This window comes from Sandarakinorhabdus sp. (assembly GCF_051860625.1).
GTDB lineage: Bacteria > Pseudomonadota > Alphaproteobacteria > Sphingomonadales > Sphingomonadaceae > Sandarakinorhabdus.
The window spans coordinates 54431-111645 of record NZ_JBHYDQ010000009.1 but is presented as its reverse complement, the minus strand read 5'-3'; the positions used below and the strand labels follow the sequence as shown (position 1 = coordinate 111645).

The 57215-nt window shown below is 63.8% G+C and carries 49 protein-coding genes and 1 tRNA gene (1 of these 50 cut by a window edge); 39 read left to right on the top strand and 11 right to left on the bottom strand.

The features are described 5' to 3' along the window. The first annotated feature begins 60 nt into the window (after positions 1–60). The 9 genes from ACTIEZ_RS10280 to ACTIEZ_RS10240 all read left to right on the top strand — a co-directional run bounded on the left by ACTIEZ_RS10280 (position 61) and on the right by ACTIEZ_RS10240 (position 10979). The gene (locus tag ACTIEZ_RS10280; RefSeq protein WP_439546584.1) at positions 61–456 is read left to right on the top strand and encodes a hypothetical protein; all 396 of its coding nucleotides are present in this window, start codon (positions 61–63) and stop codon (positions 454–456) included. 157 nt (positions 457–613) lie between these two features. Next, the gene (locus ACTIEZ_RS10275) at positions 614–889 is read left to right on the top strand and encodes a hypothetical protein (protein ID WP_439546583.1); all 276 of its coding nucleotides are present in this window, start codon (positions 614–616) and stop codon (positions 887–889) included. Positions 890–1232: 343 nt separating this feature from the next. Next, positions 1233–2024, top strand: coding sequence for a response regulator (locus ACTIEZ_RS10270; RefSeq protein WP_439546582.1), 792 nt, complete (start codon positions 1233–1235; stop codon positions 2022–2024). Positions 2025–2323: 299 nt separating this feature from the next. After that, positions 2324–3733, top strand: a complete 1410-nt coding sequence (locus ACTIEZ_RS10265; protein ID WP_439546581.1) for a phosphomannomutase — start codon at positions 2324–2326, stop codon at positions 3731–3733. Positions 3734–4082: 349 nt separating this feature from the next. Further along, positions 4083–4367, top strand: a complete 285-nt coding sequence (locus ACTIEZ_RS10260; protein ID WP_439546580.1) for a hypothetical protein — start codon at positions 4083–4085, stop codon at positions 4365–4367. 724 nt (positions 4368–5091) lie between these two features. Further along, the gene (locus ACTIEZ_RS10255) at positions 5092–6453 is read left to right on the top strand and encodes a TolC family protein (RefSeq protein ID WP_439546579.1); all 1362 of its coding nucleotides are present in this window, start codon (positions 5092–5094) and stop codon (positions 6451–6453) included. Next, entirely contained in the window at positions 6450–8546 is a 2097-nt protein-coding gene (locus ACTIEZ_RS10250; protein WP_439546578.1) for an ATP-binding cassette domain-containing protein, read from the top strand. Before ACTIEZ_RS10255 ends, ACTIEZ_RS10250 begins: the two co-directional genes overlap by 4 nt. A gap of 16 nt (positions 8547–8562) precedes the next feature. Next, positions 8563–9723 (top strand): HlyD family efflux transporter periplasmic adaptor subunit, encoded by a 1161-nt coding sequence (locus ACTIEZ_RS10245; protein WP_439546577.1) that lies wholly within the window; start codon positions 8563–8565, stop codon positions 9721–9723. A gap of 515 nt (positions 9724–10238) precedes the next feature. Then, entirely contained in the window at positions 10239–10979 is a 741-nt protein-coding gene (locus tag ACTIEZ_RS10240) for a hypothetical protein (RefSeq protein WP_439546576.1), read from the top strand. Positions 10980–11161: 182 nt separating this feature from the next. Here the strand turns inward: ACTIEZ_RS10240 and ACTIEZ_RS10235 are convergent, their stop codons facing one another. Both ACTIEZ_RS10235 and ACTIEZ_RS10230 read right to left on the bottom strand, forming a co-directional pair. Then, positions 11162–11425, bottom strand: a complete 264-nt coding sequence (locus tag ACTIEZ_RS10235; RefSeq protein WP_439546575.1) for a hypothetical protein — start codon at positions 11423–11425, stop codon at positions 11162–11164. Positions 11426–11709: 284 nt separating this feature from the next. Further along, entirely contained in the window at positions 11710–12624 is a 915-nt protein-coding gene (locus ACTIEZ_RS10230; RefSeq protein ID WP_439546574.1) for a helix-turn-helix transcriptional regulator, read from the bottom strand. A 607-nt stretch (positions 12625–13231) separates the two neighbouring features. Here ACTIEZ_RS10230 and ACTIEZ_RS10225 point away from each other — a divergent pair. Continuing rightward, positions 13232–13552: a hypothetical protein gene (locus ACTIEZ_RS10225; RefSeq protein ID WP_439546573.1), complete on the top strand. Its 321-nt coding sequence runs from the start codon at positions 13232–13234 to the stop codon at positions 13550–13552. A gap of 575 nt (positions 13553–14127) precedes the next feature. Then, the gene (locus ACTIEZ_RS10220; RefSeq protein WP_439546572.1) at positions 14128–17337 is read left to right on the top strand and encodes a VPS10 domain-containing protein; all 3210 of its coding nucleotides are present in this window, start codon (positions 14128–14130) and stop codon (positions 17335–17337) included. Between the two features lie 25 nt (positions 17338–17362). On the opposite strand, the gene ACTIEZ_RS10215 is transcribed toward ACTIEZ_RS10220, so the two are convergent. Then, on the bottom strand, positions 17363–19003 hold the full coding sequence (locus tag ACTIEZ_RS10215) for an alpha-amylase family glycosyl hydrolase (RefSeq protein WP_439546594.1): 1641 nt from the start codon (positions 19001–19003) through the stop codon (positions 17363–17365). 455 nt (positions 19004–19458) lie between these two features. Between ACTIEZ_RS10215 and ACTIEZ_RS10210 the strand changes: the two genes are divergently transcribed. From ACTIEZ_RS10210 to ACTIEZ_RS10155, 12 genes are all read left to right on the top strand, one after another. Next, a complete protein-coding gene (locus ACTIEZ_RS10210; protein ID WP_439546571.1) occupies positions 19459–20250 on the top strand; it encodes an HAD-IIB family hydrolase in 792 nt (263 codons plus the stop codon). Continuing rightward, positions 20247–21773, top strand: coding sequence for a glucosylglycerol-phosphate synthase (gene ggpS, locus ACTIEZ_RS10205; RefSeq protein ID WP_439546570.1), 1527 nt, complete (start codon positions 20247–20249; stop codon positions 21771–21773). The genes ACTIEZ_RS10210 and ggpS overlap by 4 nt, the downstream gene beginning before the upstream one ends. Beyond that, positions 21773–23050 carry an ABC transporter substrate-binding protein gene (locus ACTIEZ_RS10200; protein ID WP_439546569.1) on the top strand — a complete coding sequence of 426 codons (1278 nt, stop codon included), beginning with the start codon at positions 21773–21775 and terminating at the stop codon, positions 23048–23050. Before ggpS ends, ACTIEZ_RS10200 begins: the two co-directional genes overlap by 1 nt. Then, positions 23047–23955 carry a carbohydrate ABC transporter permease gene (locus ACTIEZ_RS10195; RefSeq protein ID WP_439546568.1) on the top strand — a complete coding sequence of 303 codons (909 nt, stop codon included), beginning with the start codon at positions 23047–23049 and terminating at the stop codon, positions 23953–23955. Before ACTIEZ_RS10200 ends, ACTIEZ_RS10195 begins: the two co-directional genes overlap by 4 nt. 23 nt (positions 23956–23978) lie before the next feature. Further along, a complete protein-coding gene (locus tag ACTIEZ_RS10190) occupies positions 23979–24800 on the top strand; it encodes a carbohydrate ABC transporter permease (RefSeq protein ID WP_439546567.1) in 822 nt (273 codons plus the stop codon). Between the two features lie 3 nt (positions 24801–24803). Further along, the gene (locus ACTIEZ_RS10185) at positions 24804–25898 is read left to right on the top strand and encodes an ABC transporter ATP-binding protein (protein WP_439546566.1); all 1095 of its coding nucleotides are present in this window, start codon (positions 24804–24806) and stop codon (positions 25896–25898) included. A gap of 123 nt (positions 25899–26021) precedes the next feature. Further along, entirely contained in the window at positions 26022–27116 is a 1095-nt protein-coding gene (locus ACTIEZ_RS10180) for a tyrosine-protein phosphatase (protein WP_439546565.1), read from the top strand. A gap of 120 nt (positions 27117–27236) precedes the next feature. Beyond that, complete coding sequence (locus ACTIEZ_RS10175; protein ID WP_439546564.1) at positions 27237–28163, top strand: formylglycine-generating enzyme family protein; 927 nt, start codon at positions 27237–27239, stop codon at positions 28161–28163. A gap of 76 nt (positions 28164–28239) precedes the next feature. After that, positions 28240–30381 carry an FAD-dependent oxidoreductase gene (locus ACTIEZ_RS10170; RefSeq protein ID WP_439546563.1) on the top strand — a complete coding sequence of 714 codons (2142 nt, stop codon included), beginning with the start codon at positions 28240–28242 and terminating at the stop codon, positions 30379–30381. Beyond that, entirely contained in the window at positions 30378–31640 is a 1263-nt protein-coding gene (locus tag ACTIEZ_RS10165; RefSeq protein WP_439546562.1) for a NupC/NupG family nucleoside CNT transporter, read from the top strand. Before ACTIEZ_RS10170 ends, ACTIEZ_RS10165 begins: the two co-directional genes overlap by 4 nt. Then, entirely contained in the window at positions 31640–32272 is a 633-nt protein-coding gene (locus tag ACTIEZ_RS10160) for a CDP-alcohol phosphatidyltransferase family protein (RefSeq protein ID WP_439546561.1), read from the top strand. The genes ACTIEZ_RS10165 and ACTIEZ_RS10160 overlap by 1 nt, the downstream gene beginning before the upstream one ends. Before the next feature lie 9 nt (positions 32273–32281). Then, on the top strand, positions 32282–32977 hold the full coding sequence (locus tag ACTIEZ_RS10155) for a peptidylprolyl isomerase (RefSeq protein ID WP_439546560.1): 696 nt from the start codon (positions 32282–32284) through the stop codon (positions 32975–32977). On the opposite strand, the gene map is transcribed toward ACTIEZ_RS10155, so the two are convergent. Beyond that, a complete protein-coding gene (gene map, locus ACTIEZ_RS10150) occupies positions 32974–33798 on the bottom strand; it encodes a type I methionyl aminopeptidase (protein WP_439546559.1) in 825 nt (274 codons plus the stop codon). The two genes, ACTIEZ_RS10155 and map, sit on opposite strands and share 4 nt — an antisense overlap. Before the next feature lie 81 nt (positions 33799–33879). Between map and ACTIEZ_RS10145 the strand changes: the two genes are divergently transcribed. From ACTIEZ_RS10145 to ACTIEZ_RS10110, 8 genes are read left to right on the top strand one after another with little or no spacing between them, the layout of a single operon-like run. Then, positions 33880–34638 carry a competence/damage-inducible protein A gene (locus tag ACTIEZ_RS10145; protein ID WP_439546558.1) on the top strand — a complete coding sequence of 253 codons (759 nt, stop codon included), beginning with the start codon at positions 33880–33882 and terminating at the stop codon, positions 34636–34638. Between the two features lie 10 nt (positions 34639–34648). Next, positions 34649–34945, top strand: coding sequence for a hypothetical protein (locus ACTIEZ_RS10140; protein WP_439546557.1), 297 nt, complete (start codon positions 34649–34651; stop codon positions 34943–34945). Positions 34946–34959: 14 nt separating this feature from the next. Next, complete coding sequence (gene pyrF, locus ACTIEZ_RS10135) at positions 34960–35643, top strand: orotidine-5'-phosphate decarboxylase (RefSeq protein WP_439546556.1); 684 nt, start codon at positions 34960–34962, stop codon at positions 35641–35643. Further along, positions 35640–36278 (top strand): phosphoribosylanthranilate isomerase, encoded by a 639-nt coding sequence (locus ACTIEZ_RS10130; RefSeq protein WP_439546555.1) that lies wholly within the window; start codon positions 35640–35642, stop codon positions 36276–36278. Before pyrF ends, ACTIEZ_RS10130 begins: the two co-directional genes overlap by 4 nt. Further along, a complete protein-coding gene (gene trpB, locus ACTIEZ_RS10125; RefSeq protein WP_439546554.1) occupies positions 36275–37489 on the top strand; it encodes a tryptophan synthase subunit beta in 1215 nt (404 codons plus the stop codon). The genes ACTIEZ_RS10130 and trpB overlap by 4 nt, the downstream gene beginning before the upstream one ends. 13 nt (positions 37490–37502) lie before the next feature. Then, the gene (gene trpA / locus ACTIEZ_RS10120) at positions 37503–38333 is read left to right on the top strand and encodes a tryptophan synthase subunit alpha (protein ID WP_439546553.1); all 831 of its coding nucleotides are present in this window, start codon (positions 37503–37505) and stop codon (positions 38331–38333) included. Further along, on the top strand, positions 38330–39184 hold the full coding sequence (gene accD / locus ACTIEZ_RS10115) for an acetyl-CoA carboxylase, carboxyltransferase subunit beta (protein WP_439546552.1): 855 nt from the start codon (positions 38330–38332) through the stop codon (positions 39182–39184). Before trpA ends, accD begins: the two co-directional genes overlap by 4 nt. Before the next feature lie 41 nt (positions 39185–39225). Continuing rightward, a complete protein-coding gene (locus tag ACTIEZ_RS10110) occupies positions 39226–40545 on the top strand; it encodes a bifunctional folylpolyglutamate synthase/dihydrofolate synthase (protein WP_439546551.1) in 1320 nt (439 codons plus the stop codon). Between the two features lie 148 nt (positions 40546–40693). On the opposite strand, the gene ACTIEZ_RS10105 is transcribed toward ACTIEZ_RS10110, so the two are convergent. After that, positions 40694–41257 carry a helix-turn-helix domain-containing protein gene (locus ACTIEZ_RS10105; protein WP_439546550.1) on the bottom strand — a complete coding sequence of 188 codons (564 nt, stop codon included), beginning with the start codon at positions 41255–41257 and terminating at the stop codon, positions 40694–40696. A 100-nt stretch (positions 41258–41357) separates the two neighbouring features. On the opposite strand from ACTIEZ_RS10105, the gene ACTIEZ_RS10100 reads away from it, so the two are divergent. Next, positions 41358–41864 carry a DUF6456 domain-containing protein gene (locus ACTIEZ_RS10100; protein ID WP_439546549.1) on the top strand — a complete coding sequence of 169 codons (507 nt, stop codon included), beginning with the start codon at positions 41358–41360 and terminating at the stop codon, positions 41862–41864. Positions 41865–41869: 5 nt separating this feature from the next. Beyond that, on the top strand, positions 41870–42436 hold the full coding sequence (locus tag ACTIEZ_RS10095; protein WP_439546548.1) for a superoxide dismutase family protein: 567 nt from the start codon (positions 41870–41872) through the stop codon (positions 42434–42436). Here ACTIEZ_RS10095 and ACTIEZ_RS10090 read toward each other — a convergent pair. Continuing rightward, positions 42415–42491, bottom strand: a tRNA-His gene (locus tag ACTIEZ_RS10090). The two genes, ACTIEZ_RS10095 and ACTIEZ_RS10090, sit on opposite strands and share 22 nt — an antisense overlap. Positions 42492–42615: 124 nt before the next feature. On the opposite strand from ACTIEZ_RS10090, the gene ACTIEZ_RS10085 reads away from it, so the two are divergent. After that, entirely contained in the window at positions 42616–43719 is a 1104-nt protein-coding gene (locus tag ACTIEZ_RS10085) for a Glu/Leu/Phe/Val dehydrogenase dimerization domain-containing protein (RefSeq protein WP_439546547.1), read from the top strand. On the opposite strand, the gene ACTIEZ_RS10080 is transcribed toward ACTIEZ_RS10085, so the two are convergent. After that, entirely contained in the window at positions 43716–45506 is a 1791-nt protein-coding gene (locus ACTIEZ_RS10080; RefSeq protein ID WP_439546546.1) for a patatin-like phospholipase family protein, read from the bottom strand. The two genes, ACTIEZ_RS10085 and ACTIEZ_RS10080, sit on opposite strands and share 4 nt — an antisense overlap. Before the next feature lie 648 nt (positions 45507–46154). On the opposite strand from ACTIEZ_RS10080, the gene ACTIEZ_RS10075 reads away from it, so the two are divergent. Both ACTIEZ_RS10075 and ACTIEZ_RS10070 read left to right on the top strand, forming a co-directional pair. After that, the gene (locus ACTIEZ_RS10075; protein WP_439546545.1) at positions 46155–47243 is read left to right on the top strand and encodes a tripartite tricarboxylate transporter TctB family protein; all 1089 of its coding nucleotides are present in this window, start codon (positions 46155–46157) and stop codon (positions 47241–47243) included. Between the two features lie 3 nt (positions 47244–47246). After that, the gene (locus tag ACTIEZ_RS10070; protein ID WP_439546544.1) at positions 47247–48026 is read left to right on the top strand and encodes a M15 family metallopeptidase; all 780 of its coding nucleotides are present in this window, start codon (positions 47247–47249) and stop codon (positions 48024–48026) included. Positions 48027–48040: 14 nt separating this feature from the next. On the opposite strand, the gene ACTIEZ_RS10065 is transcribed toward ACTIEZ_RS10070, so the two are convergent. Beyond that, entirely contained in the window at positions 48041–52222 is a 4182-nt protein-coding gene (locus ACTIEZ_RS10065; protein ID WP_439546543.1) for a translocation/assembly module TamB domain-containing protein, read from the bottom strand. An 11-nt stretch (positions 52223–52233) separates the two neighbouring features. Next, positions 52234–54279: a BamA/TamA family outer membrane protein gene (locus tag ACTIEZ_RS10060; RefSeq protein ID WP_439546542.1), complete on the bottom strand. Its 2046-nt coding sequence runs from the start codon at positions 54277–54279 to the stop codon at positions 52234–52236. A gap of 79 nt (positions 54280–54358) precedes the next feature. Here ACTIEZ_RS10060 and ACTIEZ_RS10055 point away from each other — a divergent pair, with 79 nt between their 5' ends. The 3 genes from ACTIEZ_RS10055 (at position 54359) to ACTIEZ_RS10045 (ending at position 56186) form a co-directional block, all read left to right on the top strand. Continuing rightward, on the top strand, positions 54359–54541 hold the full coding sequence (locus ACTIEZ_RS10055; protein WP_439546541.1) for a hypothetical protein: 183 nt from the start codon (positions 54359–54361) through the stop codon (positions 54539–54541). 63 nt (positions 54542–54604) lie between these two features. Beyond that, the gene (locus tag ACTIEZ_RS10050) at positions 54605–55570 is read left to right on the top strand and encodes a DUF808 domain-containing protein (protein WP_439546540.1); all 966 of its coding nucleotides are present in this window, start codon (positions 54605–54607) and stop codon (positions 55568–55570) included. 52 nt (positions 55571–55622) lie between these two features. Beyond that, positions 55623–56186, top strand: coding sequence for a hypothetical protein (locus ACTIEZ_RS10045; RefSeq protein ID WP_439546539.1), 564 nt, complete (start codon positions 55623–55625; stop codon positions 56184–56186). Here ACTIEZ_RS10045 and ypfJ read toward each other — a convergent pair whose 3' ends face one another. Continuing rightward, positions 56187–57089, bottom strand: a complete 903-nt coding sequence (gene ypfJ / locus ACTIEZ_RS10040) for a KPN_02809 family neutral zinc metallopeptidase (protein ID WP_439546538.1) — start codon at positions 57087–57089, stop codon at positions 56187–56189. It abuts the gene before it with no gap. An 8-nt stretch (positions 57090–57097) separates the two neighbouring features. After that, a protein-coding gene (locus tag ACTIEZ_RS10035; RefSeq protein ID WP_439546537.1) for a S1/P1 nuclease crosses the window boundary here: on the bottom strand, positions 57098–57215 show its 3' portion. The gene runs 776 nt beyond the window's last position; only the last 118 of its 894 coding nucleotides appear in the window; its start codon lies off the right edge, out of view; the stop codon is at positions 57098–57100.

Here is a 57215-nt window from a genome sequence, read left to right as displayed (position 1 = left end):
ATTTTATATCCTTAGTAAAACGTCCGTTAGTGTGATAAAAAAAGTTTGGAGGTAACAGCTATGGGCGATGGATTTATGCCAAAGCGAGCAATAATTTTTCATGAGAATATTGATTTTGTAAGGGATATGACGAAGTATCTTGCGCGTTCTGGTTGGTCATGTGTTTTTTTAGCGGCCGTCGATCGTTTGGGTGACATTGGAAAACAGAATTCGATTTTGATAATCGACGTAAATTTGAGGAAAAGGCATCATTACATAGCCGATAAAGTATTGCGTTCGAACAAATACAAGATCGAAACTTTGGTGGTGAATGCTGCCGGATATGAGAAAAATGACTGGCAGAAGATCAAGGTTTATGCCGACATGATGACAATCCGGCACAAGCTTTTGTCCCAATCCGATTGGTACCGGGACGTGGAAGTGAATGTTGAAAGCGGTGCTAACCTGGGGGCTTGATCGGGAAATTCGTGGCGAATTTCCCGTGTCGGCAGGCGCTGCGGACATGTTCGAGATTGTAAAACAGGGCTGAAGCCCACAGCGCTGCCTGGATGACGCGCCGCGTGCTGTGCCGGGTTTGCGCCCCGGCGCTGCCGCGCGATCGACCCTGCAGAGCATGGCGCCGGAAGGCCGGGGCATCCAGACGCGTCTGATGCGCCGACAAGGTTCGGCTTCGGTCGATCCTGAGCCGTTTGCCGGCAAATTTTCCATCCTTCTGTCGCCACTGTCGCGGATCGGCATGTCGTTTGGTCAAGATGACACCGATCATGGGATCGACATGGTTGGCCAGCGTCACTGGCGTGCCCCCTATCCAAACCCGGCTTCCATCGCGGTCAAATTGGAACCAGAAATGGCTCAATATCTCGTTCCGGCGTGCAGCGCGCTGCACTAGGTTTAATAGGTAGTCACCACAATGTTAGTAAATAACCACGCTGCTTACATCAGGCGCATAGGTCAACGCCGTCAATGATGTCTGGCAGTAAATTTACGGTGCCCGGTTCGCAGTAATCGGCTTTGTTTGTGGCTATACGCATTGTAAAATTGGCGTCATAGGGTAATTGACGAATGTAATAGACAGTTATCCAATCTGTATTGAATGTGTCTTGTTACCTTGGGGGGGTAAGATGGTGCTGAACTGGACGTTGGAGGAGTATGTTGAGGGTCAAAAATCCACTTCCTTTGGTGATTGTATGACTATTCTTGTCGCAGGGGGCGATCGAGACTGGGTCAGAACCATGTCCAGCACGCTTATGGCGTTGGGGTATAGAACGTTAACGGCCTTTTGTTCGGATGATGCCTTGAAGATGATGACAACTGCCGAGATTTCGACCGCGATCGTTGAAGGCGCGCTGGAGGGGGAGGGCTTGAGTCTTGTCCAGGCCCTTGCGTCCCGCGCTGCCCAGGGCGGCAAGGCCCTGAATTCCATCCTGGCCGTGACACCGCCCGGGCCAGACACGACCGTGGCCCTGGTTGGTTCGTCCGTTGTGTATGTCGTCGACAAGTTTTGTGAACCAAAGCAATTCGATGATCTGCTGAAAGTGATGCAGCCGCCGCCGGTTGACGTGCAGTCGATCGCATCATTATCCAAGCAAATGCAGTTACTTAGTGCAGAAATGCAAGTGTTGAAGTGCTCGCTCGAGCAGGCAATCGCCAAGGATCCATGTCCTGTTGCTCCGCCGCCGCGCGAGCAAAGGCAGATCGATGCCGATATGGTCCGTAAACTGGCCCGTGCCGAGGCCGCCCGAGCCAGCGTCATAGGCGGCAAGATTCTGGGTGATCCGGCATGGAACATCCTGCTGGATCTGTTGCTTGCGTCCCTGGAAGGCCGTCGCGTGGCGGTCTCGAGCGCCTGTATCGTGACGGGTGTCGCAACAACAACGGCTCTGCGCCTCATAAACCGCATGATCAGCGACGGGGTGCTTGTCCGCGTGCCGGACGAGGCAGATGGACGCCGCGATTATCTGCAGATCGAGCCGGATGTCGAAGCAGCCCTGAAGGGCTATCTGTTTGATCTGACACAATTGTAGGAGCCAACCCCTGAGCCGGGCCGGATTGCGCGGAGGCTGGCTGGTTTGTTCGTGACATGCGGCGACGGCCGCGTTGTTGATCGTGGCATGGCCGCGTTCCGCGGCTTGTGCACGCTGGCAGAAGAGGTCCTGGCGTCAGGCTGGCGTCAGGGCCGATTCGGTCGAATGGCACCGTCATTCCCGCCCCCAATCCCCGGATTTTACCCAAGCCGCTACAGATGCGTTCATTTCCGGTTCTGACCATGGTTGTCGCCCAGCCGCCATGCCCCTCAGAACCTGTCGCTTTGAGGGCGGGCGGTATGCACTATGTTTTCGATTCCGCAATCATTCGGCACAATGACGTCGGCGGCGCGGTTGGTCTGACGCTTTCGGACGCAGACGCTTTTGCGCTGGGCTTGAGCTTTGGCACGACCGTGATCCGCCGTGGTGGCCAGGTGGTGGCCGTGGCAAAGGATGAGCGCGCCAGTTCGGCCCCGCTGGCCAGTGCGATAGCCGAAGGCCTGTCGAGAACGGGTTGTGACGTGCTTCATGTCGGGACAGGACCGCTGGCGATGCTCCGTTTTGCGCTCCGGCAGGCCGGCGCGGATGCGGGCGTCATGGTGGGCGGCCGTCATTACCCATCCAATTGGAATGGCTTCAAGCTGATGTTCGACCACGGACCGTTGCACGGAGCAACGATCCGCGATCTGGCTGCGCTGGCGGCCATCGGGGATTGGGAAACCGGCAAGGGCAGCGTTGGTGCGCTGCCGTTCGATGATGCTTATGCTGATCGCTTGCTGTCGGGCTATCGCGGCGGCGCCTTCAAGATTGCGTGGCAATGCGGCAGCGAGGCAGCCGGATCGGTTGTGCGCAAGCTGACCGATCGTTTGCCGGGTGAACATCACCTGTTGCCTGAAACATCCGATGGCCCGGCATCCTGCCAACAGCCTGCGCGCGCGCCGAACAATCTTGCCGCCGTCAGGCAATATGTGCTGTCTGAAGGGTGCGATGCCGGTTTCGCGCTTGATGGCGCAGGTGACAGGATCATCGCAATCGACGGGCAGGGCAGGGTGCTGTGGCAGGACCAGATTGTCGCCATCCTCGCCCGCTTTGCGGCTGAAGGTCCGCAAGAGGCGGCGCAGGCTGCCAACGCCGGACCAGGCCAGGCCCGGTGTGATGCGGATGGGCAGCACGGCGCCATGGCTGCGCTGTGGAAGCGTTGCCAGAAGCTGATCAAGCCCGGAATGAAGCATGTGCCCGCGGCCCCGGCCTGGGTGTCGAGCGGCGATATTTCGGGTGCACCGCGTTGGCGTGCCTTCGACGACAGTCTGTTCACGGCGCTGCGGCTGCTTGAAGCGATCCAGACGGCCGGAGGATCGCTGGCGGATATCGTGAATGCGATGCCGATCGTGCACAGCAGCCCGGAACTGCATTTTTGCGTGCCGCCGAACCGCAAGGTTGCCGTTATCACCGAGATCCGGCAGCGATTGCAGGCGGTCGGTCTGCCGATGGACGATGACGAAGCCGTGCGCGTTTCCCGGCCACACGGGGCGTGGCTGATCCGGTCATCGGACAGTGCAGACCTGCTGGTTGGACGGGCTGAATCTGCCACCGACAGCGGCCTTGCGGCATTGGTGATCGAAATGTGCAACGCCGTCGGCTTTTCGGTGGCGCCCATTCCCGTGAATTTGCCAAGGATCAGCGATCCGGTTCGTCTGCTGATCGATTGAATTGCCTGCGCGCGCGTCTGTCGGGAAACCGGTGGGCCAGGATCGCTGCCGTCAGGTCGATCGCACGGCCTGTTTTCGGATAAGCCACGGTGCACAACCCGTTGGCGAGTCCGGGATAACAGGGCCGGGGGTGTTGGCCACATGCCGCGCGGTCCCCCGCCAGCGGCGCAGATGCCGCGCCCAACGCAACCACAAGTGGAGCGAACGAACTTTGAGCGCAGGGGGAATTCCCGTTAGCGTCAACCATCGCGAGCAGGCTCCCCGCTCCAACCGTCAGGCGGGGGTAATCCTGGCTGCGAAACAGGCCTTTTGCAGGGGCCGTCCTCGTTGCTGATCGGAATCAAGGACTGTGCAAAATATTCTGGCGCAAAACTGCTCAAATCTTCTCGACCTTGAACGTCATTTTGTTGAAAATCTGGGTATCACTGCGCTGCGGCCGGAGGCCAAGCTGTTGCTTATCCTCAGCGAGGCGGGCTCCTTGACCATAAAGCAGGCGATCAGCCTGTCTGGGTTGTCCTACCGCGGCTTTTACCTCCTTCTGAACCGGCTGCTGGCGCAGGGCCTGATCGAGATCAATGATGACGACGATGACCGTCGCGTCCGCAAAATGAGTCTGTCGCGGCGTATCCTGTAGCTGGCTGGCAACCCGGCAGCATCGAATTGGACTTGCGTTCCCAACAGATCGTGATTTTATTGATTTTTAGTAATTATATTGAGCTTATTCGAATAAACTATTGCTTGCGAATCTGTTGAAATCGCTGAGTTTGAACCAGTAACGGACCTTTCTGTATCTGTTCGGTAACGGGATTTGGCTTCACGTTTCTGCAATGGCAAGTTTTCTATCAACCGCCGCGTCCCATTTCCGCGATGTGCTGGTTGTGGTCGTTTCGGCCGCGTTTGCCGTGTTCATGGCGATCTTGGTGAACACGCATGTGATCAAATCAGATGGCCCTGGTCCTGTCGGCCATGCCCTTGCCATTTACCTCATAATTTTCATCCACAAGAGGCGCTGCAATCGAAAATCCGATGCGTGAGCTCTGGACGATGTCGCCTGGGGCGATGCTGCAATGCCGGGTTAACACATCCTGATCCGGATGTTCTTGCGTGTGACGACACAGGCAGGTTTCCCCTAGGGCCTCGTGAGGTTGCCATCTCGGGTGGTGCCGTCAAGCCGCTGCCTGAAGCTGCTGGTGATAAAGGAACCTCGCCCGGCGCGCCGCGCGGTCAAGTCTCCATGCAGCACAAGGTATCAATCTGGCAAGCTTTGGTAAGAAGCCGGGATTGAAGTTCGTGTTTTTCGTGCGTTTAAGGGTGGATCGATTGTGAGGACGATGAGGCGCTGCTTGGGTGCAAGCGCTGTGCTGCTCGGCCTGACGGCAAGTGCTGCGGCAACACAGTCAACTCCTGCGGAAATAGACGCAGGGGCCGCTGCGGCGCCAACTCGTCCGGATATCGTGCGTTATGGCCCGCCGCAGCCGCAGGTGGACGTTCCCCGCCAAGACGCCGCGCCGAGTGCGCAGCACCCCGCAGTCTCGCCCGCCCTGCACAATCTGGCGGAACAGGCCGTGCGCCTGCACCCGCAAGTGAAGGCCGCCGAGGGACAGATCAAGGCCGCCGGTTATGATGTGCGCGGCGCAAGATGGCTGCGCTTTCCAAGCCTGACCGTAGAAGCCTTGGGGACCACACGCGGTAGCGCCAACGCCGCACAAGACGGCACGGTGCTGAATGCGGTGATTGAGCAGCCCATATGGACTGGGGGGCGCATTGGCGCTGCCATTGACCGCGCAAAGGCGCAGCTTTCGGTGCAGCAAGCGGCACTCGACGAGACAGTGCGTGACCTGACGCTGCGCGTGATCCAGGCCTATTTTGATGTTGTCGGGGCGTCGCGGCGGATCGAAGTGCTGGAAGATGCCCTGAAACAACATGACGAACTTGCAGCCACGATCAAGCGGCGCGTTGATCAGGAGATCAGCCCCAGGTCTGATCTTGATCTCGCGCGCGCCCGCAGCGCCCAATCCCAACAGCAGTTGGCGTTGGCACAGGCACAGCGCGGCGCCGGCTTGAGCGCCATCGTTGAGCTGATCGGGAGCGAGGTGGTCGTGGTGGGATCGATGGCACCATATGACGCGGCGATTCACCAACCCGCACGGAATGATGCGCTGGAAAAAGCGACGATGTGCGACCCGCGGTCGGCGCGCTTTTCGGCGCAGGCGATTGTAGCGCGAGCGGAGCAGCGCTCTGCAAGGGCCGCCCTGATGCCGCAATTGGTTGGCCAATTGTCCAGCAACGAGGTGCTGGGCGAACGCGTGGGTGTCGCGCTGCGGGCGCAAACGGGCAACGGGCTGTCGCAAGCGGCGGCGGCGCAAGGGGCTTCGCAGCGGGCCCTGGCCAGTGAGGAAGCGATAGCCGGCGCTCAGCGTGACCTGCGCGAGGCGCTGCGCCTTGATTTTGTCAATAACGCCGCCGCACGCGACCGTATCAGCAGCGCCAGCGCGGCTGCGGCGAGCTCGCGCTTTGTTATCGATTCCTACAAGCGCCAGTTCATCGCGGGCCGTCGCACTTGGCTCGATGTCATGAACGCCTTGCAGGAAACGACAAACAACCGGCTTGCTGTCATCGAAGCGGAAGCAACGGCGCAAGTGACGGCGGCTCGGATCGCGTTGCGGACCTGTGCCTGGCAGCCGCGGCCGCTTTCAACCGAGACGGAAAAATCATCATGACCCAGAACAGCGGGCTTTTCGGCGTTGTGGAGGTATTTGCGCGTTCGAAAGGAACGTCGCTGGCACCAGGCTGGTACGGCGATCTGGAGAACGATAGGTTTGACCTGAATGCGGAGTCATTGACCCGGTTGTGCGCAAGCCTGGGTTGGCCTGCCCCAAGCGGTTTGTCGCTGAAGCCCCGGCCGGATCAGTTTCCCCTCCTGCTCTGGTCACCCGGTACGGGCTTTGCCGTTGCAGAACAGTGGTGCAGTGAATTGCTGCTGAGGATCGCGGGGGATGCGCCAAATACGGTCCCCTATTCCGAAGACATGTTGTTCTTTGACATTGAATTTCCAGACCCCCTGCAGGGTGGGACGGTCGAAAAGGCAATTGATGTCTTCTGGCGGGCTGTCCTGCGCCGACGCAATGTTCTGATGACGGCGGCGCTGGCAACGATTGTTGCCAATGTCCTCACATTGGCAACCTCGCTTTATTCGATGCAATTGTTCGATCGGGTCATCCCGCTGGGAAGCTTCTCGACCTTGTGGGTCCTCACGGTCGGTGTGCTTATCGCCCTGTTGATCGACCTGATCATCCGCACGACCCGCGCATTGATGATCGAACGGGAAGCAGCCGAAATCGATGCTGAAGTTTCGGAGTATTTCTTTGCACGCGCGCAAGCGGTGCGTTTGGATGTGCGCCCGCCCGGCATTGGTACCATGGCCGCCCAGCTTCGGGGACTTGAACAGGTCCGGGGCATCATGTCCTCCACATCGCTGTTTCTGGTCGCCGATCTTCCCTTTGCGCTGTTGTTCATTCTGGTTGTCTATTGGATTGGCGGCGTCGTTGCCTTGGTGCCGATCATTTCGCTGCCAGTGGCGCTGCTGACATCCTTTTTCATCGCCAGATCCATTCGTGCGGGCACAGAGAAGGCGCAGGTGAGTGGCAACCGCAAGAACGGAATGCTGGTTGAATCCCTGGATGCCGTGGAAACCATAAAAGCCAACCGGGGCAACTGGTTCATGCTGGCCCGCTGGAACCGCCTGATCCGGGAGGTGCATCATTACGAGGATCCGATCAAGCGCACGTCGGCATTCACGGCGTCGGTCTTCGCGTCGCTGCAACAGTTTGCCTATGTCCTGTTGATGGCGGTGGGGGCCTACGAAGTCGCCCAGGGTCGATTGACGGCAGGCGGCCTGCTGGCGTGCTCCATCATCGCCGGCCGGATCAATGGCCCTCTGATCAGCATGTTGCCCAATCTTATTGTTCAGTGGGGTTATGCCAAATCGTCGCTCAAGGCGCTGGATGCCATCATGGCGCTGCCCATCGAACGCGGCACGGAGCAGGGGGCCATCAGACCCGGCAAGATCGCCGGCAGTCTTTTGCTGGCGGACGTCAAGTTCGGCTATGCCGGCGCCCGGGAAGGCATTGACATTCCGCGCCTCGAAATCCGGCCTGGTGAGCGTGTTGCCATCATCGGCGGAGTGGGCTCCGGCAAATCAACATTGCTGCGCCTGATGGCCGGCTTGTTTCTGCCCCAGCAAGGCTCTGTAACCCTCGGTGGTCTCGACGTGGCGCAGATTGCTGAAGACATACTGCGAAATCACGTCGGCTATATTCCGCAGGACTATCGTCTGGTGAACGGCACCTTGCGCGAAAATCTGCTGATGGGTCTGGGCAGCATCAGCGACGAGGTCCTGTTGCGCTGCGCGCAGCAGACCGGCGTGGACCGCATGATCGCGGCGCACCCCAAGGGCCTTGATCTGATGATCACCGAAGGCGGCCGCGGCCTTTCGGGCGGCCAGCGTGGCCTTGTCGGCATAACCCGCCTGCTGCTCGGTACACCGGAACTGCTGATGCTGGACGAACCCACGGCCAGTCTGGATCAGGGCGCCGAACAGATGGTCATGGCAAGCGTGGTGCGTCTTCTGACGCCCGGTCGCACATTGATCCTGGTGACACACCGCCTCCAGCTGCTGTCGGCAGTTCAGCGGGTGATCGTCATGGGTCAGGGACGGGTTGTTATGGACGGGCCGACTTCAGAAGTGATCGCACGCCTTTCAGCCAATCGCAGCGGGCCGCAAGCCGTAAAGCCAAACGTTGCAGCCGAATGAACATAGGTCAACATTGATGAACATGCTCAAAGCAATCCGGCTTCCAACCTGGATCATCTTGACCTCTGCTGTCGCAGTGTTCGCCTTTTTCATGTGGGCGTCTTGGGCAGAGATTGATCAGATTACCCGTGGTACCGGGAAAGTGATACCCGTCGCGAAAGTTCAGATCATCCAGAGTGCCGACGGCGGCGTCATTGACGAAATCCGGGTGCGGGAGGGTGACGTTGTCAACAAGGGCCAACTTCTGGTGTTGATCGACCGGATCAAGGTGCAGTCAGCCGTCGACGAAAGCCGCGCCAAGGTGGCCGCCTTCAGGAGCGTGATGAGCCGTATCGAGGCCGAGCTGTATGACAGGCCGCTGACATTCCCGGCCGAAGTGCAGGCCTTTCCGGACTTTGTCACCAATCAGACGGCGTTGTATCGCAAACGCCGGCAAGCCATCCAGGCTGAAATCGCGTCGCTGGGATCGGTCCAGGGGTTGATGCAGCAGGAACTGGAACTCAATCTGCCCCTGGTTGCCAGCGGCGATGTGGCCAGAGCCGAAATCATTCGCATGCAGCGCGGCATCGCCGATATTCAAGGTCAGATCGTCAACAAGCGCAGCAAGTACCAGCAGGATTTGCAGGCTGAGTTCGCGAAGGTCGAAGAAGAAATGGTCAGTGCCAAGCAAGTCCTGGCCCAGCGCATGGATGCCTTGTCTGCCACAGAGCTGCGATCATCTGCAAACGGGATCGTCAAGAATGTTCGTTTCACAACGGTTGGGGCTGTGCTCCGGCCGGGTGATGAGGTCATGCAGATCGTGCCAACGGGCGAGAGATTGATCGTGGAGGCGCAGGTTTCCCCGCGCGATATAGCCTTCATCAAGCTGGGGCAGACTGCATCGATCAAATTCGATACGTACGACAGCGCCATTTACGGATCTGGATCTGGTCTCGTTTCGTATATCAGCCCCGATACGCTGGTGGAGCAGCGGCCTGATGGCGAGAACGCGACATATTATCGTGTAAACTTCGACGTCGATATCGCGGACATGAAGCCAAAAAAACCGAATGAACAGATCGAGATCCAGCCAGGCATGACGATAACGGCCGAGATCAAGACTGGCGAGAATACCGTCCTCAGATACTTGACCAAGCCCATATTGAAGACGGTTTCCGAGTCCTTCGGGGAGAAATGACAGTCTGAATTGCGCCGGGTTTGCTGGAGGCTGTTTGGTTTGAGTCACGCGGCGATAGCCGTTCCGTGCCCGCCGGTCGTCCACCCGCGCGACTTGTTCGGCCGCAGCGGCGCGTTCAATCGCTATTCAAATTCAGCCAGATCGTAGCGGTTGACCAAAGCTGTCCTTCCGGAAACCCTGTATCGGAACCCGCCGCCTCGGGAATCCCGTTCACGCGTTCACCGCCTAAACGGTTAACTGAAACCGTTTTCGACCCTAGTTCACACAAGCGTGGGGGGCACAAAGACGGCGCCCCAATTTGGCAAATAACATGAATAAAGTCAGATGTTTAAAAGGTTCTTGTTTCGAACGAACTGGGCGGATGACCTTATACCATCCAGGCTGGCGAAGCGCTATCGAAGGGCACGGTAGACCATTTCGACAAGCCGGTTTCTGCCGTTTGTGAATTTATCGTTCCTTGCTGTTACCCCAAAATATTGGATGGTTGGTATCGTTCAATATCGACCAGGTCGGACATGAACAGTGAACCGGCTGAGCAGATAAACGTTTCAGCGCGTCAGGCATATTGGCAGGAGCTTATGATTGTGGATAGCATGTCGGCTGATTTTTCGACCTCATCAAGACAATCGGACGGGAACTTCATGGGTCAGATGGAAGCCATGGCTGAACACGTAAAATTACTGGAAGCGTTCTTGTCTCAAGCTGAAGGTAATTTGAATGCGTGCCGGATTGCTGTTAATCTGATACAATCAGGTGCAATTGCTGAATATGGTGCCGACGCGCGGCCAGCGCGTTACCAATCCAGTCTGGTAACAGATGGGTTGGCCAGTAAAAATGCTATGAGACAGGAAGAGCAGGCACACAAAAAGTACAGACGGAGAAATTACGGCTCCGTTAACGTCGATGTGGTGCAGTTGTTCCGTAAATATATTTCGGAAGTGGGTATAGGGCCGATCATATTGTTCATGAAAATGTTGGAACAGTGCGGCAGCATAGTGGAATCTGCGGAATTGCTGGCGGCGCTTGACACGAATTCGAAGAATGTCATCAAATTATACATTTCAAAGCTGCGGAGTGTTCTTCGGAAGAAAAACGTCATCGTAGACATCGTATGCGTAAACGGTGGATATGGCTTGCACGCAGATTCGATCGTAAACATAATAAAGGGCCTCAACTTTACCGAAGAAGAAGTTCAGTTGACGATGCAGATTCTCCCTAAAGGGCGGAAAAAAGGCAATGTCGTCAAATTGACGTGAAAGATGCTGACAGGGGCGTCGTCTTTTGGCCCATCACCCGGACGACGCCCTTCAACCCCCGTCTGTCGTCCACCCGTGCTGCACTGCGTGGCCGCTTCGCAGCAGCGGCGCGATCGCCCGCCACGCAAGATCGACCAGACCGTAGCGGCTCACCACGGGCGCCCTTTTCCGGAACGTTTGAATCACAACTTCGCCGCCTTGGACATGCATTCGGGCGCACGAGCGTCTGGTCTTGCGTCACAGCGTTCAGGGGTCACGACAGCGGCTTTGGACAGCCGGTCTTTCAGAGCGATCATTTCACAATAAATGTCGATCTTCGACCAATCGCCCTTCTCATAGCCCATGGCATTCACGAAGAAAATCCGTGCGGCTGAGGCCCGCGACTGCAAGATCCTGCGCAACAGGCGCAGATGACGTTCCTTCATGTTGATGTCGATCACCAGCATGATCGATTGATCCGTGGATGAATCAAAGGCGCTGAAAAACGGACCGCCGCGGAAATGCGGTGATGCATGCCGAGAACGCAATCTCTTCAGCAAATCTCGGCCAAAATCAGCATTTTCGTGGACAATCAGTACGCTCTTATCATCCCAGCAGTTGACACAATCTCTCGCAAACATTCGATAGAAACTCCGCTCCCCTGATTGGGCATCGGGGATCTCATGTCGATTGCGCGTGGCAGTCGCAGTCGAGATAACGCAGCGCAAACATCAAAGTTGCGCATTATCGGCTATCTGCTGCCCTGAAGCGTTTCAGACGGTGTTTCGCCAAACTGGCGCTTGTAGAGGGTCGAGAATGCGGAAGATGACGAGTAGCCCATTGAATGGGCAATCGACGTGATGCTGTCGCCTGGACCCATGGAGAGCACGCGCTGCCGGGCGCCCAGCAGGCGCTCCTTGCGTTGCCACTGCATCGGTGAGCAGCCGAAACGCGCCATGAAGGCATATTGCAGAGCCCGGGCGGACAAGCCGCTCACCCTTTCCATTTCGGTCAATGTGAGAGGGCGGTCCACCGACGCACGCACCAGGTCGCATATGATATCCAGACGATGGCTCTCGACACGACCTTCCCAGCCACCGGCTGGACGCAACAGGCATGAAACGATCCACCGGTTGATCACGTCCTCAACGCCCAAGATCTCCAATGCCTGTGCATTGTCAAACAGGCTGTCAATCAAACTGCAAATGCGAGCAAATGATTGGAACCGTGAACGCTCTTCAACAAGGTCCAGGTGATAAAATTCCGAAAGAAAATTTTTGTTCCAGACATCAGGGAAACTGTAAGCCAGAATGGATTTTATCGCATCCTGGTCGACAGATATGAAGACAGACGATGAAAAACTCCTTTTGGTTGTGCGGCGAGCATTCGGGAAAATCGCAGCATTGGCTCCTGCCGCGAAATCGAACGTCTTTCCTTCGCACGTCATCCTGGCCGAACCCACAAAAGGCACGGCGAGAAAAAAGCCATCGTCCTGCTCTAAGATCAGATTGCAGGGGCTGCTCATGTGGGCGATCAGCCAGGTGTTGCCGATCGGCGCCGTGGCTATTCGGGTGATGAATTTCGAACTGCCAATCGCTTCAAAATCCAGGAGTTTTCGATTGTCTCCTGTCAGGGCATCGGCGGCAGCGCGCGGATCGAGATGCAAGACCGCCCTGCGGTCACCAAACGGCAATGGGAAAGCATAAGGCAATCAACGGCCCCCAAAAAAGTTGAGAAAAAACGCCAGTCACAAAGCCAATAAAAATAATATTTTAAGATATCACAAATGTGATTTTTGTACATTGCGATTGTTTGTCGCAGCTCGCCAGAGGTTTCTTGTCAGATCAGGCTCTGTCAATGGCCGTTCGGTAGACAGCGACTGATTACACAGCCCCATCAGATACATAGGCACGAAGGCCGCATGCCATTGTCCAGGGGGTGATCCCGCGATCAGATGGTCTGGCGCGGCTTGCGCAACCGTCGGAAATAGCGCTGCTCACCAACAGCGCCGCCCGGTAAGGATAGCGGCGGCAGACCTGCCACAAAGCCACCATGCCTGGATGACGTGCGCCATGCCCCTGCTGTTCGCCGCTGCTAACGCAGCGAAAGAGACGCCCCGCTCGATTGGTGGGCGGGGGAACAGTGGGTCATCAAGCTGAGACCAATTTTCCGGCCCGTTTGTCTCGAGCCGAAAGGTCCGAAAGCGGACCTGAATCGCTTTGATAATCTGCACATTCTTTACGATGATAAAGGTAAGTGGGCAGGGTAATGACGTGCGCAGAAACATCGAAAAAACAGTCAATCGCATTTCGGCATTATTCGGTGTTGGTGCATTGGCTATGTTTTGGTTTGATGCGAACATGTGGTTTTTGGTATTTTCATCCTGGCTGGTGTTGTGGATTACACTGCAGTTGGTAGGCCAGGGTATCGCAACGGCCTTGGAAAAGCGCTTGCTCCCACCGCCTTATTACTTGCTGGTCAAGCCGGCTGATATTGCGGTGGGCGTCAATGATCTTGAAAGGTCGGACGCCAACTGTGCGTGTTGTGGCGCCCGTACCCTTTCCTGTGGCGCGAACGGAGATGTGGTCCGATAATCCGGGCGCCGGCGGAGCTGGAACTGTCGGCAATCGACGTCGATATTCGGCACGCTAAGCCAGCGTTTTGGCGCCGAGGAACCATTTCATGTCCGCAGCGCTTGGCGAATGGTTGTAATTGGGCGGGATTGCTGCCGAACCCAGAACGCTGTTCGAAGGGTTTCCACGCATCGCCGGTAACGCAGTCGAGCCAGATCTGGGCCACTGACCTGACCCCGGATCAACTGTGGCGCAGGTCAAGCATCGCCATGGTGCGCAGCTTCGTCTGCCGCATCAGGATGGACGACTGGTTCCGCCGGCGCGCTCTGGCGTGGCGGCCGTCGATTACGCTGGAGACGAATTTCTATATCGAGGACTTGAAGGCAGAGGACCGAGGGTCGATTGCTCTGGCCCCGACCATCGGAATCAAGTTTGGGGGCAGATGTTGTTCACGATCCGCACAAGGGCCGATGGTTCGCGATAACCGCGGCCCTTTTTACGTCCGGCTTGCGGGAGAGCCTTGCACGACGCGGGTTCCTGTACCACAAGATGGCATGCTCCATTCAAGCCGCTCTTCCAATCGGTTAACCGCCGTGATGTTCCGCAATGTCGGGCTGGCGCTCCTCCTCTTCCTTCCGGTCGCAGGGCTCAACGCGCAGGTACCGGCGCCGGCCGTTCCACCTGCCGTCGATCCCTCGCTCTATGCCGGCCTTTCGTACCGCATGGTCGGGCCGTTTCGCGGCGGCCGCGCGACTGCCGTCACCGGCATTGCCGAGCAGCCCCATGTGTTCTTCATGGGCACCACCGGCGGCGGCGTGTGGAAAACCGACGATGCCGGCGGCCACTGGACGAATATCACCGACGGCTTTCTGGACGTCGGCAATATCGGTGCCATCGATGTGGCCGACAGTGATCCGCGCATCATCTATGTCGGCACCGGTTCGGCCGGCATCCGCGGCAACAGCTCGGTGGGGCGCGGCGTGTGGAAATCGGTTGATGGCGGCAAGAGCTGGCGCCACGTGGGGCTGCCGGAATCGGGTGCCATCGGCAAGCTGGTGGTGCATCCGACCAATCCCGATATCGTCTATGTCGCCGCGCTCGGCCATCCCTTTGGCCGCAACAAGGAACGCGGCGTCTATCGCACGCGCGATGGCGGTGCCACCTGGGACCATGTGCTGTTCCTGAACGACGGCACCGGCGCGGTGACGCTGTCGATGAGCCCCGACAACCCCGACGAGGTCTATGCCGGGATGTCGCGCATCGAACGCAAGCCGTGGACGATGATTTCCGGCAGCGCGGAAGGCGGCGTGTACCGGACCACCGATGGCGGCGGGTCATGGAAAAAGCTGGGCGGCGGCCTGCCGACGGGGCTGGTCGGCAAGGTGGGGGTGACGGTGTCGCCGGCCAATCCGCGCCGCGTCTGGGCGCTGGTGGAGGCGGAGCCGGACGGCGGCCTGTATCGTTCGGACGATCGCGGCGAAAGCTGGACGCTGGTCAACAGCGATGCGCAGGTGCGCGGGCGGCCTTGGTATTACGGCCATGTGCGCGCTGACCCGGTGGATGCCGACAAGATGTTCGTGATGAACGTGCCGCTGCTGCGATCAACCGATGGCGGTGCGACGTTCACGAAGATCCCGGTGCCGCACGGCGACACCCACGATATCTGGATCAACCCGCGCGACCCGCGCATCTTCGGCATGTCCAACGATGGCGGCACGGTGGTGACCGTGAACGACGGGCGCACCTTCTCTTCGGTGTACAACCAGCCCACCGCCGAGCTGTACGACGTGCAGGTGGACAATCAGGTCCCCTACCGCCTGTATGGTTCACAGCAGGACAATTCGAGCATCAGCGTGTTGCAGCGGCGCCTGCACAATTCGCTGCGCGCGCAGCAGGAATGGGGCTATGCCGCCGGCTGCGAGACCGGCCCGGCCGCGCTGCACCCCGATCATCCGGAAATCCTGTTCGGCGGCTGTTATGGCGGCCATATCAACCGCTATGATGTGCGCAACGACACCAGGGTGAGCATCTCCGTCCTGCCGGAGGCGATGGCGATCGCACCGCGGGACAAGATCAACCGCTGGCAATGGCTGGCGCCGATCGTGGTGAGCCCGATTGAGCCGGCCACCGTGTTTCATGCCAGCCAATATCTGTACCGCAGCCGCGACCGCGGCGACACCTGGACCCGCATCTCGCCGGATCTGACGACGAACGACCCGCGTTATCAGGCCTGGCCGGGCGAGCCGATCACCGCCGATGGCCCTAACGGCGCGGAGACGTTCACGACCATCCTGGCGGTGGCGCCATCGCCGCACGATGCGCGCACCATCTGGGTGGGCACCGACGACGGCCGCCTGCACATCACCCGCGATGACGGCGCGCGCTGGACCGAGATCACGCCGAAGGGGCTGCCGCCGCTGACGACCATCAACCGCATCGAGGTGTCGCCGCATGCGCCGGGCCGCGCCTTCGTGGCTGCGCACCGTTACCGGCTGGATGACTTCACTCCGCATGTCTATCGCACCGATGATTTTGGTGCGACATGGACGCGGATCGCCGATGGCGCCAACGGCATCCCCGCCAACCATCCGGTGCGGGTGGTGCGCGAGGATGATCAGCAGCGCGGGCTGTTGTATGCGGGCACCGAATTCGGGCTGTTTGTCTCCTTCGATGATGGCGCGCGCTGGCAGTCGCTGCAGCTCAACCTGCCGATGACGCCGGTGATGGACCTGAAGGTGCACCGCGGCGACCTGGCGGTGGCCACGCAGGGGCGGTCGTTCTGGATATTGGACGATCTGGGGCCGCTGCGCGAACTGGCCGCCGAGGCAGCTTCCCGCATGGCGCAGCCAGGCACGGCGCGGCTTTATGCGCCGCGCCCCGCAGCGCGCGGGGTGGGCGCCATGCCGCTGCAGGAGGTAGAACTGGTGCTGCCCGACGACCTGCCGCACGGGGCGCTGATCCATTATGTGCTCAGCGCCAAGGCTGCGGATGCGACGCTGGAGATCCTGGATGCGCGCGGCACCGTGGTGCGCCGCTTCGATACGAAGGAGGCTGCAGGTGAAGGGGCCGCCGCCGACACGAAGCCGGACCAGATGGCCACGACCCCGGGCTTCCACCGCGTCGTGTGGGACTTGCGCGCCGAAGGGCCGCAGGGGCCGCGGCCGGATGGCAGTGGCGCGCGCGCCGGGCAGGGGGTGAAGGTGCCGCCGGGGCGCTACACGGTTCGGCTGACTACAGGGACGCAGGTGGCTACGCAGCCGTTGACGGTGACCGGCAACCCGCGTGCGCCCGATATCACCCAGGCCGATTATGACGCGCAATATGCCGTGGCCAGCGCGGCGCGCGACACGATCAGCGCCATGAACCGCACGCTGGCCGACGTGCGCGCGCTGCGCGGTGCCTTGTCCGGCGCGCCGGACAAAGCCACTGCAACGGGGGCTGACGCTGGGGCGAACGTTCCCCGGACGGCCCCCCTGACCGGCCAGGCGGCGGCGCTTGATAAGGCGCTTCGCGCGGTGGAGGCGACGTTCGTGCCGTTACCGGTCCCTGGTGAACGCGGCGTGCCCGCCGGCCTGAGCGCCCAATATGGCACGCTTTACGGCATGCTGGTGGGCGATGGCGGGTATAGCTCTGGCAGCGCCGAAGGCCGTCCGCCCGCGAGCTGGGTGCAGCGCAAGGCAGAGCTTGATCAGCAATGGCAGGCGGTGCGGGCGCGGTTGCAGGCGATCACCACCGGGGAACTGGCGCGTTATAATGCGCAGGCGCAGGGTCGCGGCCTTCCGGAGCTTCGCCTGTCACCCGCGTGACGCCGCAGGGTGCGGCGTTGCGGGGTCACCAATCGCATCGCCAGAACAGCGCGGCATAACCGGGCAGGCGATCGCGCGCGGCATTGTTGATGGACAGGATGATTTCGTCGCCATCCGAAATGGTCGGGAACGCCATTTCCTGATCGCCCAGATTGAACAGGCAACGCACACGCAGGTCGTCCAGCACCCGGTCGAAGACCAGCAGATCGCCTTCGGCCTGGCAGTTTTCCAGGCTGCCGAGGCGCAGCGCCGGGCATGAGTGGCGCAGGGCGAGGATCTCGCGCGTGATATTGAGCATCGACGCCGGGTCGGCATTCTGGCCGAGCACGGACCGCGCCCGGTTGGCATCGCCCAGCGGCAGCCACGGCGTTGCGGAGGTCGTGAATCCGCCCGACGGCGTGTCGTCCCACGGGATCGGGGTGCGGGCGCCATCGCGGGACAGGGTGCGCGGCCAGTTGGCGATGGCTTCGGGGTCCTTCAGCAGTTCGAACGGCAGATCATCCTGCTCCAGGCCCAATTCCTCGCCCTGATAGACGATCACCGTGCCACGCAGCGCCACCAGCAGCGCCATCTTCATCGGTGCAAAACGATCGCGGGCATCGGGCAGGCACCAGCGCGACACGGCGCGCGGTGCATCATGATTTTCAAAGGCCCAGCTTGGCCAGCCCATGCCGGGCTCATCCGGCCAGTGGGACATCACCGCGCTGACGGTCGCTGGGGTCAGCGTTGGTGCATACAGGAAATCAAAGCCATAGGCGCTGTTCATCCGCTCGGCGCCTTTGATGAAGCGTTTGATGGCGACATTGCCATCGTCGGCGCAGACTTCGGCCAGGGTGAAGATGCCGGCATATTGGTTGGTCAGCTTGCGCAGCCGTTCCAGGAAGCGCGGCGTGTGGCGGTGATATTGGCTGAAGGTCTGATGCTGATAATCGAACGGCCGCGCCACCGACGGATCGAGCACCATCGCCGGCGGATTGTCGCGCAATTCCGGGTCGTGCATCGCGAAATTGAGCGCATCGATGCGAAAGCCATCGACGCCCAGATCGAGCCAGAAGCGCGCCACATCGAGCAGGGCATCCTGCACCGCCGGGTTGTGCAGGTTGAACTGCGGCTGGCTCGGCAGGAAATTGTGCATATAATATTGGCCGCGCATGGGATCCCATTTCCAGGCTGGTCCACCGAAGATCGACTGCCAGTTGGTGGGCGGCGTGCCGTCGGCGCGGGGATCGGCCCACACATACCAGTCGGCGCGCGGATTGGTGCGGCTGCTGCGGCTTTCGGCGAACCAGGGATGATCGCTGGAGCTGTGGGAATAGACCTGATCGATCAACACCTTGAGGCCCAGGTCATGGGCGCGGGCCAGCAGGCGGACAAAGCTGTCGAGCGTGCCGAACACCGGATCGACATCGCAATAATCGGAAATATCATAGCCGAAATCGCGCATCGGCGAGGTATAGAAGGGCGACAGCCAGATCGCATCGACGCCCAGCGACGCGACATGTTCGAGGCGGCTGGTGACGCCGTCGAGATCGCCGACGCCATCGTCATTGCTGTCCTGAAAACTGCGCGGATAGATTTGATAGATGGTGGCGCCGCGCCACCAGGGCGGTGCCGCGGCCTGGGCTGATGGTTGCCTGGTCATGGTGTCTTGTTCGGGATTCTTCATCACGGGTCGATGCTACTCCAGCAATGTGTCAGCGGCGGCAAGCGCTGGTTCGGGCAGAGTGTGCAGTTGCGAAGGCCAGCAGATAGCCAGGAAAGCGTCGGGCCGGTCAACGCCACAGCCCATCCCGAAATTCTACCGGTCAGGCCAAAAGAATCAAGAGCTGTGGTCGAACCTGTTGACATTGCGTTCGTTGCTAACGGATGGTTTCCTGTACGCGTGAAGTCATTTGAAATTCCTGCCGCGCATGCAACATCAGCATTTGCGGTAGGCTGTTGTGTATGGTTGAACATCTACTCAAGCCATAGGGTTTCACAACGGTTTCGTTGAGCAAGTTTTGAATAGATTGAAGGGAGTCTGCTGTTCATGTCGATTTTTCAGAATGAATTTACCGGATATTATTGTGCCTGCACCGTCTGGGCCGTACAGCCCGGGAGGCTGGCAGCCGGGAGTCGGTCATGACGGCAGCGCGTGGCGGCGCGACGGCCGCAGTCGCCGAGCAGCAGGTCGACCCCGCAAATGCCCATAATCTGGTGTTGGCCACCGATCTGGATGGGACATTCCTGGGCGGTTCGCGTGCTGATCGCCAGGCCCTGTACGAAAGCATTTCGGCGCGGGATGATGTGCTGCTGATCTTCGTGACCGGGCGCGATCTTGCCTTCCTGCGCCGGTTGCTCGATCAGCCCGGCCTGCCGCGCCCGCGCTATATCGTCGGCGATGTCGGCACGTCGGTTTATGATGTCGAGGCCGATTTTGCGCCGGTTGCCGAGCTGGAGGCGGACATCGCGGCGCGCTGGGACAACGCCAATGCGCGCGTGCAGCAATTGCTGGCGGGCGAGCCGGGGCTGGAACTGCAGCCCGCGCAATTCCGTCACCGGGTCAGCTATTATTATGATCCCAACACCCTGCGTGAGGAAACCATCCGCAAGATCGAAGCCGCCGGCTTTGACTGTCTGTTGTCGGCTGATCTCTATCTGGATGTGCTGCCGCGCGGCATCGCCAAGGGGCCGACGCTGCGCCGCATGGTGTCAGCGCTGGGCCTGCCCGAGGATCGGGTGCTGGTGGCCGGCGACACGATGAACGATCTGTCGATGTTCACCGCCGGCTTCAAGGGCGTCGCCGTCGGCAACAGTGAACCACGGCTGGTCGCGGCCTTGCCGACGCACCCACATATGTATCGCAGTGCCGGGCACGGCGCTGCGGGCATCACGGAAGCGATCGCACATTTCGGATTGGGTGACGCCACATGAAACAATCATCGCTGGTGATCGTCTATCATCGTCAACCCTATGAGGAATATGTCGAGGATGGGGAGACGAAGTTTCGCGCCAATCGCAGCCCCAATGGCATCGTGCCAACCCTGAAAAGCTTTTTCCGTCGGCTGGCGCCGGGGGATGGCGCCTGGGTGGCGTGGAAGGAACATGATCCCGAAACCGATCCGGATTTCGATAAGATCATCCAGATCGACGATGACAATGACGGTTTCATGGTGCGGCGCCTGCCGTTGACCAAGGAACAGGTCAACAGTTTCTACCACACCACATCAAAGGCCGCCTTCTGGCCGGTGCTGCACAGCTTCCCCTGGCTCTACAGCTATGATCCGGTCGATTGGCCGGTGTTTCTCGATGTCAACCGTCGCTTTGCCGAAGCGACGGCCGCGCAGGTCGCGCCGGGCGGGCTGGCGTGGATTCACGACTATAATCTGTGGATGGTGCCGCATTATCTGCGCCGGCTGCGGCCAGACGTGAAGATCGCCTTTTTCCACCACACCCCGTTTCCCGCTGCCGATATCTTCAACGTGCTGCCGTGGCGCCTGCAGATTTTGGAAAGCCTGCTCGATTGCGACATGGTCGGTTTTCACATCCCGCGCTACGCCAAGAATTTCGCCGATCTGGCGGTCGCCATGTCAGGTGCGGTGATCACCCGAACCGCCGATGTGTCGCCATTTCTGCATGTACCGGGGCAGGCCCTGTCCGAACCGACCGTGCCGACCAACCTGCGGGCCGGATCGCGCGACATCTTGATCGACGTGTCGCCGGTGGGTGTGGATGTGCAGTTGATCGATGCCGTGCTGGCCACGGACGCCAGCCAGGCCATGCAGCAGGAGATCAGCGAAAGCCTGCGCGGCCGCAAGCTGTTCGTGTCGGTTGCACGATCCGATTACACCAAGGGCACCATCGAGGCCCTGTTGGCGTTTGAACGCTTGCTGGAACGGCGCCCGGCGCTGCGCGGTGCGGTCAAGCTGCTGTGCGTATCGGTAAAGGCCGCCAGCGGCATGACCGCCTATGACGATATCCAGCGCGATATCGAAGGCCATGTCGGCCGCATCAACGGCCAATGGTCGACGATGGACTGGACCCCGATCGTGTTCAGCTCCACCCCGATCCCGTTCGACGAGCTGCTGGCGCATTATCGGGTGGCTGATCTGTGCCTGACGACCCCTTTGCGCGATGGCATGAACCTGGTGGCCAAGGAATTCGTGGCCGCCAAGGATGGCCGGCCTGGCGCGCTGGTCATTTCGGAATTCGCTGGTTGTGCGGTCGAACTGCCGGATGCCATCTACACCAATCCCAACGGCAATCGCGATGTCGATCGCGCCATCGACGAGGCGCTGGCGATGACCGAAGCCGAAAGCGCGGCGCGCATGGCCAAGATGCGCGCATCGGTGGCGGCGCGCGATATCGGTTACTGGACGGAGCATGTCTTCGCCAATTTTGCCGCGGTCGGCTTTGCCGTCGAACCGGAACGGCGCACGCTCAGCCCGGCGGCTTGATGGTGCGATGGCTGCGCTTGCTGGCGCTGGTCAGCCTGCTGGCATTGCCGGCCCGGCCCGCCATGGCGGCGGGCGTGCGGCTGGCGATTGCCTGCGGCGCGCTCGGGCTTGAACTCACGCTGTGTCGTGACGCCACGCAGGCCTGGGCGCAGCAGACCGGCAACCAGGTGGACATCATCAACACGCCCAACAGCAGCACCGATCGCTTTGCGCTCTATGTGCAGTTGCTGGCGTCGCGTTCGCCGGACATCGATGTCTTGCAGATCGATGTGGTGTGGCCGGGGATGCTGGCCACGCATCTTGCCGATCTCACGCCGGCGCTGGGCGATCGCACCGCCGGCAATTTTCCGGCCCTGATTGCCAACAACAAAGTGGACGGCCGGCTGGTTGCGATGCCCTGGTATGTCGATGTTGGCGTGCTCTATTATCGGCAGGATCTGCTGGCAAAATATGGCCAGTCGCCGCCGCGCACCTGGGCGCAGATGGCGCGCACCGCCGCGCTGATCCAGTCCGGTGAACGCGCGGCGGGCAATGCGCGGCTGTGGGGCTTCGTGTTTCAGGGCAAGGCCTATGAAGGCCTGACCTGCAACATGCTGGAGTGGGTGGTGTCGCATGGTGGCGGCACGTTTCTTGCGGGCGACCGGCGCATCACCGTTGCCAATCCGCGGGCTGTGGCCGCGCTGAACGAGGCCAGCGGCTGGATGGGCAGCATCAGCCCGCGCGGCGTGCTGAATTATGATGAAGAAGCTGCGCGCGGGGTTTTCCAGACCGGCAATGCCGTGTTCATGCGCAACTGGCCCTATGCCTGGGCGCTGGCGCAATCGCCGGCCAGCCCGGTGCGCGGCAAGATCGGCGTGGTGGCACTGCCCCGCGGCGGGGAGGACGGCGCCAATGCCGGCACGCTGGGCGGCTGGCAATTGGCGGTGTCCCGCTATTCCCGGCATCCCCGCGAAGCCATGGCGCTGGTGCGCTATCTGACCAGCGCGGCCGTGCAGAAGGATCGTGCCATTCGCGGCGCCTACAACCCGACCATCATCGATCTCTATCAGGATCAGGCCATATTGGCGGCCAACCCGTTTTTCGCGGCGCTGCTGCCATCGCTGCAGGCGGCGGTGCCGCGCCCGGCGCGGCAGGCCGGGCCGCGTTACAACCAGGTGTCCGATGCGATCTGGCGGGCCGGGCATGATGCGCTGTCGGGCAAGGCCGAGGCCGGCGCGGCGCTGCAACAGCTGGAAACAGAGCTCGATCGGATCGCCTTTCGGGCCGGTTGGCGATGAGCGGGGCCGGGCTGACCAGCCGGCGCAGCATCTGGCTGTTTCTGGCGCCCATGCTGCTGGTGCTGCTGCTGGTCGCGGCCTGGCCGCTGGCGCGCACATTTTACTACAGCGTCACCAACGCCACGCTGGTCGACATGACCCGGCATGATTTCGTCGGGCTCAGCAATTATCTGACGTTCGTGGATGGCCGCTGGTACGGCGTGCTCAGCGATCCGCAGTGGCTGCGCGCGCTGCGCAATACCTTGGTGTTCGCGGCCGTTTCGGTCGCGCTGGAAACCGTGCTGGGCGTGGGCATCGCGTTGCTGGTCAATGCCAATCTGCCGGGGCGCGGGCTGATGCGTGCAGCGATGCTGGTGCCCTGGGCCATCCCGACGGTGGTTTCGGCGAAGATCTGGGGCTGGATGCTGAATGATCAGTTCGGCGTCATCAACGATCTGCTGCTGCGCGCCGGGCTGTTGGAAACGCCGCAGGCCTGGCTGGGCGGCTCCGGGTTGGCGATGCTGTCGATCATTATCGTCGACGTCTGGAAAACCACACCGTTCGTGGCGCTGCTGGTGCTGGCCGCGCTGCAGATGCTGCCGCGCGATTGTTACGAAGCGGCGCGGGTCGATGGCATTCATCCGGTGCGGGTGTTTTTCCGCGTCACCCTGCCGCTGATCCGCCCGGCGCTGGCGGTGGCGGTGGTGTTCCGCCTGCTCGATGCGCTGCGCATGTTCGATCTGGTCTATGTGCTCACCGGCACCAGCAGCGAGACGATGATGCTGTCGGTATATGCCCGCGAACAGCTCGTGTCGTTTCAGGATGTCGGCTATGGCTCGGCCGCGGCGTCCAGCCTGTTCCTGATCATCCTGGCTGTGACCATCGTCTATGTCGCGGTGCTGCGGCCCCTGGGCGATGAGCGATGATCTTGTCGCGGCGTACGATACGTTTGGCTGCCGGGCGCCTGGCCATCATGGCGCTGTGGATCATCCTGGCGCTGTTCCTGCTATTTCCCTTTTATTATGCGGTGGTCAGCTCGCTGCGGCCGGGCGCCGACATGTTTCAGCCGGCCTATTGGCCATCCGCGCCGACGCTGGAACATTATCGCGCCGTGCTGACGGAACAGCCGTTTGCGCGCAATATCCTCAATTCGGTGGTGGTGGCCGGCGCGGTGGTGGCCTTGTCGCTCGGCATCGGCACGCTGGCGGCCTATTCGCTGGCCCGCACGCGCTTCGTCGGGCGCCGGCTGCTGCTCTACACGGTGCTGGGCGTGTCGATGTTTCCGCAGGTCGCGGTGCTGACCGGCCTGTTCGAGATCATCCGCCTGTTCGATCTCTATAACAGCCTGTGGTCCTTGGTGTTCAGCTACATGATCTTCACGCTGCCGTTCACCGTCTGGGTGCTCACCGCCTTCATGCGCGATCTGCCGATCGAGATCGAGGAAGCCGCGATCATGGACGGGGCGACGCCGTGGATCATCGTCACCCGGATTTTCCTGCCGTTGCTGGGGCCGGCGCTGATCACCACCGGTCTGCTGGCGTTCATTGCGGCGTGGAACGAGTTTCTGTTCGCGCTCAGCTTCACGCTGACCAACGAGCAGCGCACGGTGCCGGTCGCCATCGCGCTGATCACCGGCGCCAGCCAGTATGAACTGCCGTGGGGCAATATCATGGCAGCTTCGACCATCGTGACGGTGCCGTTGATCGTGCTGGTGCTGATCTTTCAGCGCCGGCTGGTCGCGGGCCTGACGGCCGGCGCAGTGAAGGGATAGACGATGAGCGCCGTGCAATTGCGCCAGGTCGCCAAGCGGTTTGGTACCACCGAGGTGATCCGGAACGTCGATCTGGATATCAACAGCGGTGAATTCATCGTGTTCATCGGGGCATCCGGATCGGGCAAATCCACGCTGCTGCGCATGATCGCCGGGCTGGAAACCCCCAGCGCCGGGCGCATCGTCATCGATGGGGAGGATGTTACCGATCTGCCGCCATCGGCGCGCGGCATCTCGATGGTGTTTCAATCCTATGCGCTTTATCCGCACATGAGCGTCCGCGAGAATATCGGCTTTGGCCTGCAACTGGCGCGCACTGGCGGCGAGACCATTGCCCAGAAAGTCGCTGAGGCCGCGCAGATGCTGCAGATCACCGAATTGCTCGATCGCAAGCCGCGGCAATTGTCGGGTGGGCAGCGCCAGCGCGTGGCCATTGCCCGCGCCATCGTGCGCCAGCCGCGCGTGCTGCTGTTCGATGAGCCGCTGTCCAACCTGGACGCCGCCCTGCGTGCCCGCACCCGGTTGGAGCTGGCCGACATGCACCAGCGGCTGGGATCGACGATCATTTATGTGACCCACGATCAGGTGGAGGCGATGTCGCTGGCCGATCGCATGGTGATCCTGAACGGCGGCCGGATCGAGCAGGTCGGCAAGCCGAGTGAACTTTATCACCGCCCGGCCACCCGCTATGTCGCGGCGTTTCTCGGCTCACCGGCGATGAATTTCCTTGAGCCGGATCGCATCGCCGATGGCCACGCGTCCCTGGCCGGCGGCGGCGTGATCAAGCTGCCGCCGCATGCCGCCGGCGCTGCGATTGCCGCGCTGGGCATTCGCCCGGAGGATATTGCGATCGTGGATGCGGATGCGGCTGACGATGAATGCATTTCTGCGCGCATCTTCCGCGTGGAGGAACTGGGCGAGGTGAGCATCGTGCATGTGCGGCTGCTGGGCGGGCAGGAACTTGCCATCCGCAGGCAGCACGCGGGCGGGCCTGACGCTGGCCCTGACATCATGCTGTCGATCCCGGCGTCGCGCCTCCAGCTTTTCGATCAGCATGGCAAGGCGATCCATTTTCCAAAGGCCGCCCATGCCGATTGAGCGGCACAGTGGGAGTCGCGGAAGCGTCATCTATTTGTCCCTGAGGTGAAAGAATCACGCCCTAAATTCTGCCCGCGTTGGCGGCGGCGTGCGCTGCAACGCTTGAATCAGGGGCCAGACATCATGCGCAATCTGTTGAGCGCCGCCATTGCCGCCAGCCTGGCGGCCGTTTCCCCGGTGCTGCTGCCGGCACCGGCGATGGCCAGACTTGCGGTCGCGGCGACAGTGACGGCAACGGCCGAGCGTGAGGGTGACAAGATCACGCTGGGCTGGGCGGGCCTGACGGGGCCAGTGCAAGTCTATGCGCTGCCAACGGCCGATGCGGCGCAGCGCGAGGGCAGGTTGATCGGCACGGCCAGCACCGGGGACAGGCTGGTGGTGACGGCTGCCGCCAACCCGCGGCCCTATTTCCTGCTGCGTGATGCGCGGGGGCTGGATGTGCGGGTGGCAGAGCGCTTGCTGCCGCTGGAGGGCGGCAGCAATTTCCGCGATCTGGGTGGCTATCGCGGTGCTGGCGGCCGGCCAGTGCGCTGGGGGCAATTATATCGATCGGCGGTGATGGCCGCTCTGACGGCGGCGGATTTCGTCACGCTGTCCAAGCTGGGCATCCGCACCGTCTGCGATTTTCGCGCCAATGGGGAGCGCAGCCGCGATGTCGTCAACTGGCCGGCAGGCGCCGCGCCAAATATCCTGACCCGCGATTATGAGCTGGATCTGCGGCCGATGATGGCGGTGTTTGCCGGCGGTGCGACGGTCACGCCGGAACAGGCGCGCGGCGCGATGGCGGGTTTCTATCGCGAACTGCCCTTCCAGTTTGCCGGCCAATACAAGGAGATGTTTGCCGAATTGCTGGCGGGCCGGGCACCGTTGGCCTTCAATTGTTCGGCAGGCAAGGATCGCACCGGCATGGCCGCCGTGCTGATCCTGCTGGCGCTGGGGGTGGACAGGGACGTGGCGATGGCCGATTTCCTGCTGTCCAACCAATATTATCGGCCGGCCGCGCCGCGTCCCGACGCCAAGCCCGATCCCACCATGGCGATGTTTGCGCGCTTGCCGCCGGGCGTGGCGCAGGCGTTTATGGGCGTGGACCGCGCCTATATCGATGCGGCGCTGGCCGAGATCGACAAGCGTGGCGGCCTCGATCGCTATTTCACCGATGCGCTGGGCCTGGGTCCGGCTGAACGCAAGCGGCTGCAGGGCCTGTATCTGCAGCGCTGATCGGGCACGGTTCCTGCGGCTGCACGATGCACGCTGGCTTGCGCGACAGGTTGGTGCGGCCATAGATGCGGGCAGACCGCAGGAACTTCGCAGATGGCCGACAGCAGCAGGACGAACGGCATGCGCCGCATTGCGGGCGGCGACTTCACCATGGGGGCGACGGGCTGGTATCCCGAAGAATCGCCCCTGCGCCAGGTGCGGGTGGATGATTTCTGGATCGACGAAACGCCGGTGACCAATCGCGAATTTGCGCGGTTCGTGGCGGAAACCGGCCATGTCACGCTGGCGGAAATCGCGCCTGATCCCAGGGACTATCCTGGCATGAAGCCCGAACTGGCAGTGCCCGGCGCGTTGGTGTTCACGCCGACCCGTGGCCCGGTACCGCTGACCCATTATCATCTGTGGTGGCGCTTTGTGCCGGGTGCCGATTGGCGGCATCCGCAGGGGCCGGGCAGTAATCTGGATGCGCTGGATTTATGGGATCATCCGGTGGTGCAGGTGGCGTGGGCCGATGCCGCGGCCTTTGCGAAATGGGCCGGCAAGGCGCTGCCGACCGAGGCCGAGCATGAATATGCGGCGCGCGGCGGGCTGGAGGGTCGGGATTTTGCCTGGGGCGATGAACTGGCGCCGGAGGGGCGCATGCTGGCCAATTACTGGCAGGGCGAATTTCCGCATCACAACAGCGCGGCGGACGGCTGGGCCGGCACCTCGCCGGTGCGCTTCTATCCGGCCAATGGCCATGGCCTGTTCGACATGATCGGCAATGTCTGGGAATGGACGCAGGATTGGTGGCAGGACCGGCCGAGCCCGGCGCGCAAGCGCCAGCCCGGTGCCTGCTGCACCATCGAAAATCCGCGCGGGGGCCAATTGTGGGGCAGTTTCGATCCAGCGCAGCCACAGGTGAAGATCGGCCGCAAGGTGCTGAAAGGCGGGTCACATCTATGCGCGGTCAATCATTGCCAGCGCTTTCGCCCGGCGGCGCGCCACCCGGAAATGATCGATACGGCGACGACCCACATCGGCTTTCGCTGCGTCATCCGGGCATGAAGCGCGCACGTTCGGCCATGGACGCGCGCGCGGCAGCGGGGCAGGGTGAAGCCATGGCTTGCAGCATCACCCCACAATGAAACGCATCGCCATTGCCCTGTTGCTGGTGCTGGCCATCGCGGCGTTCGTGCTGTTCGACATCGGCCAATATCTTTCGCTCGACGCGCTGAAGGCCCGTCAGGCCGAATTTGCTGCGCTGCGCGATGCCCACCCGTGGCAAGTGGCTGGCGGGTTTTTCCTGATCTATGTGGCGGTGACCGCGCTGTCGTTGCCCGGCGCCGTGATCATGACGCTGGCCGGCGGGGCGCTGTTCGGGCTGGCGCTGGGCACGCTGATCGTGTCGTTTGCCTCGTCGATCGGGGCGACGTTGGCGTTTCTGGTCTCGCGCTATCTGCTGCGCGACATGGTGCAGGCGCGTTTCGGGGAGCGGCTGCGGCCGATCAACGACGGCGTGGCGCGCGATGGCGCCTTCTATCTGTTTTCACTGCGGCTGGTGCCGGTGTTCCCGTTTTTCCTCGTCAATCTGTTGATGGGGCTGACGCCGATCCGCACCGGCACATTTTATCTGGTCAGCCAGGCCGGTATGCTGCTTGGCACCATCGTCTATGTGAATGCCGGCACGCAATTGGCGGGCATCGACACGCTGGCGGATGTCGCGTCGCCGGGGTTGCTGGCGTCGTTTGCGGCGCTGGGCCTGCTGCCGTGGCTGGGGCGCTGGATCATGGCCATCATCAAGCGCCGCAAGGTGCAGGCGCGCTGGCAGCGGCCGCGCCGGTTCGATCGCAATCTGGTGGTGATCGGCGCTGGCGCGGCCGGGCTGGTGTCCTCGCTGATCGGCGCAACAGTGCGCGCCAAGGTCACGCTGGTGGAGGCCGGGGAAATGGGCGGGGACTGTCTGAACTATGGCTGCGTGCCATCGAAAGCACTGATCAAATCGGCGCGGGTGGCGCACCAGATGCGCCATGCCGATGCTTATGGCCTGTTGCCGACCGAGCCGCAGTTTGATTTTCGCGCCGTGATGGCCCGCATCCAGGCGGCCATTGCCACCATTGCCCCCAACGACAGCGTGGAACGCTACACCGGGCTGGGCGTGGATGTGGTGCCGGGCCATGCCCGCATCATCGATCCGTGGACGGTGGAAATCGCCGGCCATGATGGCAGCACCCGGCGGCTGACCACGCGCAGCATCATCCTGGCCGCCGGCGCCGCGCCGGTGGTGCCCGATCTGCCGGGGCTGGACGCACATAATCACCTGACCAGCGAGACGATGTGGGCGCATTTCGCGACGCTGGATGCGCTGCCGCGCCGGATCGTGGTGCTGGGCGGCGGGCCGATTGGCTGTGAATTGGCGCAGGCGCTGGCCCGGCTCGGCGGCGACGTCACCCAGGTCGAGCGCGGCCCCCGGCTGCTGCCGCGAGAAGATGATGATGTGGCGGCGCTGGCGCGTGCTGCGCTCGAAGCGTCGGGCGTGCAGGTGCTGACCGGGCATGAAGCAGTGCGGGTGGATGCGCCGCGCCAGTTGGTACTGCGGGCCGATGGCAGCGAACGCACCATCGCCTATGACGCGTTGATCGTGGCAGTGGGGCGCAAGGCGCGGCTGAAGGGCTATGGTCTGGAGGAACTCGGCATCGACACCGATGCACCGTTGGCGACGGATGCGCATCTGGCCACGCTGCACCCCAATATCTTCGCCGCCGGTGATATCATCGGGCCGTATCAGTTCACCCATGTCGCGTCGCATCAGGCCTGGTATGCCAGCGTGAACGCCTTGTTCGGCCATTTGCGGCAGTTCAAGGTGGATTATCGCGTCATCCCGTGGACGACCTTTCTCGATCCGGAAATCGCGCGGGTGGGCCTGAACGAGGCTGATGCCAAGGCTGCCGGCTTGCCGCACGAGGTCACACTTTATCCGCTGCACGAACTGGACCGGGCCATTGCCGACAGTGCTACCACGGGCTTCGTCAAGCTGCTGACCCCGCCGGGCAAGGACCGCATCCTGGGCGTCACCATCGTCGGCGAACATGCCGGCGAACTGCTGGCCGAATATGTGCTGGCGATGAAGCAGGGGCTGGGGCTGAACAGGATCTTGGGCACCATCCACAGCTATCCGACCATGGCAGAGGCCAACAAGTTCGCCGCCGGTGTGTGGAAGAAGAAGCATGCGCCCGAAGGCCTGCTGCGCTGGGTCGGGCGTTATCATGATTGGCGGCGCGGGTGATCGCCCAGTTTCAGGGCCTGATCGGAGTCGTTGGCATCGTTGCGCTGGCCTGGGGCTTGTCGGAGAATCGCAAGTCACGCCCCGGCTGGCGCTGGCTGGGCGGGGCGCTGCTGCTGCAACTGGCCATTGCGCTGGTGGCGACTCAGGTGCCGCTGATCTGGGCGGCGGTGGCGCAGATCAATCGCGCGGTGAGCGCCATCGAAGTCGCGACGCTGGCCGGATCGAGCTACATGTTCGGCTATCTGGGCGGCGCGCCGATCCCGTTCGTGCTGCAACCGGGGCAGGGGCCGCCGCTGGTCATCGCCTTTCAGATATTGCCGCTGATCATCGTGTTTTCGGCGCTGTCGGCGCTGCTGTGGCACTGGGGCGTGCTGCGCGTGGCGGTGAAGGGCCTGTCGTGGGCGTTGCAGCGCACGCTGGGCGTCAATGGCGTCGTTGGGCTGGCTGGCGGCGCGACGATGTTCCTGGGGGTGGTGGAAACCCCGCTGGTGCTGCGCGCCTGGCTGGGGACGATGCGGCGCAGCGATTTGTTCCTGTGCATGGTGATGATCATGGCGACGATTTCCGGTGCGATCTTGGTGCTTTATGCGACCACGCTCGGCAAGACGCTGCCCAATGCGGTTGGGCACATGATCGTTGCGTCGCTGGTGTCGTTGCCGGCGGCCGTGCTGCTCGCGCGGCTGCTGGTGCCGTGGGATGGCGCCGATGCCACCGCCGGTCCGGTCGAGCCTGACCTTGCCTATGCCGGCGCCATGGATGCCATCGTGCGCGGCGCCATGGAGGGGATGCAGCTGGTGCTGGCGGTGATCGCCATCATCATCACGGCCTTCGCGCTGGTCAATCTCGTCGATCAACTGCTGGCCTGGCTGCCTTTGGTCGATGCTGCGCCGGTCACGCTGCGCCGGCTGCTGGGCTGGCTGTTCGCGCCGGTGATGTGGGCCATCGGCGTGCCCTGGGCCGAAGCCATGGCCGCGGGCAGCCTGATGGGCACCAAGGCGATCCTGAACGAATATGTCGCCTTCCTCGATCTGGCGGCGCTCCCCGCCGGCAGCTTCACGCCGCGCAGCCTGCTCATCGTCACCTATGCGCTGTGCGGGGTGGCCAATCTGGCGAGTGTCGGCCTGATCGTGTCCACCATCGGCACGCTGGCGCCCGAGCGCCGGGCAGAGGCGGCCGGGCTGGGCCTGAAAAGCTGGTTGGCCGGCAATCTGGCGACGTTGTTGACCGGGGCAATGATCGGCCTGGTGAGTCTGGCCTGATGTTCGATGCCCGCCTGCGACCGCTGATCGATCCGCCGCTGAATGCGCTTGGCGGGGCGATGGCGCGGGCCGGGATCGCTGCCAATGCGGTGACCCTGGCTGGGATGGTGCCGGGACTGGCAGCGGCCGTGGCGATATCGCAGGAGCAGTTCATCATCGGGTTGGGGCTGGTCCTGCTCAACCGGCTGCTCGACGGGCTGGACGGGGCGGTGGCGCGGGCACATCTGTCGGATCGGGGGCCGAGCGATTTCGGCGGTTACCTCGATATCCTCGCCGATTTCCTGTTCTACACGGCGATCCCGGTCGGTTTCGGCCTCGCCGCAGCCGCCAATCTGCTGCCGGCGCTGCTGCTGGTGGCGGCCTTCACGCTGACCGGCATCAGCTTTCTGGCCTTCGCCGTGATTGCCGCCAAGCGCGGCGAGGAAACCAGCGCGCATGGCCGCAAGAGCTTTTTCTACAGCACCGGCCTGGCCGAGGGCACCGAAACCATCCTCTGCTTTGTCGCCATGTGCCTGTTGCCGCAATATTTTGCGTGGATTGCCTATGGCTACGCCGCCTTGTGTGTGCTGACCGTGTTTCAGCGCAGCGCCATGGCCTGGCAGCGCTTTGGCTCGGGTGACAAACGCGCTTAGGATGTGCCCATGATTCGCCGCACCCTGCTGATTGCCACCCTGTTCGCCGCCTTGCCGGTTCATGCGCAGGAGGTGCCGCCACCGGCGCCGCCGGCCGTGCCTGCACCTGCACCGGAGGCGCCGGCACCGGCCACGGTGAAGGTGGTGATGACCACAGCGCTGGGCCCCATCACCATCGCGCTGGAAACCGAGCGCGCGCCGATCACCGCCAGCTATATCCTGCGCCATGTCGATGAGCAGCGGCTTGATAATGCGGCCTTTTATCGGGCCTACAAGGTGACGCCGGATGGCAGCATCGGGCTGGTGCAGGGGGGCATACAGGATGGCCGCAAATTGTTGCCGCCCGTCGCCCACGAACCGACCACCACCACCGGCTTGACCCACGATGAAGGCGCGATCAGCCTGGCGCGCGGTGCGGTAGGCACAGCGCAGGCGCAATTCTTCATCATATTGGGCAACCTGAAGGCGCTGGACGCCAACCCGGCTGCCGGCGGCGACAACGCAGGCTATGCGGTGTTCGGCCGCGTGACCGAGGGCATGGATGTGGTGCGCCAGATCCTGAACGTGCCGGTGTCGGCTACCAAGGGCGACGGCGCCATGAAGGGCCAGATGATCGAAGCGCCGGTGAAGATCATCAGCGTCAAGCGGCTGGTGCCGTTGCCGCCCAAGCCGGCAGCAAAAAAGCCGGTCGTGAAAAGGCGTTAGGCCGCGTAGGGCGGCGCATGCCAGCCCTTGAGGCTGCCGGTGAAAATCTCGCAGCCGGTTTCGGTGATCCCGATACTGTGCTCGAACTGCGCCGATAGCGACCGGTCCCGCGTAACGGCCGTCCAGCCATCTTCCAGCACCTTCACCGCCGGGCCGCCGGCGTTGATCATAGGTTCGATGGTGAAGAACATGCCTGGCTGCAGCACAACGCCTCGGCCGGGGCGGCCGACATGGACGACGTTGGGGGCCGTGTGGAAATCCTTGCCCAGGCCATGCCCGCAGAAATCGCGCACCACGCTCATGCGGTTGCGTTCGGCGTGGGTCTGGATGGCGTGGCCGACATCGCCCAGCGTCTTGCCGGGCTTGGCCTGTTCGATGCCCAGCATCAGGCATTCATAGGTCACGTCCACCAGCCGGCGCGCCTTCAACGGCACATCGCCCACCAGGAACATGCGGCTGGTATCGCCGTACCAGCCATCGACCACCACCGTCACGTCGATGTTGACGATATCACCGCTTTTCAGGCGCTTGGGGCCAGGGATGCCGTGGCAGACGACATGGTTCACCGATGTGCACAGCGAATGGGAAAAGCCGCGGTAAAACACCGTGGCCGACGCTGCCCCGGCGGCGCGGACGAAATCCCAGGCCATGGTGTCGAGCTCGATCGTCGCGACTTCGGGCTGCACGAACGGCGTCAGATAATCCAGCACTTCGGCCGCCAGACGCCCGGCGTTGCGCATGCCTTCGAACCCGGCCGGCCCGTGCAGGCGCAACTGCCCCTCGTGCGGGTCCATGATGGTGGTGTAGAGCGCTTGCGTCATGGTTTCACATATAAGTCGCAGGCAAGCCCAAGTCCATCTTGCGCATGACAAGCGGGCGGCCACACCGTAAAGACGGGGCCTATGATCGAACCCATTTCCCGCATCTACACCGCTGCCCTGGTCATCATCGGGGACGAGATCCTGTCGGGCCGTACCCAGGATGCCAATGCGGCCTATCTCGCCAAGTGGTTGAGTGTGCAGGGCATTCGCCTGAAGGAAGTGCGGGTGGTTGCCGACGAGATGGACGCGATTGCCGATGCGGTGAACGCCTTGCGGGTGCAACACGACTATCTGTTCACCACCGGCGGCATCGGCCCGACGCACGATGATATCACGGTGGATGCCATTGCGGCGGCGCTGGGCCGGGCGGTGATCGTGCATCCCGATGCGCGCGCCATCCTGGAGCATCATTATGGCGACCAGTTGACCGACGCCCGGCTGCGCATGGCGCGCACCCCGGACGGCGCCAGCCTGATCGAGAATCCGCGCACCAAGGCCCCTGGCATCCGGGTGGAGAATATCTTCATCATGGCCGGCGTGCCGATGATCACGCAGGGCATGTTGGCGGCGCTGGATGGCCAGTTGCCGGGTGGGCAACCGGTGCTGTCGCGCACGGTGGCGGCGTGGACGCAGGAGAGCCAGGCGGCGGACGTGCTGAGCCGGGTGGAGCGCGCCAATCCGGGTGTGCAGATCGGCAGCTACCCGTTCTGGCGCGAAGGCAAGACTGGCGCGAACTTCGTCATGCGGTCAACGAGTTTGGATCAATTGGCCGTGGTGGCCGAAATGCTGATGGCTGAATTGGCGCAAAACGATATCACGCCGATAGACGGGGAACTTTGAGGCTTTCGCCATGACATTGATCCGCTGGGTTTTTCTGCTCGCTTTGGCGCTGGCCTTCGTGCTGCTGGCCGTGTCGAACTGGACGATGGTGCCGTTCGTGCTGCCTGATGGCCGTCCGGCCGCCGTGCCGCTGCCGTTGCTGATGGCGGCGGCATTCGTGGCCGGCGTGATCCCGACCTGGATCTGGCATGCGCTGCTGCGGCCGATGGCCGGCAAGAGCCGCAGCCGCCGTGCGGAAAAGGCGGAGCGGACAGATGTGGCGCCAAGCCTGGGCCAACCCGGCATCGTGCCGCCGGCCGGCGCGTGAAACTGCGCTGAACAATGGCCGACAATCGGGTTTATGTGGCCGCAGATGTGGCATCGGTGGCCGACGCGCGGGCGCTGGTGGCCGATGTCTGGCCGCATGTGGCCGGATTGAAGCTCGGCCTGGAGTTTTTCTGCGCGCACGGGCCGGCGGGCATCGCGGCGGTGATGGATGGCTGCCCGTTGCCGCTGTTTCTCGATCTGAAGCTGCATGACATTCCCAACACCGTGGCCGGCGCGGTGGCCAGTCTGGCGCCGCTGGCCCCGGCGATCTTGACCGTGCATGCCGCTGGTGGGGCCGCGATGCTGGCCGCCGCGCGTGCTGCCGCGCCGCCGGCCACCCGCGTGGTGGCGGTGACGGTGCTGACCAGTCTGGATGACGATGATCTGCTCAGCGCCGGTGTCGCCGATGGCAGCGCGGCGCAGGCGCAGCGGTTGGCGCGGCTGACACGCGATGCTGGTCTGGATGGCATTGTCTGTTCGCCGCACGAGGTCGCTGCGGTGCAGGCGCTGTGGCCGGCTGGCCTGTTCGTGGTGCCCGGCGTGCGGCCAGCGGGCAGCGCGGTGGGTGACCAGAAACGCGTGATGACACCGCGTGAGGCCCGCGATGCCGGCGCCGGCGTGCTGGTGATTGGCCGGCCGATCACCGCGGCGCCCGACAAGGCAGCGGCAGCGGCTGCGATTGCCGTCAGCCTGGCATGAGCCACACGCCGTTCAAGATCTGCGGCGTGAAGACGCATGATGTGCTCGATGCCTCGGTTGCGTCGGGCGCGGCGCATATCGGCTTCAATTTCTTCGCGCCCAGCCCGCGTTATGTCGATCCGGCGCAGGCGGCGCCGTTGATTGCGCGGGTGCCGGCGAATGTCGGCCGGGTGGCGGTGCTGGTGGCGCCCGATGATGCGCTGGTGGCGGCGGTGGTCGCCGCCGGCATCAGCATCCTGCAATTGCATGATGTGACGCCGCAGCGGCTGGCCGAGCTGAAATCGCGCCACAATCTGCCTGTGTGGCTGGCCGCCGGGGTGCGCACCCGTGCCGATATTGCCGCGGCGGAGCGGCATGCCGGCCCGGCCGACCTGTTGCTCCTCGATGCCAAAGCGCCTAACGACGCGCCATTGCCGGGCGGCAACGGCCTGGCCTTTGATTGGCGCTTGCTGGTCGAAGGCCGGCCCCGGCGGGCGTTTGGCCTGGCGGGCGGCTTGCGGATCGACACGGTGGCCGATGCCATCCAGACGGTGGCGCCGGCGTTGGTCGATGTGGCTTCGGGTGTGGAAGAGGGTGCAGGCGTGAAATCGGTGAACAAGATCATGGCCTTTGCCAATGCCGTGAGGGCAGCATGAACGTGCAGACCCCTTCGCTGCGCGCCGGCCCTGACGAACGGGGCCACTTCGGCCAGTTCGGCGGGCGTTATGTCGCCGAAACGCTGATGCCGCTGATCCTGGATCTGGAAAAGGCCTATACGGCGGCGAAAGCCGATCCCGCCTTTCGCGCCGAGTTCGACGATCTGCTCACCCATTATGTCGGCCGCCCCAGCCCGCTCTATTTCGCGGAGCGGCTTACGGAACATCTGGGGGGCGCGAAAATCTATCTGAAGCGCGATGAACTGAATCACACCGGCGCGCACAAGATCAACAATTGCATCGGCCAGATTTTGCTCGCCAAGCGCATGGGCAAGACGCGGATCATCGCGGAGACCGGCGCCGGCCAGCATGGCGTGGCGACCGCCACCGTCGCGGCGCGCTTTGGCCTTCCCTGCACCATCTTCATGGGCGCGCGCGATATCGAGCGGCAGGCGCCCAATGTGTTCCGCATGAAATTGCTGGGCGCCGAAGTGCGCGCCGTGGAATCCGGCAGCCGCACGTTGAAGGATGCGATGAACGAAGCGCTGCGCGATTGGGTGACCAATGTGCACGACACCTTCTACATCATCGGCACCGCGGCCGGCCCGCACCCCTATCCGGAGCTGGTGCGAGATTTCCAGAGCGTGATCGGCACCGAGGCGCGCGCACAGATATTGGAACGCGAAGGCCGGCTGCCCGACCTGCTGGTGGCAGCGATTGGTGGCGGATCGAATGCCATCGGCCTGTTCCATCCATTCCTGGATGACGATGTGCGCATGATCGGCGTGGAAGCCGCCGGCCATGGCCTCAACACCACCGAACATGCTGCATCCTTGGCGGGGGGGCGCGCCGGCGTGTTGCACGGCAACAAGACGATGCTGCTGCAGGACGAAGACGGCCAGATCACCGAGGCGCACAGCATTTCCGCCGGGCTGGATTATCCCGGCATCGGCCCCGAACATGCCTGGCTACATGCGATTGGCCGGGTGGAATATCAGAGCGCGACCGATGGCGATGCGCTGGACGCGTTCCAGATGATGTGCCGGGTGGAAGGCATCATCCCGGCGCTGGAGCCGGCGCACGCGCTGGCCGCGGTGGCGCGGATTGCGCCGACGATGGACCGGGAACAGATCATCATTGCGAACCTGTGCGGGCGCGGTGACAAGGATATTTTCACGGTGGCCGAAGCGCTTGGGGTAAAGTTGCTGTGAGGGGTCTCGGCGCATGAGCGACCGGCTCGCCACCCGCTTCGCCGCCTGCGCAGCCGAGAGCCGCGCAGCGCTGGTGACGTTTATTACCGCCGGTGATCCCGATCTGGCCACCAGCGCACAAATCCTGGCCGGGCTGCCGGCCGCCGGTGCGGACATCATCGAACTGGGCATGCCGTTCACCGATCCGATGGCCGATGGTCCGGCGATCCAGCGCGGCAATATCCGCAGTCTGGGCGGCGGCACGACCCTGAAAGACCTGATCGCGATGGTGTGCACGTTCCGCGAGACGGACAACGCCACGCCGGTGGTGCTGATGGGTTATTTCAACCCGATCCTAAGCTTCGGCCCGGAACGCTTTGCCGCCGAGGCCAAGGCGGCCGGCATCGATGGCTGCATCGTCGTCGATCTGCCGCCCGAAGAAGCCGCCGAACTGGTGCCGGCGCTCACCGCGCATGGCCTGCATCTGGTGCGGCTGGCGACGCCGACCACCGATGCGGCGCGGTTGCCGGCGGTGCTCGACGGTGCGTCGGGGTTTCTCTATTATGTGTCCGTGGCGGGCGTTACTGGCGCGGGCAGTGCCCAGGCCGGCGATGTGGCCGCTGCCGTGGCGCGCCTGAAGGCCGCCACGTCTCTGCCGATTGCCGTCGGTTTCGGGGTGCGCACGCCGGACCAGGCCGCCGCCGTGGCGCGCTGCGCCGATGCGGTGGTGGTGGGCAGCGCCATCGTTGATGCCATTGGCGATGCGGCGGAAGCCCGCGCCAATGATATACCGGCGCGAGTCGCCGCCCAGGTCAGCGCCCTGGCGCAGGCCGTGAGAAACGCCCGCAAGGAGCAAGCAGCATGAGCTGGATCACCCGCACCCGTCAGCAACTCACCGGCTTTCTCGCCAAGCGCGACACGCCGGAAAATCTGTGGACCAAGTGCAAGAATTGCGGCGCCATGGTCTATACCAAGGAGTGGGAGGACAATGATCATGTCTGCCCGCGCTGTGACCATCATGATCGCATCGGTGGCCGCGCGCGCTTTGCGCAGCTTTTTGATGGCGACTATCGCCTGCTCGCCGCGCCGCGCGTCGCCGAGGACCCGCTGAAGTTCAAGGATCAGAAGCGTTATGTCGATCGGCTGAAGGCCGCGCGGGCGCAGACTGGTGAACAGGATGCGATGCTGTGCGCCGATGGCACCATCACCGGCCACCGCGCAGTCGTCGGCGTGCAGGATTTCGCCTTCATGGGCGGATCGATGGGCATGTCGGTGGGCGAGACATTTCTGTCCGGCGTCGATGCGGCGCTGGCCGCCAAATGCCCTTTCATCATGTTCACCGCTGCCGGCGGCGCGCGCATGCAGGAGGGCATCTTGTCCCTGATGCAGATGCCGCGCACCACCGTGGGTATCCAGATGCTGAAGGATGCCGGCCTGCCCTATATTGTCGTGCTGACTGATCCGACCACCGGCGGCGTCACGGCCAGCTATGCGATGCTGGGCGATATCCAGATTGCCGAGCCCAATGCGTTGATCGGTTTTGCCGGGCAGCGGGTGATCGAGCAGACCATCCGCGAGAAATTGCCGGAAGGCTTCCAGCGCGCCGAATATCTGCTGGAGCACGGCATGCTCGATATGGTCGTGCACCGCCGCGACCTGAAGCCCACCTTGGGCCAGTTGATTGGCCTGTTGATGGCGCGGCGGCTGGCGGCGTGAGTTTGGCCGGGGGGCCTGTAACGCCGCCCGCAGGCGCGCGCATGCCGCCGGCGCGGTCGGACAATCCGGCGCTCGATGCGTTGCTGAAGAAGGCCTATGACCTTCATCCGACCGAAATCGACCTGACGCTGGGCCGGCTGGAGCGGTTGCTCGACCGGCTCGGCAACCCGCACCATCGCCTGCCGCCGGTGTTTCATGTCGCGGGCACCAACGGCAAGGGATCGACCTGTGCGCTGCTGCGCGCCTGCCTGGAAGCGCATGGCCACCGCGTGCATGTCTATACCAGCCCCCATCTGGTGCGGTTCAACGAGCGGATCCGGCTGGCCGGGCAGTTGGTCGCCGATGATGCGCTGATCGTGCTGCTGAAGGATGTGATTGGCCGCAATGGCGAAGCGCCGATCACGTTCTTTGAGCTGACCACGGCGGCGGCGTTCCTGGCCTATGCCACCATTCCGGCCGATGCCTGCATCATCGAAGTCGGCATGGGCGGGCGTATGGATGCGACCAATGTAATGCCGGATGTGCTGGTGTCGGGCATCACCCAGTTGGGGCTGGACCATCAGCAGTGGCTGGGGCCGACCATCCTCGATATCGCGCGGGAAAAGGCCGGCATCGCCAAGCGCGGCGTGCCGCTGGTGACCGGGCGCCACCCGGCGGCCGTGACGGCGCGCATTGCCGAAGTCGCCGGCCTGGCCGGCGCCCGGCTGGCGATTCGCGGCCAGGATTGGGATGCGGCGCTGTATGAAGGCCAGTTGCATTATCGCGACGATGCCGGGCGCATGGCCCTGCCGCTGCCGCGGCTGACCGGCCTGCATCAGCATGACAATGCCGCGCTGGCAGTGGCGATGCTGCGTGCACAAACGGCGTTGCCGATCAAGGACGCGGCGTTCAAGGCCGGCATGGGCTGGGCGGAATGGCCGGCGCGGCTGCAGCGGTTGGACACCGGCCCACTACCCGATCTGCTGCCGGCGGGATCGAGCCTGTGGGTGGATGGCGGCCATAATCCGGCGGCGGGCAAGGCGCTGGCCGAAGCGGTGCGGCCGTTGCTGCAACCGGGCCAGCGCCTGGTGGTCGTGGCCGGCATGCTGGCCGCCAAGGATGCCGAAGGGTTCATCAAGCCGTTCGCCGGCATGGCCAGTGCGCTTTATGCTGTACCGGTGCCGGGGCACGCGGCGCATGATCCATCGTGGCTGGCGGCAAGCGCATCGGCCATGGGCATGGCGGCAGTGACCGCGCCCGATCTGCGGCTGGCGTTGAAAGCGATCGCGCGTAACAGCGAAACGCCACCATTGGTGCTGGTGACCGGGTCGCTGCATCTGGCCGGCCGGGCGCTGGCGCTGAACGGGCAGGCGCCGGTTTGATCCCTTGTTGATCCTCCCCTCTGAGGGGAGGTGCCGAGCAACGCGAGGCGGAGGGGTTGCGCGTGGAGGGACATTCGCGCCGCAGCATTCGCGAGCGCCACCCCTCCGTCAGCCTGCGGCTGCCACCTCCCCTTGCAGGGGAGGATCTTTAGACTCGCCGCACCAGCAGCGCGACGGTTCCCAGCCACGGCACATCGGCCAGCACCTGCTGCCGCGCGCCCGGTGTGGTGGGGAGAAGCTGGATTCGGCTGCCCTCGACCGCGATCAGCCGACCGAAGGCGAAGCGGCCGGCGGGGCGGGGGCAGATGATGTCGCGGTTGATGGCGGTGGCGAACTGGCCCGGCGTCACGCGGCGCGCCCACAGCTCATCGCCGGCACGATAATCGCCCTGGGCGGTTTCGACGATCAGGCCGATCAGGTCGCCCTGCGGTTGCGGCGGCACCAGCGTGCGTGGGCGTTCGGGCGCATCCACGCCATTGGCACCGATGATGGCAGCGACCGGCACATCGGCGCGATCGGGCATGGTGACGAGCGTGGAAACAGCCACGCCCATGGCGGCGGCAATGCGTTCCAGCCAGTCGATGGAAACGGTCCGCATGCCGGTTTCCAGGCGGCCGATGGTCTGCGGCGTCGTCGGCGGATCGCAGGCAGCGGCAACATCGGCAAGGGTGAGCCCGCGGCTCTTGCGGACATCGCGGATGCGGGTGAGCATGGCTGGTTCCTTTGAATAACCTACCTGGTTATCTCTGTCCTACAGCATGGGGGTTATGCAAGAGGGTGGAGCGAAATTTCTCGCCACGAAGGAGAATTAGATGGCCAATCAGGTTCGTGATGATGCCGATGTGCTGCCACCCACCGAAAATCGCCTGATCGGCACGCGCACGCTGGCCAGCCCGGATGTGATCGACCGGGCAACGGTGACGGTGAACCATGCCGAACAGCCGCTGGCCTGGCTGGCGCGGCGCGGGCATATCAGTGCGGTGCAATTGCGGGCATCGGAACGGCTGCGGCGCGATTTCCATCTGGCGCAACTCGGCCCGCGGCTGACGATGCGCTGGGATCCGTTGCCGGCCGTTAAGCGCAGTGGTGGTGGGGCTGAGCCCAGCGGCGGGCAGATTGCGGCGCGACAGCGCTTTGACGCAGCGGTGGCCGCCTGCGGACCAGGGCTGAGCGACGTGCTGTGGCGGGTGGTGTGCATGGGCGAAGGGCTGGGAACTGCCGAACAGGCGCTGGGTTGGCCAACAAGGTCCGGAAAGCTGGTGCTGACACTGGCGCTCGACCGGTTGGTCGGCCATTATGGCCTCGATGCTGCGGAGTGAATGATATGCGTGCTGTCTGGATGTTACCCCTGTTGATGCTGGCCGCCTGTGGGCCGAAAACGGAATCCTTGGGCCGGGTGGGCGGTGCGCCGCCGTCGATGATGTTGAACACGCGACTGCTGACCCCGGATGGCAACAGCCTTGGCGAAGCGGAATTGCTGCAGATGGCCGATGGCGTGCAGTTCATCGCGCGGGTGAAGGGCCTGCCTGCCGGCACCTATGCGATGCATCTTCATGCGGTCGGGCGGTGCGTGGGGCCGGATTTCACCAGCGCCGGGCCGCATTTCAACCCGGAAGGCAAACAGCACGGGCGCGACAATCCGATGGGCGCCCATGCCGGCGATCTGCCCAACATCGTGGTCGATGCGAACATGGTGGGTGATGTGAACATCATGCTGCCGGGGCTGCGGCTGGCCGATGGTGCCAATCCGCTGCTTGATGCCGATGGCGCCGCGGTGGTGGTGCATGCCAAGGCCGATGATTATCGCAGCGATCCGGCGGGCAATGCCGGGACGCGGATCGCCTGTGGCGAATTGAAAAAATCGGCAAATGGGGCGACTGACGGGGCTTGAACCCGCGACCTCTGGTACCACAAACCAGCGCTCTAACCAACTGAGCTACAGTCGCCGCAGCCTTTCGGCAGGGAGGGCGGGATAACCGAGGCGGGCTGCACTGGCAAGCCGGATTCGCGGTTGCTTGGCTTTGAAATCTTATTACAAGCCTCGGCAACAAATCTCTGCTGGAGCCTGGCATGTCCGCTGTTCTTGATCTGGTGCAACTGGCGGCATTCGATGCGCGCGGCGCCGATGGCTTTGATGGCCATGAACAGGTGGCGCTGGTCCGCCATGCCGGCAGCGGCCTGCACGCGATCGTGGCGATCCACAGCACCCATCTGGGGCCGGCGGCTGGTGGTGTGCGGCGCTGGGCCTATGGCAGCGAGGCTGAGGCGCTCACAGATGCGCTGCGCCTGTCGCGCGGCATGAGTTACAAGAATGCCATGGCCGGGCTGGCGGCGGGCGGCGGCAAGGCGGTGATCATCGCGCCAAAGTCTGATTCTGACGCGCCGAAAACCGATGCGCTGTTGACGGCGTTTGGCGATGCGGTGGCGCAATTGGGCGGGCGCTATGTGACCGCCGAGGATGTCGGCATGACCGATCACGACATGGTGGTGGTGGCGCAGCGTACCGCGCATGTGGCCGGCCTGCCGGTGGCGGCGGGCGCGGTGGGCGGCAATCCGGGGCCGTTCACGGCGCGCGGCATCTTGATGGGCCTGAAGGCGGCAGTGCGGCACAAATTGGGGCGCGATGAGCTGAAGGGCTTGCATGTGACGGTGCAGGGCGTCGGCAGCGTTGGCGGCGCCCTGGCGCGCGCGCTGGCCAGTGAAGGCGCACGGCTGACCATTGCCGATGTGGACGAGGCCCGCGCGGTTGCGTTGGCTGCGCAAATCGGTGCGGCACAGGTGCCGGTGGCGGAGATCATGGCCGTGCCCGCCGACGTGTTCAGCCCTAACGCGCTGGGTGCGGTGCTGACCGAGGCCAGCATTGCCGCGCTGGACGTGGCCGTGGTGGCCGGCGCTGCCAACAACCAGCTCGCCACCAATGCCGACGGCGCCCGGCTGGCGGCGCGCGGGATCCTCTATGCGCCGGATTATGTGATCAACGCCGGCGGCATCATCTCGGTGATCGCCGAATATCTCGCCGCCACCAAGGGCCAGCCGGTGACGCTGGCGCAGGTGAATGCACAGGTGGATGCGATCGGGCCACGCCTGGCACAGCTGTTTGTGGATGCCGATGCACAGGGCCTGCCGACCGATGTGGTTGCGGACCGCATGGCGCAAAGGTTGATCGGCCGCTAATCCGCCCGCATCGCTGCCAGTTCCGGCTGGGTGGCGATGGCGGCGGCCGTGTACAGCCGCGCGGCTTCGGCGATGTCGCGGCCCAGGTGCCAATCCAGGATCTGCATGTCGGCCGGGATCGGCGGGATCAGCAGGGCGTCGGCCTGGGCCAGCGCGCTTTCCACCGAACCTTCGCTGGAGACCACCATCGATCGCGACATCACCTCCACCAGGCTGGGGAAGGGCGCCTTCTGCTTGCGGCGCAGCACGATGTCGCGCAGCAACTGGCCCGGCGAGCGCACATCGGCATAGGATGCGCCGATGCGCCATTGCTCGCCCACATTGGCCCGCAGTGCCACCACCACATTCGGCCCGGCCTTGGCGCCGCGCATCGTCGCCACCGGGATATTATCAAGCACGCCGCCATCAACCAGCACATCGCCATCCGCGTTCACGAACGGCGGCAGGATCGTCGGCAGCGATCCCGATGCCCGCACGGCCTCCCACAGCGGCCCGCGCCGGTGGACATAGGGGCGATTGGTGGACAGGTTGGTGGATACCGCGAAATAATTATACGGCAGATCGGCGATATCCTGGCTGCCATAGCGCATCTGCAGTTGCGCATCGAACACGCGCGCATCCAGGAAACTGTGCACCGGGATGGTCACCCGCTTCATCGCCTTCTGATCGATGAACATCTCCTGCATCTGCGCCAGCGTTTCGTCCGCGGTCAGCCCGCGGGCCAGCGCGCCGGCCATGGCGGCGCCGGCGCTGGTGCCGCCGTAGAAATCAATGGGCACGCCATTTTCGATCAGCGCCTGCATTACGCCGATATGGGCGCAGCCCAGCGCGCCGCCGCCGGCCAGCACCACGCCATTGGCCCGCCCGGCGAGGAAACGCGCCACCCGTGCCACATCGCCGGGCTGGTCCAGCGCCAGTTGGTGGTGCAGCTTCACATCGCGGCCATCCAGCCACCGTGCCGCGCCGTTGATCGCTTCACCGGCACGATCCCGCCACAACAGCAGCATCCGGTTGGATGGCAGGAACAGCGGCAACGCATAGGCCTCCAGTGCCGAAAGCCCGCCGTTGCCGCCATGCAGCGGCGCCGCCAGCAGCAGATCATCGGCATTGCGCGCGATGGCCCGGTTCCAGGCCTGATCCGCGCCGCCGCACAAGATGACCCGCCCGGCGCGCAGTTCCAGCTCACCGATCCAGGCCCCGAACGCGCCGCTCTCGACATCGATGCCGGGCGGCAGATCGGCGCGGCCCACCAGCCGCGCCGGCGCCAGCCGGGCCAGCGCCGCCACCAGCCGATCGGCCAGACCCGGCGGCAGCGCCGCGTCGCCGGCTGGCAGCATCGCCACCACCCGGCCGGGCTTGGCCTCCATACTCTGGCCCGCCACGCCCAGTGCCCGCGTGGTGCGCACCAGCCGCCGCGACACCTCGGCCAAAATGCCGTCGCCGATTTCGCGATGGCGGCTGGATACGTCGATCCAGGCGGCGCGGGTCAGCGCGAACACGCTGCTGTCGCGCATGGCCCGCACATCGGCGGTGCGGGTGCCACCGGAAAAAAACGCCAGCTCACCAATGGGTTCGCCGGCCTCGATTTCGGCGACGACCTGGCCATTGGCAAGCTGCACATAAAATCGCCCGGTCGCCACGATGAACAGCGTGTCCGCTGCCTCGCCTTCACGCACCAGCCAATCGCCGCCCTTCACCTGTTGCAGCGTCGCCACCGCCTGCAACGCCGCCAGCGCTGCATCGCTCAGGCTGGAAAAGGTGCCAGCCTTGGCAATCATCGGTGTCATGCGCGCCCCTTTGCGAGACTGCTGCTCCGCTTCATGCGGGCACGCGCACCATGTTCCTCCACGCCGATACCCACCCCATAAAATGGTTTCTTATTTGTAACATTGCGGGTGGTAGTGGCTAACGTCGGTTGTGGTCAAGGGTGGTGGCCGGAAACCCCTGGGCTACAGCAATATGCCGCGATGGGTCCGGGTGTGGCGGCGCTGACGATTTCGCTTTTCGTGGTTCGGAATGACTGTGTAGCAGGGCAGACCATCAGGGCCTTTGTCAGATCGCCAGTTGACCCTGTCTGACAGAACGAGCCACGCGTAGGTGCGCCAATCTGCCAGCCTGATGTGCCGCCAACAGGCAGGCCTGGCCATTACCGAATGACTCTTCAGGCTGATGGATCAGACGACAAAATGGACCTTTGGCTGTTACGCCGTTTCATCTTGTCGTAAGATGTCGACGCTCGTACTTGGAACGCGCAAATATCTTGCATGCAGGCGCCTGGTCAACTTGATGATTTTGTGACGAATTCGTGAATTCTATGTACTGTTCTTGCCGTCCTTATCAAGCTGATATACGATTGGATTCTGATTATTTTTTGAATAATGTAAAAAGCCGTCAAAGCCGGGGGGCGCGGGATGGAAACAGGATCATCAGTGTCGGTGAAGGACGACACTGTTTCAGAACGCATGTTCAATTTGCAATTGAACACGCGTCGGCTCTATGTAATTGGCGGTATTGTTGTTTTGCTGCTTGGCGCATTTGGCTTGGGTATTACCATAAGCCTTGGCGATGGGCCGGAAGCGTTTCAATTCATTGGCCTGCTGATCATCGCAATGGCAGGGCTTGCCACCACAGCGGCCGTTTTTACCGGATTGCGAATGGGCACGCGGCAAGAGGCCTTCGGATTGCCCAATGGTTCGATCCGGGCAATTCTGGCCATTGGCATCATGGTCTTGTTTGTGGTGTTTGCACTGCCTGTCGCGGATCCCGGCCACAATCGCGATCAGCGGGTTTCCGACACGCCGATCATTGCCAATGTGGAAGTGTCCGTCGGCAAGTTGCCCGATGAGGTGGAGCGTTATAAAAATGATACGTTGACTGTCTTTGTCCATGATTATGGCAGGGCGGCACAAATCGACCCAAATGGCATTGTCATTGTGCCGGAACGGCCAGCCCGGATCAGTGTATATAGCAAGACGACCGCCCAGACCCGGGAAGCTGCCGAGGCCAGCAAGCAACTGATTACGGCGCTGGTCACATTGCTGACCAGTATCGTGAGCTTTTATTTTGGCAGCAAGAGCGTGGTCGATGCGACGCGCGATCCTATTGCACCCACCGGACCCAGCGAGGCGACCGTCAACCTCAGGCTGGGAAGCAAGAAGATCTTTGACGAGCTTGGCGTATTGTCCGCCGAGGAGGCGGCCTGGCAAAGTGCCATAGGCGCTACAGAGGTTTTGGTACCGCCCACTAACACCGAAGAACTTGCGCAATTCACCAGGAATATTGACACCGCCAGGGCGAACTTTGCCGCCTATGTGGTCGCCCGCGATGCCGTACGTGCGGCGCTCGCGCAGGTTGATCAGGCCCTCGAGGCCGTGCGCAATGACAATGATGCGCGCACGCGCGTGGTGAAGGAGGCCGAAGCCAAGCGGTTCCTGGACAGTGCCAACGGCGATATCGTCAAGATGCGCGACGCCGCAGAGGCCACGCGCGCTGCCGTGTCGCGCCTGACCCCGGTGGAGGGCTGAAACATGGCGATTTACCGCGTCACCGCATCGCTTTTGCATTTGCGCACGTCAGCGGATCGGGCGTCCAATTCCCTGGCGATCATGAAGGCTGGCACAATCATATCCGGCACCGCTGATGACAGCCCAACCCCCGGTTGGACCCGGGGGAGATGGAACGGTATTGAGGGCTATGCCGCCAGTCAATTTCTGGAACGGCTTGCGGCGCTCGATCCTGTACCAGTGACGGTCGGCCCGCCGGTGAACGTCGATCGCCGCGATGTCGATATGGCGAAGCTCCATCCGATTGTGCGCGACAGCGTCGCCCAATTGCTGCGTGTGCTGAATGACAAGGCGATGCCGTTCAGGGTTTTCGAGGCGTATCGCGCCCCAGAGCGACAGCGCCATCTCCATGCGCAGGGCCGCAGCCGCCCGGGAATGATCATCACGAGGGCCAGAGCATGGGAATCCTATCATCAATATGGCCTGGCTGCTGATATCGTATTGTTTGTAGAGGGAAAATGGAGCTGGGACACATCGGGCGCCCGCGCTGCAATGTGGAAGGAGCTGCAGGTGGCGGCAGCCAGCCTTGGCCTGGAAACTCTGAGTTTCGAACGCCCGCACGTGCAGCTGAAAGGCGTTGCCCTTTCGCAATTGCTAGCCGGCCGGATGCCTGACGGCGGCGATGTCTCATGGTTCAATGCCTTGAGCGAAGCCGCCGCGCGGTGGACAGCCGCCGGTGGCAGTCCACCGCCGCCATCAGGCCTGTTGGCAGAGCGTCCGCCGCTGGATCAACTGGCAAGCTGAGGCCGGTCAGATGGTCAATAATCCCGTGTCCAGCGCACCGATGCGCTGGTGCCGCCCAGTGTGGCCACGCTGCTGAGCACCGACAAGGACCGGGTCAGCCCGATTTCGATGCTGGTGGCGGTGTAGCCGGCGGCGTCGGTCGCGATTTCCACATAGACGTTGCGGCCGAGATATTGCCCGGCGGCGACCGTGGTGCGGCGGCCGGTGGCGATATCGGCGGGCAGGATGCGCAGACGGTCGATGCCCAGCCCGCGGCTGACGGCGCCGATCGGGTTGAAGCCGCCGCCGCTGCCGCCGCGCAGGGAGGCGAGCGCGCCGGCCAACTGGATGGCTTCCGGCGCCGACAGATCGGTGACGCGGGCGCCGAACAGCACGCGCGACAGCACTTCGTCTTCGGGCAGCGCCGGCACCGAACTGAAGGCGATTTGCGGGCGCTGCGCGGTGCCATCGATATTGAGCAGCGCGGTAAAGCCGTTGGCGGCGCTTTCGGCGGCCACCGCGATGATCGGATCGGGCGGATAGCCGCCGACGAAGCGGATATCGCCGCGGGTGAGCACGAAGCGTTTGCCGGCAAAATCATAATCGCCGCGCACCAGTTGCACCCGGCCGAACACTTCAGGCGCAGTGGCGCCGCCGCGCAGCCGTACATCGGCCTGCCATTCGCTGTTGATGCCCATGCCGGTCACCTTCAGGTTGCGATCGGCGGTGATGTTGAGATTGTACAGCCAGCGGGTGGGCGCCACATATTGCACGATGCGGCGGCCCAGCACCCGGGTGTTCTTTTCGGTCACGGTCAGCACCGGCACATCGGCGGCGCCGGTGCGGCCGATGCGATATTCGGCGCGGGACAGCCGGATCGGGCCGGAGACAACGCCGCCATATTCATCGGTCGCGATCCGGATCTGGCCGCTGCCGGTGGCGGTGATGTCGTCGCGGCCCAGGATGGCGGCGTCCTTCAAGGTCACGCGGATGTCCATCGGGAAACCGCGTTCGTAACTGAGATCGATCTTGCCTGAGCCCGCGATGCTGCCACTCCCTGAAGTGCCGGAGAAGCGGGTGAGTTCGAGCACCGAGGCGGTGAACCGCGCATCCAGGCTGGCGTTGGTGGCCACCGCGCCGATCACCGGCACTTCGACACGGGCATCGCGGGCCTGGATGCGCCCCGCCACCTGTGGATCGCCCAGCGTGCCGGACACATCGGCGGCCAGTTGCACATCGCCGCGCACATCAAGCGCGGTGAGACCCGAAAGCCCCCAGAAATCCTGCGCCGGGCCGGCGTAGCGCAACTGGCCGGTGACGCTGGCGGCGAACAGACGCGGCACCAGCGCTGAGGTGACTGCGCCGTCGGCATCGATGGTGCTGCCGGGAAACGGCCCGAGCCGGGCCTGGGCGCGGCCTTCGATCTTGCCGGCGCGCACAACGACGGCGCGCAGCACCGTGCCGTCGGCGCCCAAGGCTGCGTTCAGGCCGACATCGATGGGTGTGGAGGTGGCAGCAACCGTGCTGCGCGACAGGCCGTTGAGGCGCAGGGCTGCGGTGCCGGTGGGTGTGGCGCCGCTCGTCTGGCGCAGCGCCAGCGTGCCCGACACGCGGCCGATCAGATTGAGCGAGGGATAGGCGATGGCGATCATCTGCAGCGACACCTTGTCGAGCCGGGCGTCGATGCGCTTGATATTACCCCAATCACCGGACACTTCGGCATTGCCGAGCGTGCTGGTGAGGGTGACCGGTGCAAGGTGCCAGCCGGCATCATCATTGGTGATCACGGCCGGTTCGGCCAACTGCGCCGTGCGTCCGGCGTAATCGCCGCCGGCGGCCACTTCGTAGCGCCCCGGGGCAATTTTGGCGGTGAAGGCCAATTTGAAGGCCTCGCCGCTGATGCCGGCAAGATCGAGGCGAGCGGTGCCACGGCCATCGACCAGCCGGATGCTGCCGGTGGCGGTATCGAGCAGCAGGCTGCCGCGTTCGAGGCCGGTGAGCGCCATGTCGCCGGTCAGATCGGCGCCGGCGGCGGCGAGCAGCAGCCGCGCGTTGATGCTCAGCCGGTCGATGCTGACCGGCGTGGCGGCGGCAAGGCGGACGTTGCTGCCAGCAAATTTCATCGTCGCGGTCTGCACGGTCTGCTCGCCAGCCGCTGTCGCCAGCACGGCGCTGCCGGTCAGGCCCTGGCCATCGACGGTTAGCGTGCCGGCAAACGGGCCAAAATCGGTTTGGGACAATTGCCCGCGCGCCACGAAGCCGGCGACGGCCAAGCGCGCCACATCCAGCGTGACGCGCGGATCGAGCCCAAGCCCGGCCGCAAGCGTGACCAGACCGGCCGCGGATTGGCCGTTGGCGTCGATCTGCCAGATGCCGCCGCTGCGATTGATCTGCGCCGCGACATTGCTGAAGCCATAGCCGGGGCGGGGCAATTGCGCGCTGATCTGCGGGGTGTCGAGCGTGCCGCGCGCGCCAATCGTGAACGGCCCCCAATCGCGGCTCCGGCCGGTGGCGGCAAGGTTGATGGCACCGCCAGGTTGCCAGCCGGCGCTGCCCTGCGCGGTGAGGCGCGGCGCGGTGACGGCAAGATCGGCCAGGGTGACAACAAGGCCGGGCGCGAGGTTGAAGCGCCCGGCCAGCACGGCCGGACCGCCAGCAAGTTTGGCGACCGTGCCGGGCGGAATATTTGCGGCGTTGAGCCGGAAGCCGCCGTTGCCGACGACGCTGCGGTTGCCAGGCCCGCGTTGCAGGCTGGCGGTGAAGATCCCATCGCTGCTGCCGATCTGGGGCACGGCCCAGGCGCGGACGTTGCCGGCCAATTTGGTCGCCCAGACGCCGGTGGCTGGCCGATAGGCGGCGCTGCCGGTCACCTGCACCGGGCCGCTGCCGGCGCGCAGCGCCTGCACCAGCAATTGGCCCTGTTCCCAGCGCAACTGGCCATTGCCGCGCCAGGCCCCGGCGATGGGGTCCAAGGTTTCGGTCAGGCCGCCAACGCTGGCGACGCTGGCCTGCACCGGCATGCGCAGCGGGCGGTCCTGCAGATCGGCGATGCCGGCGATGCTCACCGTGCCGAGCACGACGCCTGCGGGGCCGCCCCCGGAACTGCCGACACCCAGCGATTTCAGCATCAGCCGCGCATCCACCAGCGGCGCCAGCAGCGGCCCGGCGGCCTTGGCGGTGAGCACCAGCCCCTGCAAGCCAAGGTCGCGGGCCAGCGCAGCGCTGTCGGCCAGCGTCAGGCGGCCTTCTGTGTCGGCCAATTGTTCGCTGGCGCGGTTGATGCGGCCGCTGGCGGTGGCGGAAAGGGCGCTGCCGGCCAGGGTGATCCGGGTTTGCAGCGTGTCGGCATCGGGCACGACCTGTGCGGTGACGCCCAGGCCGCCGTTCAGCAGCGCCGCGACACTGCCCGACAGCAATTGCGCCGGATCGATGCGGCCGGCGGCGGTGATCTTGCCGTCGCGGGCCACCAAGGCGAGATCAATCAGTGCCGTCGTGGCGGGGCCCATGGAGGCGCTGATCTTGCCGTCCCAGCGTTGCCAGCGGCCGTCGCCATTGGCCGTGATGTCGATCTGGCCCGGCAGACCGGCAAGGGTGGTGACGAGGCCACCGGCCGGTGCCATCAGCTTGGCGGCGAGCTTGAACCGGTCGGCATCCGGCTCGGCATCGAGCAGCAGATCGAGCGTGTCGCCGCCGCTGCCATCCAGCATGCGCGCCTGCAGCGCGAGTTTTGCGCGGCCCGTTTCAATATCGATGCGGCCACCCGCCGTCAGCGTGCGGGCCTTGCCGGCAAGGCCGTCGGCCAGTTCCAGCCGCTGAATCGACAGCGCGGCGATGGCGATGTCCTGCTTGGGCAGCAGCCGCGGGTCCTTGCTGGGCAGCAGATCGGGCCAGCGCGCGATGCGGGCGGTGCCGGCCGTCACCTCGCGGGCTTCGAAACGGTTGCCGAGCAATTTCAACGGCTGCCAATCCAGTTCGAGCCGATCGATGCTGGCAAACTGCCCGCGCGGGTCGTGCGCGGTCACGCCGATCAGCGTGGCGCGGGTCCACAGGCTGCCCTCGATGCGCTGCACGCGGAAATACAGGCCGGATTCCAGGCTGATGCCGGGGATTTGCCGCGCCAGGAGTGCGCGGCCGGGCGGCGTATCGAGCGCGAACGGCAGGGCGGCCAGCAACGCCAGCAACAGTGCGGGCAGCAGCCACAACCAGCGTTTCTTCATGCGCGCCGCCATCAGAAGGCCTGGCCGATGGAGACATAAAAGACGATGCGCGGGTCGTTCGGCTGTGGGTTGACCGGCGTCGCGATGTCGATGCGTACCGGGCCGAAGCCGGTGTAGAAGCGCGCGCCAATGCCGGCGCCGAGCGACAGCCGGTCAAAGGCCGGGGTGGTGCCGGTGGACACTTCGCCGGCATCGATGAAGGCGGCCAGCCCCAAATCCTGGCCAAAGGCCTGGAAGCGGTAGCGGCCTTCAACGGCGAGTTCGGTGACGCTGTTGCCGCCCGTCGGCACATTGTCGGCATTGCGCGGGCCGACGCCCTGAAACACATAACCGCGCACCGAACCGCCGCCGCCCGCATAAAATCGCCGGTCCGGCGCGATGACGCCGCGGCTGGCGCCAACGATGCTGCCGATGTGGAAGCGGCCGGCGACGACGAAATCGCCGAACGGCTGATAGGCGGTGGCTTCGGCCTGCGCCTTCACATAATTGAAGTTCGTGCGTTCACGCAGGGTGATTTCCGGCGACAGGCGCGCGGTCAGCCGAAAGCCACGCGACGGGTTGAGCAGATCATCCGACTTGTCCCAGGTGATGCTCATCGGCAGCGCGGCCACGGTGAAGGTGCGGCGCGGATCGCCGCGCACCGATCGGTCGCGCTGGTTGGTGACCAGCGCCTGCGCGCCGATGCTCCAGGTCCAGTCCTTTTGCCAGAGGATGTTCGATTCGCGCGCCAGCACCGCGGTGATGCCCAGCGTTTCGGCGGCAAAGGCGAATTGCTGTGACGCGGTCAGGCCGCCGCTGATCAGCAATTGCCGGTCGCGCTGGCCGAAATTGCGTTTGCGCAGTTCGACCTGCGCCACTTGTTCGCGCTCGGCGGCAACGACACGGCCGGTCAGCGCGCCTTCGGGCGGGAACAGGTTGCGGTGGGTCCAGGTGCCTTCGACCCGCACGCCCTGGCCCGTGGAATAGCCGCCGGCCAGCCCGATGGAGCGCGGCGGCGCGGCTTCACTGTCGATTTCCAGATCGACCGCTTGCTGGCCGTCTTCCAGAACCGGGCCTTCGACGGCCTTTATCGCGATGGCGCCAAACAGGCCGGTTTGCACCAGCGCGCGGCGCAGATCCTCGCGGCCGGCATTGCTGTAACGATCGCCGGGCTGGAAGCGGCTGAGCAGGCTGATGTGGTCGCTGTCCATACCCGCGACCGCGTCATCGCTGCGGATGGTGCCGAACACGCCGCGACGGCCGAGATCGATGCGCTGGGTGAGCGTGGCATCGCGGGAGGCGTGATCGATGATGATATCGGGCGGTGCGATGCGCGGGAACGGATAGCCGGCGTCCGCAAGCCGGGCCGGCAGCGCATCCTGCGCGGATTGCACACGCGAAGCTTCCACCGCATCACCGATGCGGATCGGCAGCAGGCGCGAGACGATGCGGGCGGGATCCGCCATCGTCGTTGCGGCTCTATTGTCCGGCGGCAGGATGCTGATGTCGGCAAAGGCATAAAGCGGCCCGGGATCCACGCTGATCGTCACCACGCTGTCACGCTGGCCGGGGGCAGGCGGGGTGACGCTGGTTTGCACCGTGCTGCCATAATGGCCGATGGAGCGCAGCAGCAGCTCGGCCAGATCGCGATCTTCGGCGATGCGGCGGCTGAGCTGGGCAATATTGGTGTCCTCGCCGCGGTGGCGGTACAGGCTGGACAAAGCGCGGAATTCATCATCGAGGCCGAGCGGCGCAAGGCCTTGTTCCTCGACGCGATAGCGGATGGCGGCGGCCGTCATTTCGGGTTCGCCGCTGGTGGTGGATGCGACATCGGGCCACGCCACATCGTCGCCGCCTGGCAGATCGGGCAGCGGTGCATCGGGGGATGCGATCGGCTCGGCCGGCGCCGTGGGGGCCGGCTCTGTGGCTGGCTGTGGCGCTGGCTGTGGGGCTGCATCAACGGGTTCAATGGGTTGCGCCGGCGGCTGGGCTTCTGCGGGCAGCACGGGCTGTGCGGCCGCATGGGCGCCAGCGAGGCCGCTGGCAGCAAGCAGGATCAGGGCGACACGCACGTTCATGCTGGTAGCCGATGTGCCAACCACAAGCCAATGGGCAAGCCGCTGGCCAGAACGGCCGCGCTGGTGCATGGGCAGCACCATGGCCAGTCCACCCCCTTCAACCCGGCCGCCGCAGCGTGGCGGCGGTGTCTTCATCGCGCTGGGCCTGGTGCTGGGCGCCGGGTTCGGCATGGCCCTGGGTGAACCATCGCTGGGCCTGATGGTTGGCTTGGGGGTCGGCGTCGCCCTGGCGTTTGGCATGGCGGTGCTGGACCGGCGCTGAACAGCGCTTGGCCCGTGGCCGGGCTTTGTGCCAAAGCGCGATCAGGGTTGAGGATATCCGGCGATGGCCAGCGGCTTGTTTGCACTGCTCGATGATGTCGCGGCCATTGCCAAGGTGGCGGCGGCCGGCGTCGATGATCTGGGCACCATGGCGGCGGCCAGCATGGACGACACTGCTGCGGCGGCGATGAAGGCATCGGCCAAGGCCGCCGGTGTGGTGATCGATGATGCTGCCGTCACGCCGCGCTATGTCGTCGGCTTTGCCGCCGAACGTGAAATCCCCATCGTCGCCAAGATTGCCAGGGGCAGCATCAGGAACAAGCTTTTGATCCTGCTGCCGGGCGCGCTGGCGCTGTCGTATTTTCTTCCCGTCGCCATCACGCCGCTGCTGATGGCGGGCGGGGCGTTTCTTTGTTACGAAGGCGCTGAAAAATTGTGGGAAAAATTCAGCCCGCCCGATGCCGGTGCCGTGGCTGGCCCGATCCTGAGCGCCGGTGAGCGCGAAAAGACCATGGTGGCGGGCGCCATCCGCACCGATCTGATCCTGTCGGGGGAGATCATGGCGATCGCGCTGGGCACCGTGGAAGATCAGCCGATCGGCGAACAAGCGATCGCGCTGCTGGTGGTGGCGTTGGGCATCACCGCCCTGGTCTATGGTGTGGTGGCGTTGATCGTGAAGGCCGATGATTTCGGCGTTTACCTCGCGCGCAAGAAGAATGGCGCGGTCGCAGCCTTCGGGCGCGGGCTGGTGGCCGGCATGCCGGGTTTCCTGTGGTTGCTGGCCTGGGTCGGGCTGGCGGCGATGCTGTGGGTGGGCGGCCATATCCTGATCGATGGCCTCTACAAGCTGGGTTTCGCGCCGCCGCATGATGTGCTGCATGCCGGCATGCATGCGGTCGAAGGCGCCGGCGGCTTTGCGGTGTGGCTGGCGGAGGCTGGCGGCGCTGGCGTGTTCGGGCTGGCGGTCGGCGCGGTGATCGTGGCGGTGCTGCACAGGCTGCCAAAGCGCAGCGCCGAAGCCGCACATTGACGGTTTCGGCCGCCATGTGTATTGGTTATACAATACACGGGAGCAGACAAGCATGAGAGACGCGCTGATTGCCATTTTACTGTGCGGTGTCGCTGTGGCGGCGTGCGAGGCAAACCAGGCCGACAAGCCGGAACCGCTGGAGATCAGCGCCGATTTCGCTGCCGATCTGGAAAAGGACGTGAAGGCCGACGGCGGTGAGGCCGGCGTGCAGTTTCGCGCCGATACCGAGGGCGGCGAGATGCAGGTCAAGCTGCCCGGCGGTATCGAGGGTCGCATCAAGCTGCCCGAGGGCCTCGACAACGACAGCAAATTCGATCTCGACGGGGTTGGCCGTTATCCGGGCGCCAAGTTGACCGGGGTGGACGTGAACGCCTTCGGCAGGGACGACAAGACGCGCGCCAGGGTGCAACTGGGCTTCACCGCGCCGGGCAGCGCCGATACGGTGGCCGACTGGTATGAGAAAGCCTTTGCCGCCAAGGGCCGCAGCGTGTTGCGATCGGGCACCAATTTGTCGACGACGACCAGCGATGGCGAACCGTTGCAGATGGCGCTGCGCGATGGGCCGGGCGGGATTGCGCGCGGGCAGATCGTCATCCGCAACGAGAAGAAGAACTGATTACAGGCTGCGCGCGGCAAACGTATCGCAACTGTCCACCTGGCCCGAATTCAGCCCGCGTTGCAGCCAGCGGGTGCGCTGGGCCGACGTGCCATGGGTGAAATTCTCCGGGTTCACCCGGCGGCCACCCTGCTGCTGCAACCGGTCATCGCCGATGGCAGCGGCGGCGCGCAGGCCTTCCTCGATATCGCCGGGCTCCAGCAATTGCTTGTTGTGAAACGCCCACACGCCGGCCAGGCAATCGGCCTGCAGTTCCTGGCGCACCGACAGCGCATTGCCTTGCGCCTTGCCAGCCGCACGCCGCGCCTTCTGCACCTGCGCCGAAACGCCAAGCACCGTCTGGATATGATGGCCGACCTCGTGCGCGATCACATAGGCGGCAGCAAAATCGCCGGGCGCCCCGAAGCGCGTGGACAGTTCGTTGAAGAAGCTGCTGTCGAGATAGACGCTGCGGTCGGCCGGGCAATAGAATGGCCCCATGCCGCTATCGGCCGGGCCGCAGCCGGAGCTGATCTGGCCGGCAAACAGCGTCAGCTTGGGCTGCGGATAGGGCTGGCCAAGCTGTTCGGGAAACAACCGGTCCCAGGTGCGTTCGGTGTTGACCAGCACGGCGGAAATGAAGCGATCATGTTCGCCATCCAGCGCGGCGGCCTGACGCGGCGCTGCAACCTGCGGCTGGCCGACACTGCTGCCACCGACGCCGCCAGCCGCGCCCAGCAATTCCAGCGGGTTGACCCCGAACACCAGGCCGATCACCACGACCACGGCGATGGTGCCCAGGCTCATCCTGCCGCCGCCGATGGCAAAGGGCAGGCCACCCAGCCCGCGTCCTCGCCCACCACCGCCGCCTTCGCCGCGGCGATCAATGATGTTGCGGCTCTCGCCTTCGTCGTCGAGCTTCATGCCCGTCCCTACCGCGTGCGGGCAGGGCTGGCCAGCGCGGCCTCGACGAGCAGCGCGATGCGGGTGCCGGCCTTGGCGACCTGGTCGCGCAGTGGCGGCGTGGCCGCGCTGATATAGGCCGAGGTG

Bases quoted from the DNA above. Each gene is read 5' to 3' on its own strand.
- ACTIEZ_RS10280 (WP_439546584.1), top strand. From the start codon at position 61: ATGGGCGATGGATTTATGCCAAAGCGAGCAATAATTTTTCATGAGAAT.
- ACTIEZ_RS10275 (WP_439546583.1), top strand. From the start codon at position 614: ATGGCGCCGGAAGGCCGGGGCATCCAGACGCGTCTGATGCGCCGACAA.
- ACTIEZ_RS10270 (WP_439546582.1), top strand. From the start codon at position 1,233: ATGTCCAGCACGCTTATGGCGTTGGGGTATAGAACGTTAACGGCCTTT.
- ACTIEZ_RS10265 (WP_439546581.1), top strand. From the start codon at position 2,324: ATGCACTATGTTTTCGATTCCGCAATCATTCGGCACAATGACGTCGGC.
- ACTIEZ_RS10250 (WP_439546578.1), top strand. From the start codon at position 6,450: ATGACCCAGAACAGCGGGCTTTTCGGCGTTGTGGAGGTATTTGCGCGT.
- ACTIEZ_RS10245 (WP_439546577.1), top strand. From the start codon at position 8,563: ATGAACATGCTCAAAGCAATCCGGCTTCCAACCTGGATCATCTTGACC.
- ACTIEZ_RS10240 (WP_439546576.1), top strand. From the start codon at position 10,239: ATGAACAGTGAACCGGCTGAGCAGATAAACGTTTCAGCGCGTCAGGCA.
- ACTIEZ_RS10235 (WP_439546575.1), bottom strand. From the start codon at position 11,425: ATGCTGGTGATCGACATCAACATGAAGGAACGTCATCTGCGCCTGTTG.
- ACTIEZ_RS10220 (WP_439546572.1), top strand. From the start codon at position 14,128: ATGTTCCGCAATGTCGGGCTGGCGCTCCTCCTCTTCCTTCCGGTCGCA.
- ACTIEZ_RS10215 (WP_439546594.1), bottom strand. From the start codon at position 19,003: ATGAAGAATCCCGAACAAGACACCATGACCAGGCAACCATCAGCCCAG.
- ACTIEZ_RS10210 (WP_439546571.1), top strand. From the start codon at position 19,459: ATGACGGCAGCGCGTGGCGGCGCGACGGCCGCAGTCGCCGAGCAGCAG.
- ggpS (WP_439546570.1), top strand. From the start codon at position 20,247: ATGAAACAATCATCGCTGGTGATCGTCTATCATCGTCAACCCTATGAG.
- ACTIEZ_RS10200 (WP_439546569.1), top strand. From the start codon at position 21,773: ATGGTGCGATGGCTGCGCTTGCTGGCGCTGGTCAGCCTGCTGGCATTG.
- ACTIEZ_RS10195 (WP_439546568.1), top strand. From the start codon at position 23,047: ATGAGCGGGGCCGGGCTGACCAGCCGGCGCAGCATCTGGCTGTTTCTG.
- ACTIEZ_RS10185 (WP_439546566.1), top strand. From the start codon at position 24,804: ATGAGCGCCGTGCAATTGCGCCAGGTCGCCAAGCGGTTTGGTACCACC.
- ACTIEZ_RS10180 (WP_439546565.1), top strand. From the start codon at position 26,022: ATGCGCAATCTGTTGAGCGCCGCCATTGCCGCCAGCCTGGCGGCCGTT.
- ACTIEZ_RS10175 (WP_439546564.1), top strand. From the start codon at position 27,237: ATGCGCCGCATTGCGGGCGGCGACTTCACCATGGGGGCGACGGGCTGG.
- ACTIEZ_RS10170 (WP_439546563.1), top strand. From the start codon at position 28,240: ATGAAACGCATCGCCATTGCCCTGTTGCTGGTGCTGGCCATCGCGGCG.
- ACTIEZ_RS10160 (WP_439546561.1), top strand. From the start codon at position 31,640: ATGTTCGATGCCCGCCTGCGACCGCTGATCGATCCGCCGCTGAATGCG.
- ACTIEZ_RS10155 (WP_439546560.1), top strand. From the start codon at position 32,282: ATGATTCGCCGCACCCTGCTGATTGCCACCCTGTTCGCCGCCTTGCCG.
- map (WP_439546559.1), bottom strand. From the start codon at position 33,798: ATGACGCAAGCGCTCTACACCACCATCATGGACCCGCACGAGGGGCAG.
- ACTIEZ_RS10145 (WP_439546558.1), top strand. From the start codon at position 33,880: ATGATCGAACCCATTTCCCGCATCTACACCGCTGCCCTGGTCATCATC.
- ACTIEZ_RS10140 (WP_439546557.1), top strand. From the start codon at position 34,649: ATGACATTGATCCGCTGGGTTTTTCTGCTCGCTTTGGCGCTGGCCTTC.
- pyrF (WP_439546556.1), top strand. From the start codon at position 34,960: ATGGCCGACAATCGGGTTTATGTGGCCGCAGATGTGGCATCGGTGGCC.
- ACTIEZ_RS10130 (WP_439546555.1), top strand. From the start codon at position 35,640: ATGAGCCACACGCCGTTCAAGATCTGCGGCGTGAAGACGCATGATGTG.
- trpB (WP_439546554.1), top strand. From the start codon at position 36,275: ATGAACGTGCAGACCCCTTCGCTGCGCGCCGGCCCTGACGAACGGGGC.
- trpA (WP_439546553.1), top strand. From the start codon at position 37,503: ATGAGCGACCGGCTCGCCACCCGCTTCGCCGCCTGCGCAGCCGAGAGC.
- accD (WP_439546552.1), top strand. From the start codon at position 38,330: ATGAGCTGGATCACCCGCACCCGTCAGCAACTCACCGGCTTTCTCGCC.
- ACTIEZ_RS10110 (WP_439546551.1), top strand. From the start codon at position 39,226: ATGCCGCCGGCGCGGTCGGACAATCCGGCGCTCGATGCGTTGCTGAAG.
- ACTIEZ_RS10105 (WP_439546550.1), bottom strand. From the start codon at position 41,257: ATGCTCACCCGCATCCGCGATGTCCGCAAGAGCCGCGGGCTCACCCTT.
- ACTIEZ_RS10100 (WP_439546549.1), top strand. From the start codon at position 41,358: ATGGCCAATCAGGTTCGTGATGATGCCGATGTGCTGCCACCCACCGAA.
- ACTIEZ_RS10095 (WP_439546548.1), top strand. From the start codon at position 41,870: ATGCGTGCTGTCTGGATGTTACCCCTGTTGATGCTGGCCGCCTGTGGG.
- ACTIEZ_RS10085 (WP_439546547.1), top strand. From the start codon at position 42,616: ATGTCCGCTGTTCTTGATCTGGTGCAACTGGCGGCATTCGATGCGCGC.
- ACTIEZ_RS10080 (WP_439546546.1), bottom strand. From the start codon at position 45,506: ATGACACCGATGATTGCCAAGGCTGGCACCTTTTCCAGCCTGAGCGAT.
- ACTIEZ_RS10070 (WP_439546544.1), top strand. From the start codon at position 47,247: ATGGCGATTTACCGCGTCACCGCATCGCTTTTGCATTTGCGCACGTCA.
- ACTIEZ_RS10065 (WP_439546543.1), bottom strand. From the start codon at position 52,222: ATGAAGAAACGCTGGTTGTGGCTGCTGCCCGCACTGTTGCTGGCGTTG.
- ACTIEZ_RS10060 (WP_439546542.1), bottom strand. From the start codon at position 54,279: ATGAACGTGCGTGTCGCCCTGATCCTGCTTGCTGCCAGCGGCCTCGCT.
- ACTIEZ_RS10055 (WP_439546541.1), top strand. From the start codon at position 54,359: ATGGCCAGTCCACCCCCTTCAACCCGGCCGCCGCAGCGTGGCGGCGGT.
- ACTIEZ_RS10050 (WP_439546540.1), top strand. From the start codon at position 54,605: ATGGCCAGCGGCTTGTTTGCACTGCTCGATGATGTCGCGGCCATTGCC.
- ACTIEZ_RS10045 (WP_439546539.1), top strand. From the start codon at position 55,623: ATGAGAGACGCGCTGATTGCCATTTTACTGTGCGGTGTCGCTGTGGCG.
- ypfJ (WP_439546538.1), bottom strand. From the start codon at position 57,089: ATGAAGCTCGACGACGAAGGCGAGAGCCGCAACATCATTGATCGCCGC.